63 protein-coding genes, 3 tRNA genes and 2 pseudogenes (2 of these 68 cut by a window edge) are annotated in these 57,350 nt (G+C 23.2%); 20 read left to right on the top strand and 48 right to left on the bottom strand.

The window, feature by feature from the left end:
• The 3 genes in view from kdsA to prfA are tightly spaced (at most 1 nt apart) and all read right to left on the bottom strand, a layout consistent with a single transcriptional unit that may run on beyond the window.
• Positions 1-443, bottom strand: the 5' portion of a protein-coding gene (kdsA, locus tag AOQ89_RS00630) for a 3-deoxy-8-phosphooctulonate synthase (protein WP_080872338.1). 424 nt of this gene lie to the left of the window's left edge; only the first 443 of its 867 coding nucleotides appear in the window; the start codon lies at positions 441-443; its stop codon lies off the left edge, out of view.
• Positions 440-1,297, bottom strand: a complete 858-nt coding sequence (gene prmC, locus AOQ89_RS00625; protein ID WP_195909752.1) for a peptide chain release factor N(5)-glutamine methyltransferase — start codon at positions 1,295-1,297, stop codon at positions 440-442. The genes kdsA and prmC overlap by 4 nt, the downstream gene beginning before the upstream one ends.
• Position 1,298: 1 nt before the next feature.
• A complete protein-coding gene (gene prfA, locus AOQ89_RS00620) occupies positions 1,299-2,369 on the bottom strand; it encodes a peptide chain release factor 1 (RefSeq protein ID WP_080872626.1) in 1,071 nt (356 codons plus the stop codon).
• Between the two features lie 73 nt (positions 2,370-2,442).
• Here prfA and ispE point away from each other — a divergent pair, with 73 nt between their 5' ends.
• From ispE to purB, 6 genes are read left to right on the top strand one after another with little or no spacing between them, the layout of a single operon-like run.
• A complete protein-coding gene (gene ispE, locus AOQ89_RS00615; protein ID WP_080872332.1) occupies positions 2,443-3,306 on the top strand; it encodes a 4-(cytidine 5'-diphospho)-2-C-methyl-D-erythritol kinase in 864 nt (287 codons plus the stop codon).
• A 19-nt stretch (positions 3,307-3,325) separates the two neighbouring features.
• Positions 3,326-4,285: a ribose-phosphate pyrophosphokinase gene (locus tag AOQ89_RS00610; RefSeq protein ID WP_080872326.1), complete on the top strand. Its 960-nt coding sequence runs from the start codon at positions 3,326-3,328 to the stop codon at positions 4,283-4,285.
• The gene (pth, locus tag AOQ89_RS00605; protein WP_195909751.1) at positions 4,278-4,808 is read left to right on the top strand and encodes an aminoacyl-tRNA hydrolase; all 531 of its coding nucleotides are present in this window, start codon (positions 4,278-4,280) and stop codon (positions 4,806-4,808) included. The genes AOQ89_RS00610 and pth overlap by 8 nt, the downstream gene beginning before the upstream one ends.
• Positions 4,809-4,819: 11 nt before the next feature.
• The gene (gene ychF, locus AOQ89_RS02990; RefSeq protein WP_143715368.1) at positions 4,820-5,869 is read left to right on the top strand and encodes a redox-regulated ATPase YchF; all 1,050 of its coding nucleotides are present in this window, start codon (positions 4,820-4,822) and stop codon (positions 5,867-5,869) included.
• Between the two features lie 12 nt (positions 5,870-5,881).
• Positions 5,882-6,970: a tRNA 2-thiouridine(34) synthase MnmA gene (gene mnmA / locus AOQ89_RS02985; RefSeq protein ID WP_143715367.1), complete on the top strand. Its 1,089-nt coding sequence runs from the start codon at positions 5,882-5,884 to the stop codon at positions 6,968-6,970.
• Positions 6,967-8,352, top strand: a complete 1,386-nt coding sequence (gene purB, locus AOQ89_RS00595) for an adenylosuccinate lyase (RefSeq protein ID WP_080872319.1) — start codon at positions 6,967-6,969, stop codon at positions 8,350-8,352. Before mnmA ends, purB begins: the two co-directional genes overlap by 4 nt.
• On the opposite strand, the gene AOQ89_RS00590 is transcribed toward purB, so the two are convergent.
• Genes AOQ89_RS00590 through AOQ89_RS00580 form a run of 3 tightly spaced genes read right to left on the bottom strand, consistent with a single transcriptional unit; the run spans position 8,337 to position 11,406 of the window.
• A complete protein-coding gene (locus AOQ89_RS00590) occupies positions 8,337-9,536 on the bottom strand; it encodes an FtsX-like permease family protein (RefSeq protein WP_080872314.1) in 1,200 nt (399 codons plus the stop codon). The genes purB and AOQ89_RS00590 overlap by 16 nt on opposite strands.
• The gene (locus AOQ89_RS00585) at positions 9,537-10,196 is read right to left on the bottom strand and encodes an ABC transporter ATP-binding protein (RefSeq protein ID WP_080872310.1); all 660 of its coding nucleotides are present in this window, start codon (positions 10,194-10,196) and stop codon (positions 9,537-9,539) included.
• Positions 10,189-11,406, bottom strand: a complete 1,218-nt coding sequence (locus AOQ89_RS00580; RefSeq protein WP_080872305.1) for an FtsX-like permease family protein — start codon at positions 11,404-11,406, stop codon at positions 10,189-10,191. The genes AOQ89_RS00585 and AOQ89_RS00580 overlap by 8 nt, the downstream gene beginning before the upstream one ends.
• Before the next feature lie 84 nt (positions 11,407-11,490).
• Here AOQ89_RS00580 and AOQ89_RS00575 point away from each other — a divergent pair, with 84 nt between their 5' ends.
• The gene (locus AOQ89_RS00575) at positions 11,491-13,512 is read left to right on the top strand and encodes a DEAD/DEAH box helicase (protein WP_080872301.1); all 2,022 of its coding nucleotides are present in this window, start codon (positions 11,491-11,493) and stop codon (positions 13,510-13,512) included.
• Here AOQ89_RS00575 and AOQ89_RS00570 read toward each other — a convergent pair.
• The 15 genes and pseudogenes from AOQ89_RS00570 to AOQ89_RS00500 all read right to left on the bottom strand — a co-directional run bounded on the left by AOQ89_RS00570 (position 13,493) and on the right by AOQ89_RS00500 (position 23,153).
• A complete protein-coding gene (locus AOQ89_RS00570; RefSeq protein ID WP_080872296.1) occupies positions 13,493-13,783 on the bottom strand; it encodes a hypothetical protein in 291 nt (96 codons plus the stop codon). The genes AOQ89_RS00575 and AOQ89_RS00570 overlap by 20 nt on opposite strands.
• Positions 13,780-14,079 (bottom strand): hypothetical protein, encoded by a 300-nt coding sequence (locus AOQ89_RS00565; RefSeq protein ID WP_080872291.1) that lies wholly within the window; start codon positions 14,077-14,079, stop codon positions 13,780-13,782. Before AOQ89_RS00565 ends, AOQ89_RS00570 begins: the two co-directional genes overlap by 4 nt.
• Complete coding sequence (locus AOQ89_RS00560; RefSeq protein ID WP_080872289.1) at positions 14,076-14,420, bottom strand: HIT domain-containing protein; 345 nt, start codon at positions 14,418-14,420, stop codon at positions 14,076-14,078. The genes AOQ89_RS00565 and AOQ89_RS00560 overlap by 4 nt, the downstream gene beginning before the upstream one ends.
• A gap of 17 nt (positions 14,421-14,437) precedes the next feature.
• Positions 14,438-15,214, bottom strand: coding sequence for a TatD family hydrolase (locus AOQ89_RS00555; RefSeq protein ID WP_080872287.1), 777 nt, complete (start codon positions 15,212-15,214; stop codon positions 14,438-14,440).
• A 26-nt stretch (positions 15,215-15,240) separates the two neighbouring features.
• Positions 15,241-16,071 carry a DNA polymerase III subunit delta' C-terminal domain-containing protein gene (locus tag AOQ89_RS00550; protein ID WP_243469324.1) on the bottom strand — a complete coding sequence of 277 codons (831 nt, stop codon included), beginning with the start codon at positions 16,069-16,071 and terminating at the stop codon, positions 15,241-15,243.
• Positions 16,072-16,184: 113 nt separating this feature from the next.
• Complete coding sequence (gene tmk / locus AOQ89_RS00545) at positions 16,185-16,796, bottom strand: dTMP kinase (protein WP_280938072.1); 612 nt, start codon at positions 16,794-16,796, stop codon at positions 16,185-16,187.
• 26 nt (positions 16,797-16,822) lie between these two features.
• A complete protein-coding gene (gene pabC / locus AOQ89_RS00540; protein WP_080872279.1) occupies positions 16,823-17,626 on the bottom strand; it encodes an aminodeoxychorismate lyase in 804 nt (267 codons plus the stop codon).
• A gap of 4 nt (positions 17,627-17,630) precedes the next feature.
• Positions 17,631-18,866, bottom strand: coding sequence for a beta-ketoacyl-ACP synthase II (gene fabF, locus AOQ89_RS00535; protein ID WP_280938071.1), 1,236 nt, complete (start codon positions 18,864-18,866; stop codon positions 17,631-17,633).
• A 61-nt stretch (positions 18,867-18,927) separates the two neighbouring features.
• Positions 18,928-19,164 carry an acyl carrier protein gene (acpP, locus tag AOQ89_RS00530; RefSeq protein WP_080872273.1) on the bottom strand — a complete coding sequence of 79 codons (237 nt, stop codon included), beginning with the start codon at positions 19,162-19,164 and terminating at the stop codon, positions 18,928-18,930.
• A gap of 73 nt (positions 19,165-19,237) precedes the next feature.
• Complete coding sequence (gene fabG, locus AOQ89_RS00525) at positions 19,238-19,972, bottom strand: 3-oxoacyl-[acyl-carrier-protein] reductase (RefSeq protein WP_080872269.1); 735 nt, start codon at positions 19,970-19,972, stop codon at positions 19,238-19,240.
• Positions 19,973-20,950 (bottom strand): ACP S-malonyltransferase, encoded by a 978-nt coding sequence (gene fabD / locus AOQ89_RS00520; RefSeq protein ID WP_080872267.1) that lies wholly within the window; start codon positions 20,948-20,950, stop codon positions 19,973-19,975.
• Complete coding sequence (locus AOQ89_RS00515) at positions 20,923-21,876, bottom strand: beta-ketoacyl-ACP synthase III (protein ID WP_080872264.1); 954 nt, start codon at positions 21,874-21,876, stop codon at positions 20,923-20,925. The genes fabD and AOQ89_RS00515 overlap by 28 nt, the downstream gene beginning before the upstream one ends.
• Before the next feature lie 109 nt (positions 21,877-21,985).
• A pseudogene (gene rpmF, locus AOQ89_RS00510) lies at positions 21,986-22,150 on the bottom strand (50S ribosomal protein L32).
• A 65-nt stretch (positions 22,151-22,215) separates the two neighbouring features.
• Positions 22,216-22,902 (bottom strand): annotated as a pseudogene (locus AOQ89_RS00505) (RluA family pseudouridine synthase); the annotation flags it as partial.
• A 32-nt stretch (positions 22,903-22,934) separates the two neighbouring features.
• A complete protein-coding gene (locus AOQ89_RS00500) occupies positions 22,935-23,153 on the bottom strand; it encodes a S4 domain-containing protein (protein WP_080872260.1) in 219 nt (72 codons plus the stop codon).
• A gap of 121 nt (positions 23,154-23,274) precedes the next feature.
• Between AOQ89_RS00500 and AOQ89_RS00495 the strand changes: the two genes are divergently transcribed.
• Together AOQ89_RS00495 and AOQ89_RS00490 are read left to right on the top strand one after the other, a co-directional pair.
• On the top strand, positions 23,275-25,263 hold the full coding sequence (locus AOQ89_RS00495) for an Rne/Rng family ribonuclease (protein WP_243469315.1): 1,989 nt from the start codon (positions 23,275-23,277) through the stop codon (positions 25,261-25,263).
• 331 nt (positions 25,264-25,594) lie between these two features.
• A complete protein-coding gene (locus AOQ89_RS00490) occupies positions 25,595-26,527 on the top strand; it encodes a L,D-transpeptidase family protein (protein WP_243469314.1) in 933 nt (310 codons plus the stop codon).
• A gap of 1 nt (position 26,528) precedes the next feature.
• On the opposite strand, the gene AOQ89_RS00485 is transcribed toward AOQ89_RS00490, so the two are convergent.
• The 4 genes from AOQ89_RS00485 to AOQ89_RS00475 form a co-directional block, all read right to left on the bottom strand.
• A tRNA-Leu gene (locus AOQ89_RS00485) sits at positions 26,529-26,615 on the bottom strand.
• Positions 26,616-26,617: 2 nt separating this feature from the next.
• Positions 26,618-26,689: transfer RNA gene (locus AOQ89_RS03015), tRNA-Cys, on the bottom strand.
• A gap of 47 nt (positions 26,690-26,736) precedes the next feature.
• Positions 26,737-27,282, bottom strand: a complete 546-nt coding sequence (gene pgsA / locus AOQ89_RS00480; RefSeq protein ID WP_080872255.1) for a CDP-diacylglycerol--glycerol-3-phosphate 3-phosphatidyltransferase — start codon at positions 27,280-27,282, stop codon at positions 26,737-26,739.
• Between the two features lie 43 nt (positions 27,283-27,325).
• Positions 27,326-27,411 (bottom strand) — tRNA-Ser (locus tag AOQ89_RS00475).
• Between the two features lie 146 nt (positions 27,412-27,557).
• Between AOQ89_RS00475 and AOQ89_RS00470 the strand changes: the two genes are divergently transcribed.
• Genes AOQ89_RS00470 through fabA form a run of 4 tightly spaced genes read left to right on the top strand, consistent with a single transcriptional unit; the run spans position 27,558 to position 29,419 of the window.
• A complete protein-coding gene (locus AOQ89_RS00470) occupies positions 27,558-28,217 on the top strand; it encodes a Bax inhibitor-1 family protein (protein WP_080872253.1) in 660 nt (219 codons plus the stop codon).
• Between the two features lie 11 nt (positions 28,218-28,228).
• The gene (locus tag AOQ89_RS00465) at positions 28,229-28,498 is read left to right on the top strand and encodes a TusE/DsrC/DsvC family sulfur relay protein (protein ID WP_080872251.1); all 270 of its coding nucleotides are present in this window, start codon (positions 28,229-28,231) and stop codon (positions 28,496-28,498) included.
• 44 nt (positions 28,499-28,542) lie between these two features.
• On the top strand, positions 28,543-28,857 hold the full coding sequence (hspQ, locus tag AOQ89_RS00460; RefSeq protein WP_080872622.1) for a heat shock protein HspQ: 315 nt from the start codon (positions 28,543-28,545) through the stop codon (positions 28,855-28,857).
• 34 nt (positions 28,858-28,891) lie between these two features.
• Entirely contained in the window at positions 28,892-29,419 is a 528-nt protein-coding gene (fabA, locus tag AOQ89_RS00455; RefSeq protein WP_425356347.1) for a bifunctional 3-hydroxydecanoyl-ACP dehydratase/trans-2-decenoyl-ACP isomerase, read from the top strand.
• A 36-nt stretch (positions 29,420-29,455) separates the two neighbouring features.
• Here fabA and pyrD read toward each other — a convergent pair whose 3' ends face one another.
• Positions 29,456-30,436, bottom strand: coding sequence for a dihydroorotate dehydrogenase (quinone) (gene pyrD / locus AOQ89_RS00450; protein ID WP_280938065.1), 981 nt, complete (start codon positions 30,434-30,436; stop codon positions 29,456-29,458).
• A gap of 119 nt (positions 30,437-30,555) precedes the next feature.
• Between pyrD and asnS the strand changes: the two genes are divergently transcribed.
• Complete coding sequence (gene asnS / locus AOQ89_RS00445) at positions 30,556-31,938, top strand: asparagine--tRNA ligase (RefSeq protein WP_080872247.1); 1,383 nt, start codon at positions 30,556-30,558, stop codon at positions 31,936-31,938.
• On the opposite strand, the gene AOQ89_RS00440 is transcribed toward asnS, so the two are convergent.
• From AOQ89_RS00440 to AOQ89_RS00390, 11 genes are all read right to left on the bottom strand, one after another.
• Positions 31,935-32,573, bottom strand: a complete 639-nt coding sequence (locus AOQ89_RS00440) for an MBL fold metallo-hydrolase (RefSeq protein WP_195909750.1) — start codon at positions 32,571-32,573, stop codon at positions 31,935-31,937. The genes asnS and AOQ89_RS00440 overlap by 4 nt on opposite strands.
• Positions 32,563-33,324, bottom strand: coding sequence for a 3-deoxy-manno-octulosonate cytidylyltransferase (kdsB, locus tag AOQ89_RS00435; RefSeq protein ID WP_080872239.1), 762 nt, complete (start codon positions 33,322-33,324; stop codon positions 32,563-32,565). Before kdsB ends, AOQ89_RS00440 begins: the two co-directional genes overlap by 11 nt.
• Positions 33,314-33,502, bottom strand: coding sequence for a Trm112 family protein (locus tag AOQ89_RS00430; protein ID WP_080872234.1), 189 nt, complete (start codon positions 33,500-33,502; stop codon positions 33,314-33,316). Before AOQ89_RS00430 ends, kdsB begins: the two co-directional genes overlap by 11 nt.
• A 646-nt stretch (positions 33,503-34,148) precedes the next feature.
• The gene (gene msbA, locus AOQ89_RS00425) at positions 34,149-35,909 is read right to left on the bottom strand and encodes a lipid A export permease/ATP-binding protein MsbA (protein WP_080872230.1); all 1,761 of its coding nucleotides are present in this window, start codon (positions 35,907-35,909) and stop codon (positions 34,149-34,151) included.
• Positions 35,910-35,999: 90 nt separating this feature from the next.
• Positions 36,000-36,281 (bottom strand): HU family DNA-binding protein, encoded by a 282-nt coding sequence (locus AOQ89_RS00420; protein ID WP_080872223.1) that lies wholly within the window; start codon positions 36,279-36,281, stop codon positions 36,000-36,002.
• Between the two features lies 1 nt (position 36,282).
• Positions 36,283-37,959, bottom strand: coding sequence for a 30S ribosomal protein S1 (gene rpsA / locus AOQ89_RS00415; protein WP_080872218.1), 1,677 nt, complete (start codon positions 37,957-37,959; stop codon positions 36,283-36,285).
• Between the two features lie 201 nt (positions 37,960-38,160).
• Positions 38,161-39,447, bottom strand: coding sequence for a 3-phosphoshikimate 1-carboxyvinyltransferase (gene aroA / locus AOQ89_RS00410; RefSeq protein WP_080872214.1), 1,287 nt, complete (start codon positions 39,445-39,447; stop codon positions 38,161-38,163).
• Positions 39,448-39,449: 2 nt separating this feature from the next.
• Entirely contained in the window at positions 39,450-40,544 is a 1,095-nt protein-coding gene (serC, locus tag AOQ89_RS00405) for a 3-phosphoserine/phosphohydroxythreonine transaminase (protein ID WP_080872211.1), read from the bottom strand.
• A 14-nt stretch (positions 40,545-40,558) separates the two neighbouring features.
• Positions 40,559-41,833 (bottom strand): serine--tRNA ligase, encoded by a 1,275-nt coding sequence (gene serS, locus AOQ89_RS00400; RefSeq protein ID WP_080872206.1) that lies wholly within the window; start codon positions 41,831-41,833, stop codon positions 40,559-40,561.
• Between the two features lie 38 nt (positions 41,834-41,871).
• A complete protein-coding gene (locus AOQ89_RS00395; RefSeq protein WP_143715365.1) occupies positions 41,872-42,081 on the bottom strand; it encodes a hypothetical protein in 210 nt (69 codons plus the stop codon).
• The gene (locus AOQ89_RS00390; protein WP_080872203.1) at positions 42,071-42,454 is read right to left on the bottom strand and encodes a DNA translocase FtsK 4TM domain-containing protein; all 384 of its coding nucleotides are present in this window, start codon (positions 42,452-42,454) and stop codon (positions 42,071-42,073) included. The genes AOQ89_RS00395 and AOQ89_RS00390 overlap by 11 nt, the downstream gene beginning before the upstream one ends.
• 78 nt (positions 42,455-42,532) lie before the next feature.
• Between AOQ89_RS00390 and trxB the strand changes: the two genes are divergently transcribed.
• Genes trxB through infA form a run of 4 tightly spaced genes read left to right on the top strand, consistent with a single transcriptional unit; the run spans position 42,533 to position 47,186 of the window.
• Positions 42,533-43,483, top strand: coding sequence for a thioredoxin-disulfide reductase (gene trxB, locus AOQ89_RS00385; RefSeq protein WP_080872201.1), 951 nt, complete (start codon positions 42,533-42,535; stop codon positions 43,481-43,483).
• Between the two features lie 7 nt (positions 43,484-43,490).
• Positions 43,491-45,188: an ATP-binding cassette domain-containing protein gene (locus tag AOQ89_RS00380; RefSeq protein WP_195909749.1), complete on the top strand. Its 1,698-nt coding sequence runs from the start codon at positions 43,491-43,493 to the stop codon at positions 45,186-45,188.
• A gap of 2 nt (positions 45,189-45,190) precedes the next feature.
• Positions 45,191-46,909 (top strand): ATP-binding cassette domain-containing protein, encoded by a 1,719-nt coding sequence (locus tag AOQ89_RS00375; protein ID WP_080872198.1) that lies wholly within the window; start codon positions 45,191-45,193, stop codon positions 46,907-46,909.
• 22 nt (positions 46,910-46,931) lie between these two features.
• A complete protein-coding gene (gene infA, locus AOQ89_RS00370; RefSeq protein WP_080872196.1) occupies positions 46,932-47,186 on the top strand; it encodes a translation initiation factor IF-1 in 255 nt (84 codons plus the stop codon).
• Here the strand turns inward: infA and bioD are convergent.
• From bioD to bioB, 4 genes are read right to left on the bottom strand one after another with little or no spacing between them, the layout of a single operon-like run.
• Positions 47,183-47,860 (bottom strand): dethiobiotin synthase, encoded by a 678-nt coding sequence (bioD, locus tag AOQ89_RS00365; RefSeq protein ID WP_195909748.1) that lies wholly within the window; start codon positions 47,858-47,860, stop codon positions 47,183-47,185. The genes infA and bioD overlap by 4 nt on opposite strands.
• Positions 47,853-48,617 (bottom strand): methyltransferase domain-containing protein, encoded by a 765-nt coding sequence (locus tag AOQ89_RS00360; RefSeq protein ID WP_080872193.1) that lies wholly within the window; start codon positions 48,615-48,617, stop codon positions 47,853-47,855. Before AOQ89_RS00360 ends, bioD begins: the two co-directional genes overlap by 8 nt.
• On the bottom strand, positions 48,607-49,776 hold the full coding sequence (locus AOQ89_RS00355; RefSeq protein ID WP_080872191.1) for an aminotransferase class I/II-fold pyridoxal phosphate-dependent enzyme: 1,170 nt from the start codon (positions 49,774-49,776) through the stop codon (positions 48,607-48,609). The genes AOQ89_RS00360 and AOQ89_RS00355 overlap by 11 nt, the downstream gene beginning before the upstream one ends.
• Positions 49,777-49,782: 6 nt before the next feature.
• Positions 49,783-50,820 (bottom strand): biotin synthase BioB, encoded by a 1,038-nt coding sequence (bioB, locus tag AOQ89_RS00350; protein WP_080872189.1) that lies wholly within the window; start codon positions 50,818-50,820, stop codon positions 49,783-49,785.
• Positions 50,821-50,908: 88 nt separating this feature from the next.
• Between bioB and bioA the strand changes: the two genes are divergently transcribed.
• Entirely contained in the window at positions 50,909-52,213 is a 1,305-nt protein-coding gene (bioA, locus tag AOQ89_RS00345; protein ID WP_080872185.1) for an adenosylmethionine--8-amino-7-oxononanoate transaminase, read from the top strand.
• A 1-nt stretch (position 52,214) separates the two neighbouring features.
• On the opposite strand, the gene AOQ89_RS00340 is transcribed toward bioA, so the two are convergent.
• Entirely contained in the window at positions 52,215-53,177 is a 963-nt protein-coding gene (locus AOQ89_RS00340; protein ID WP_080872182.1) for a beta-propeller fold lactonase family protein, read from the bottom strand.
• On the bottom strand, positions 53,174-54,250 hold the full coding sequence (locus tag AOQ89_RS00335; protein WP_080872180.1) for a D-alanine--D-alanine ligase: 1,077 nt from the start codon (positions 54,248-54,250) through the stop codon (positions 53,174-53,176). Before AOQ89_RS00335 ends, AOQ89_RS00340 begins: the two co-directional genes overlap by 4 nt.
• Positions 54,251-54,314: 64 nt before the next feature.
• Between AOQ89_RS00335 and gpmA the strand changes: the two genes are divergently transcribed.
• On the top strand, positions 54,315-55,010 hold the full coding sequence (gene gpmA / locus AOQ89_RS00330; protein WP_080872176.1) for a 2,3-diphosphoglycerate-dependent phosphoglycerate mutase: 696 nt from the start codon (positions 54,315-54,317) through the stop codon (positions 55,008-55,010).
• 1 nt (position 55,011) lies between these two features.
• Here the strand turns inward: gpmA and nadA are convergent, their stop codons facing one another.
• The 5 genes from nadA to tolB all read right to left on the bottom strand — a co-directional run.
• Positions 55,012-55,989 carry a quinolinate synthase NadA gene (gene nadA, locus AOQ89_RS00325; protein WP_080872173.1) on the bottom strand — a complete coding sequence of 326 codons (978 nt, stop codon included), beginning with the start codon at positions 55,987-55,989 and terminating at the stop codon, positions 55,012-55,014.
• 3 nt (positions 55,990-55,992) lie between these two features.
• On the bottom strand, positions 55,993-56,337 hold the full coding sequence (gene ybgF, locus AOQ89_RS00320; protein WP_080872166.1) for a tol-pal system protein YbgF: 345 nt from the start codon (positions 56,335-56,337) through the stop codon (positions 55,993-55,995).
• 96 nt (positions 56,338-56,433) lie between these two features.
• Complete coding sequence (locus AOQ89_RS00315) at positions 56,434-56,709, bottom strand: YbgF trimerization domain-containing protein (protein WP_080872164.1); 276 nt, start codon at positions 56,707-56,709, stop codon at positions 56,434-56,436.
• Entirely contained in the window at positions 56,709-57,215 is a 507-nt protein-coding gene (pal, locus tag AOQ89_RS00310) for a peptidoglycan-associated lipoprotein Pal (protein ID WP_143715364.1), read from the bottom strand. The genes AOQ89_RS00315 and pal overlap by 1 nt, the downstream gene beginning before the upstream one ends.
• 3 nt (positions 57,216-57,218) lie before the next feature.
• Positions 57,219-57,350: the 3' end of a Tol-Pal system beta propeller repeat protein TolB gene (gene tolB, locus AOQ89_RS00305; RefSeq protein WP_195909747.1), read on the bottom strand. 1,203 nt of this gene lie beyond the right edge of the window; 132 of the gene's 1,335 nt are visible here — the last part of the coding sequence; its start codon lies beyond the right edge, outside the window; its stop codon occupies positions 57,219-57,221.

Genomic DNA, 57,350 nt, shown 5'->3' with positions numbered 1-57,350 from the left:
ACTTGCTCATGACTTAAAAATTGAGGTTTTTTTACATTAATAGGCATTCCAGATTTTGCAATTTCTTCAATTAAATCAGTTTGTCTAGCTAAAAAAGCAGGTATTTGTATAATATCAACAAAATTTTTAACTATTTTTACTTGTTCTCTTTCGTGTACATCCGTCATAATTAAAACATTGAATTTATCTTTTAACTTTTTAAAAATCTTCATTCCATTTTTCAATCCTACTCCTCTATAAGATTTATAGTGAGTTCTATTCGCTTTATCAAAAGATGCTTTAAATACATAAGGTATTTTCAATTTTTTTGTTATATTGATAAAATGCTCACAAATTATTTCGGAAATTTCATAAGATTCTAATACATTTATGCCTCCAAATAAAACAAAAGATCTAGAATTCGAAATTTTTATGTCTCTAATTTTTATAGTTATTTGTTTCATAATTGTTTAAAAATTCTGCTTTTAGTTGCTAAAGTGATTCTTTCTCTATTTTCTATATCTAAGAAGGTTCGAATATTATAAAATCCAGACTTTTTCATGAAGTACTGAACATACTTTGATTGATTATATCCATGTTCTATAATAAGAATACCATGCTTTTTTAAAAATTTTTTAGATTTTTTGCATATGTATTTGATAGATCTCAACCCATTCATTCCAGAAATAAGAGAATTTTTTGGTTCGTACTTTAAATTTACTAGATGCTTATCTTTTCCTCCTATATAAGGAGGATTGCTTATTAGAATATCAAAAATAAGATTCTTTATAGCATTGAACCAATTACTTTTCAAAAATTTTACATTTTTTAATTTTAAATTTTTCGCATTTTTTTTAGATAATTTAATTGCATAAGGATTTATATCAACTCCAAGTATATTCCAATTTTTTCTTTTTGAAGCTAAACATATAGATATTGTACCAATTCCAGATCCTAAATCTAAAATTCTAATTTTTCTATTTTTAAAAAATTTTAGTGCTATATCTATTATTAATTCTGTATCTTTTCTTGGTATAAAAACTTTTTCACTGGTTTGTAAAGTTAAATGATAGAAATTTTTTTCCTTTAGTATATATTCAATTGGTTCTCCCAAAATTCTTCTTTGTACTGCACAATCTAAAATTTTTAATTTATTTTTTTGTATTTTTAAATTTTCTTTAGTAATAATTTCTAAATCAGTCATATTAAGAACTTTTTTCAGTATCATATCAATTTCTAAAAGAGATATAGACCTTTCTTGAAAATTCTTTTGAAAATTCAACATTATATTTTTTTTCCAATCTAGTATAGTAGTCATTTTATAAAGAAGAAATTTGATTAATTCTGTTAAATTGTAAGATTGCATCTAAAATTATGTCTAATTTTCCTCTCATAATTTCTTCTAACTGATAAAAGTTTTTATTTATTCTATGATCTGTGATTCTTCCTTTAGGATAATTGTATGTTCTAATTCTATCCGATCTTTCTCCAGTTCCTAAAAGAATTTTTCTTTCTATAGATTCCTTCTCTCTTTTTTGTTTAATTTTCATAGAAATAAGACGATTTTGTAAAATTTCTATTGCCTTAGATTTATTTTTATGCTGTGATCTTTCATTTTGGCATTCAACTACAATACCAGTTGGAATATGCGTAATTCTAATTGCTGAATCTGTAGTATTTACATGTTGTCCTCCAGCTCCAGAAGATCTAAAAGTATCTATTTTTAAATCTGAAAAATCTATTTTTGGAAGAGATTCTTTAGGTAAATCAGGAATGACTGCTACAGTACAAGAAGAAGTATGAATTCTTCCTTGTGACTCTGTTTCTGGTATTCTTTGTACTCTGTGTCCTCCAGATTCAAATTTAAGAATTTTATAAGAATTTTTAGAAGAAATTTTTGCTATTATTTCTTTATATCCAAGTTTTTCTCCGTATTGTAAACTGATTATTTTAATATCCCAATGACTATCTTCTGCAAATCTACTATACATTTTGAATAAATCTTTAGCGAAAAGAGCTGCTTCTTCCCCTCCAGTAGCTGATCTAATTTCTAAAAAACATCCTAACTTATCATTTGGATCATTCGGAAGCAATAAAAAATTTATTTTTTTTTCTTTTTTCTTTTTTATAGCATTTAACTTTTCAATTTCTTCCTTTGCTATATCTTTGAAAGCTTTATCACATAACAAACTTTTAACAGAAGAAATCTCTTTTTTAATTTCATTCCAACTGTCAAAACAATCTACAATACTTTTAATTTTTTTGTATTTTTTAGAAAGTTCTACAAACTCTTTATAATTTGAAAAAATTTTCTTATTTTTAAAAATATTTTCAATTTCTCTCTTTTTTTCTTTTAAAGAATCAATTTTTTTTATAATTTTAGTGTGCATTTTAATTTTAAAAATTTTTAAAAAATTATATAAGATATTGAAAAAATAAAAAATAAAAATTTTATTAATTGATATGAATATAATATGGCCTTGTCCTGCAAAAATTAATCTTTTTCTTAAAATTTTAAACAAAAGAAAAGATGGATTTTATAATATAAAAACTATTTTTCAAATAATAAATTATTGTGATTATATAAAATTTTTTGTAAATAAAAGTAAGAAAATTAAAATTATAAATCCTATTTTTGGAATAAAAAATAAAAATAATTTAATTACTGTAGCAGCTAAATTACTTCAAAAATACCATTATAAAAAATATGGAATTCTTCCAGGAGTTAACATTAAAATAGTGAAAAAAAATATTCCTATTGGATCTGGAATGGGAGGAGGATCTTCAAATGCAGCTACTACTTTAGTAGCTTTAAACATTTTATGGAAATGTAATATAAAAATAAAAAAACTACTAGAAATTGCTCAAAAAGTTGGATCTGATGTGCCTATATTTGTTAGAGGATTTTCTTCGTATGCAGAAGGTAGAGGAGAAAAATTAAAAAAAATTAACTTATTCGAAAATTGGTATGTAATTGCTATTCCTCCAATAAGAATTTCTACAAAAGAAGCTTTTTTTTTATTTGAAAAAAACACAACAAAAAAAGAAACAATAGAAAAAATATTTTCTAATGATTTAGAAACAGTTATAATAAAAAAATTTCAAATACTAAAAAAATATATTTTTTGGCTATCTAAGTTTGCTCCTTCTAGCATAACAGGCAGTGGATCTTGCGTTTTTTCAGCATTCAATAAAAAAAAAGAAGCTAAAAAAGTTCTTTCAAAAATTCCAAAATGGATGGATTGTATATTAGTAAAAGGAATAAATTTTTCTCCCTTGAAAAAAGTTCAAGAAATTGTAAAAAAAATTCTTTCTGTTTGCAATTAAAATTTTTAGGAATAAATTTATGACAAAAATGAAACTATTTTCTGGAAATTCTAATCCAAAATTATCAAAAAAAATAGCAAATAAATTAAAAATTGGTATAGGAAAAGCTTCTGTAGGAAAATTTAAAGATGGGGAAGTAAATGTTCAAATTAACGAAAATGTTAGAGGAGATGACATATTTATAATACAATCAACATGCTTTCCAACAAATGATAATCTTATGGAATTAGCAGTTATGATAGATGCTTTAAGAAGAGCCTCTGCAGGAAGAATTACAGCTGTAATTCCATATTTTGGATATGCAAGACAAGATAGAAGAGTACGTTCTGCAAGAGTTCCAATTACTGCTAAAATTGTTGCAGATTTTTTATCTAGTGTAGGTATAGACAGAATGCTAACAATTGATCTTCACGCAGAACAAATACAAGGTTTTTTTGATGTTCCAGTAGATAATGTTTTTGGAAGTTCTATTTTATTAGAAGATATAAAAAAAAGAAAATTAGAAAATCCTATTGTTGTTTCTCCAGATATTGGAGGAGTAGCAAGAGCTAGAGCAATTGCAAAATTATTAAGTGATATTGACATTGCTGTAGTTGATAAAAGAAGACAGAAAGCCAATGTCTCTGAAGTTATGAACATAATAGGAGAAGTGGAAAACAGAGACTGTTTATTGATAGATGATATTATAGATACTGCTGGTACACTTTGTAAAGCTTCAGAAGCACTTAAACTAAGAAAAGCTAAAAGAGTTTTTGCATATGCTACTCATCCTATATTTTCAGGCAATTCTTACAAGAATATTCAAAAATCTACAATAGATCAAATTATAGTTTGTGATACAATACCACTGAATAATAACATAAAAAATTTATCTAAAATTTCTGTATTAACTGTTGCTAATATGCTTGCAGAAGCAATTAGAAGAATTAGCAATGAGGAATCAATATCAGAAATGTTTAAAACTGAAATATATGATTAAATTACTAGTAGGACTATCAAATCCAGGAAAAAAATACGAAAGCACTAGACATAATATTGGGAAAATATACTTAAAAGAATTAGCAAAACATAAAAAAAAAGTATTTTCTAGAAAGAAATATTTTTTTGGATACCTTACCAGTTTTATAGAAAAAAAAAAAATAAATTTATTAGTACCAGATCTATTCATGAATCTTAATGGAATTTCTGTAGAAAAAGTAAAAAATTTTTATAAATTTTCTAATAAAGAAATTGCTATTGTACATGATGAAATTGATCTTCCTATAGGAAAAATAAAGATTTGTTTTGGAAAATATCATAATGGTCATAATGGTGTAAAAAATATAATAGAAATTCTAAAAAATAAAGATTTTTATAGAATCAAAATAGGAATTGGAAGACCAAAAAATAAGACTGATATTTCTGATTTTGTACTAAAAAATTTTTCTGAAAAAGAGAAAAAAATTATTAAAAATTGTATTAAAATTTCTATAAAATCCAAACAGTATTTAATATACAACTAAGGAAATGTTAAATGGGATTTAAATGTGGAATTATAGGTTTTCCTAATGTAGGAAAATCTACTTTATTTAATTCTTTAACTAGTATGAATGTAAATTCTAAAAATTTTCCTTTTTGCACAATAGAGCCAAATATTGGAAAGGCAATTCTTTTTGATGAAAGAATAGAACTATTACAAAGTATTGTAAAATCAAAAAAAAATACGTATTCTACGATTGATTTCTTTGATATAGCTGGATTAATAAAAAATTCCTACAAAGGAGAAGGATTGGGAAACAAGTTTCTTTCACAAATTCGATTATCTAATGCACTACTTCATGTAGTACTTTGTTTTCAAAATAAAGATATTTTTCATATTAATGGAAATATTAGTCCAATAAATGATATTGACACAATTAATACAGAATTAATTCTTTCGGATTTACTATTGTGTGAAAAATACATAAAAAATCAAGATGAAAAAAAAGAATCATGCATACTAGAAAAATGTTTTAAATATTTAAATGAAGGAAATCTTTTAAGAAAATCCCATTTTTCTGAAGTAGAAAAAAAAGAAGTGCAAAAATTAAATTTTTTAACTTTTAAACCAACTATTTATATTTTAAATAAAAATGAAAACAAAAATAGATTGCATAATACTGAATGTAAAAAACTTGAAAAAGTAAAGTCATATTTAAAAAGTGAAAAGTTTATTACAATATGTATAAAAAAAGAATTTTTAGATTGCAGAAAAAATTTAAATAATCAATATTATAAAAATAAAAAGTTGAATCAAATTATTTACTTAACATATAAAATGCTTAATTTAAAAACTTTTTTCACAGTAGGAGAAAAAGAAATAAAATCCTGGACTATTAAAAAAGATTGTAATGCTTTTCAAGCAGCAAAAAAAATACATTCTGATATCCAAAGGGGCTTCATAAGAGCAGAAGTTGTATCGTATAAAGATTATGTAAATTGTAAAGGGATAAAGAATGCTAGAAATTTTGGAAAAATTCGTTTAGAAGGAAAAAATTATATCATAAAGGATGGAGATATAATAAAATTTTTATTTAAAATATAGAATTTTATAACAATGAAAAAAGTAGTAATTGGAATTTCTGGTGGAGTAGATTCTTCTATTGCTGCTTGGATGCTAAAAAAAATTGGATATCAAGTAGAAGCAGTATTTATGCAAAACTGGGAAGAAGATCAAAATTGCGATTCAAAAAAAGATTTTTTAATCTCTCAAATGGTTTGCAAAAAATTAGGAATACCTATAGAAAAAATAAATTTTTCTTACGAATATTGGGAAAAAGTTTTTAAAAAATTTATTTTAGATTACAAAAGTGGATATACTCCAAATCCAGATATACTTTGTAATAAAGAAATAAAATTTAAAGTTTTTTTAAACTTCGCAATAGAACAACTAAATGCAAATTACATAGCCACTGGACATTACGTAAGAAAATTAGTAATCCAAAACAGAACCTTCTTAATAAAAGGGAAAGATCAAAAAAAAGATCAAAGTTATTTCTTATATAGTCTAAATGAAAAGCAAATTTCAAAATGTTTATTTCCTATAGGACATTTAAAAAAGAAAATAGTAAGAAAAATAGCAAAAAATTTAAGATTAATTAATGCAAAAAAAAAAAGTTCTACAGGAATTTGTTTTATAGGGGAAAAAAAATTTCAAAATTTTATTAAGAAATACATACCGAAAAATCCAGGGAAAATAGTTTCTAGTACTGGAGAAGAATTAGGATTGCATAATGGACTTCATTTATATACCATAGGACAAAGAAAAGGAATCAGAATTGGAGGAAAAAAAGGTTTCCAAAATTTTCCTTGGTATGTAGTAAAAAAAGACATAAAAAAGAACTTTTTATTCGTTTCACAAGGAAAAAATAACCTAGATTTATTTTCTAAAATTATAAAAATTAAAAATTTTCATATGATAAATAAAAATTTTTTTAGACTACCTATAAAATGCAAAGCAAAAATTAGATACCAACAAAAAGAAGAAAAATGTATTTTGAAAAAAAATAAAAATACGAAATCTGTATACGCAGTATTCAAAAATCCAGTTTATGCAGCAACAATAGGACAATCAATAGTATTTTATGTAAAAAATTGCTGCATAGGAGGAGGAATTATACAAAATAATTTTAAGAAACTAGTATGAAACTATCAGAATTAACAGCTATTTCTCCTATAGATGGAAGATATGGAAAAAATCTATTTTTTTTAAGATCTATGTTTAGTGAGTACGGATTAATTAAAAATAGAATATTTATTGAAATAGAATGGTTTAAGAAACTCTCTTTTTATAAAAGAATAAAAGAAATTCCGAAATTTACAAAAAAAGAAGTAAATTTTCTTGATAATATCTATCGTTTTTTTAATTTGCAAGATGCAAAAAAAATAAAAGAAATAGAAAAAAAAACTAATCATGATGTAAAATCTATTGAATACTTTATAAAAGAAAAAATTAGTAAAAATTTTCGTATTTCTCTATACAAAGAATTTATACATTTTGCATGTACTTCTGAAGATATTAATAATCTTTCTTATGCAATTATTTTACTAAAAACAAAAAAATTTTTTATTTTACCCATATGGAAAAAAATAATTAGTGTTATTAATATTTTTGCTTTTTTTAATAAAAATACTGTTATTCTTGGAAGAACTCATGGAGAAGTTGCTATTCCTACTACTTTGTGTAAGGAAATAATAAACTTTTCTTATAGATTATTAAGACAATATAAACAATTGAAAAAAACAAAGATTTTAGGAAAAATTAATGGAGCTATAGGAAGTTTTAATGCTCATACTTTTGCATACCCAAAAATTGATTGGGAAAAATTTTCAAAAAAATTCGTGGAAGATCTAGGAATTTCTTGGAATCCGTATACTACTCAAATAGAACCTCACGACTATATTGCAGAATATCTAAGTTGTATCGTAAGATTCAATAATATTCTTATTCAAATTAATAGAGATATTTGGAGATACAACGCAATAGGATACTTCAAAAAAAATTCTAATAAGCAAGAAATTGGTTCATCTACAATGCCTCACAAAATAAATCCAATTGAATTTGAAAATTCAGAAGGAAATTTAGAAATATCTAATGCAATAATGAATTGCATAATTAATAATGCAACTGTATCAAGATGGCAAAGAGATTTAAAAGATTCAACAATTTTAAGAAATTTAGGAGTTTCTATAGCTCATTCTATACAGTCTTATAGAATTTTTCTTCATGGATTTAAAAAGTTACGCATAAATCAAAAAAATATTACAAAAGATATAGAAAAAAATTGGAAAATTCTTTTAGAACCTATACAAACAATAATGAGAAAAAATAAAATTTCTGATTCTTACGAAAAAATAAAAAACATCTTTCATGAAAATAAAATAGATAAAAATAAAATTAGAGAAATTATTAAAAATATTCCAGTTACAGAAAAAGAGAAAAATAGACTATATTCTCTACGACCAGAAAAATATATTGGAATTTCTAAAAAAATTTTGAAAAATTTTTTTTACTATTTTAAAAAATAGCTTATTTTTTTTCTCGTTACCAAATAAGTTGGATAAAGACTAAAAATTATACAAAAAAATAAGGAAATAAAGAATAGTAAAAATATTTCAAAAACTTCTATTTCTGGAGTAAACTCTTCTATAAAGTAAGTTTCTTTAAAAAAAACTTTATTTTGAAAAAGAGTTTTTTCTAAAAATTCCACTATAGGAAAAAGATTTTTAGCAATTATAGCTCCTATTAAAAAACCTAAGATATTTCCTATACCAGAAATTATAAAACTATACCAAAAAAAAATTCTGTGTATAAAACTTTTTTTAGCTCCTAAAGATTGTAAAATTACTATTTCTATACTTTTTTCCTTTATAGAAATAATCATAACAAACGCTATATTTAGAAAAGAAAGAAACATAATTGAGAAAACTGATAAAAACACTATATATCTAACTGTTTGTATATCTTGGTATATGTATCCATGTGTGTCCAACCAAGTATAATAATAAGTTATTTTTTCTTTTAAATTTTTCTTTATTTTTTTAATTATTTTAGTAGTTTCGAATATTTTTTGTACTTTTACGAAAATTCCATCTATTCTGTTTAATTTATTTAGGATTTTTTGTGCATATTTTAAAGAAATCCAACCCATTCCTTTATCAAATTCTTCTTCTAAAAAAACTATTTTTTTTATTTTTATTCTGATACTTTTTATATTTTTTTCTTTTTTTTCAGAAAAAAAAAACAATTCTATATGATCTCCTATATTTAATTTCAACAAATCAGAAATTTTTTTACTAATAAAAATTTCATTTTCTCCTATATTTTTTGTTTCTAATCCTAAGTATTTTTCAGAAAAATACGGTATTCCATGCATATTAATAACATGAAGTTGATTTTTATGTTTTACTACTCCAGAAAACTGAATGTACGGTATAAGAAAGTAGTCTTTATTTTGATTAAGTTCATTAATTTTTTTAAGTGTTACAGAAGTTGTATTATCCAAAAGTATGTTGCCGTGTAAAATTTTAGAAGATATATACCTACTAATTTCTTTTTCAAATCCGTTCATAACTCCTATAGAAATAATTAATACAGCCGTTCCTATCGTAATTCCTATTATAGATATAACGGATACTAAGAATTTATTTTTGTTATTTTTTGTTTTACTAAATTTTAGAGCAAATTTTAAAGAAATAGGAAAAGTAAACATTTATTTTTTTATTACTATATTTTTTTTGAATGTATTTATAATTTTCTTATCGTGTGTAACGATAATGATTGAAGTTTTATACTCCCTATTTATTTTTTTGAAAATTTCTATTACAATTTCTGTATTTTCTTTATCTAAATTTCCAGTAGGCTCATCTGCTAAAATTAGATCAGGATGGTTAACTATAGCTCTTGCAATAGCAACTCTTTGATTTTCTCCTCCAGATAATTCTCCTGGAAAAAAATGTATTTTTTCATAAAGTCCGAATTTTTTTAGTAGTACTTTTGCTTTTTTTTCGGATTCTTTTATTTTATTACCGTATATTAAAGATGGAAGCATAACATTTTCTAAAATAGAAAAATCTGATAGAAGATAATGAAATTGATGTATAAATCCTATATTTCTATTTCTTAAAATAGACATATTTTTATCTGAAATTTTTTTTAGAAGAATTCCTTTAAAATATATATTTCCAAGAGTTGGTTCTTCAAATTTAGCTATCAAACTTAATAACGTACTTTTTCCAGATCCAGATTTTCCGGAAATTACCAAAATTTCTCCATAATCCAATTCTAGATTAATTTTAGATAAAGCCAAAATTTTACTATTTTTATATTTTTTAACTAAATTTTTACAAATTAGTAATTTTTTTTTACTCATCTTTTAAATATTTTAATGAATGAGAATGATTAATTGTATACGAAATAGATAAAACTGTAGATAAAGCAATTAAAATAATAAAAAAAATTGCTATATAAAAAATTTGATTAAAGTTTATTAAATAAGGGAGAAAAGTATTTTTATCAAAAATATTTAAAAAATAGAGTACAAAATTAATATTTTTAGTTAGCAAAAATCCTACTAAAACACCGAAAAGAGTTGCAATAATTCCAATAAAAATTTCTTTTAAGATATATATATAGAGTATTTTTTTTTTTGTCATTCCTTGCATACGAAATATATAAATTTCTCTATTTTTTTCTAAAGAATTGAATAATACTATTGTGATAATATTAAATATAGAAACTAAAAGTACCAAAGAAAATAATACAACTGTAGTATACTTTTCTAATTTTACTGCATTGAATAAAGAAGATTTTGTTTCTTTCCAATCTTTTACTATGTATTGATTTGGAATATAGGATTTTATTTTTTTCAAATTGTAAAATTCATTCGGTTTTTTAATAAAAATGTAAACTTCTGAAGTACTATCATTTCCAAATAGGTTTTTTAAATTTTTTTTTTCTGTAAAAACAAAATTAAAATCTATTTCACTTTCTGTTTCAAAAATTCCAGAAATAGTAAAAATTTTTGGAGAAAAAAAATTTTGTAGAATACTATCGTACTTAAAATTAGGCAAAATAAATTTTATTTTTTCTCCAATATTTGCACGAATTTTATTAGATAGATAAGAACTAATGTATAAAAAATTATCTACATAATTCTTTTGATTTTTCAGTAGAAAAAATTTTTTTGTAAAAAATAGATTCTTTTCTATATCCTCTATTCCTAATAAATTCACATAAAAAAAATTTTTCTTATTGTATAGTATTATTTCTTTTCTTTCTAAAGGAACTATTTTTTCTATTTGTAAAAGAGATTTTTTTTCTATTTTATTAAAAATTTTAAAAATTTCTTTTTTATCTATCTCTTCTTTTTTACTTTTTAGTATAATGTGTGGAATGAATCTCAGCACTTTCTTTTCAAATGTGTTTTCAAAACCATTTATAAATGACACTATAAATATAGTAAATGATACACCAAATATAATACTAAAAGAAAAAATGAAAGAAACTAATTTTTTAGATTTTCTTATTTTTTTATATTGCAATTTCTTTATTATAATGTAAAGTATATAATTTTTGCACATTAGGTATTTCCAAATATTTATTATAAATTAGTATATTAAAAAAAAAAAAATTAGGAAATTAAAAATTTATCTTAATTAACACTCATGCAAAAAAATAGATTTAAAAATAAAGATATTTTAGTACATTTAAAGTACGGGTTAGGAAAGTATTTAGGAACAGAAACAATTATAAATAGAAAAATAGAAAGTGAGTACATTGTTTTGCAATATGCGGATCAAGATAAGTTATATGTTCCGATAAGTTCTTTAGATTTAGTTAAGAAATACAAAAATTTTGATAATAAAAAAATTGTATTAGATAGTTTAAGAAGTTTTTCTTGGAAGAGAAAAATAGAAAAAAATATTGAATTAACTAAAAAAATAGCAAAAGAGTTGTTCGAAATATACGCAAATCGATTTCGTAAAAAAAGTTTTTCTTTCAATTGTAGTATAAATAGTTATATAGAATTTTATGAAAATTCTCCCTATAAATTAACGAAAGAACAGAAAAAAGCAATTTTAGAAATAAAAAAAGATATGCATAGAAACTATCCTATGAATAGACTCTTATGTGGAGATTCGGGAGTTGGAAAAACAGAAGTGGCTATGCACGCCGCATTTATAGCTTCGAAAAACAAAAAACAAACTCTTTTTTTAGTTCCTAGCACTATTTTAGCAAAACAACATTTTCATAATTTTAAAAAAAGACTTCTTAAATATTCTATAAGTACAGCAATTTACTCTAAATTTGAAAATGGAAAAGAAAAGAAAAAAATTTTTGATTCGATTAAATATGGACTAGTAGATATCGTTATTAGTACACACAAAATACTATATTCTAAGGTATTTTGGTTTGACTTAGGATTACTTATTATAGATGAAGAACATAAATTTGGAGTTTTAGAAAAAGAAAAAATACAGAAATCTATTGGAAAAAATATAGATACACTACTAATAAGTGCTACTCCTATACCTAGAACTACTAGTATGGTAATTAGCAAATTTATGAGTATTTCAAAAATTTCTACCTTTCCAAAAGATAGAATTCCTACAAAAATTTTTATTCTAAAATATAAAAAAAATACTATTAAAAAAGCAATTTTACGAGAAATTTCTAGAGGAGGACAAATATTTTACATTCAAAATAGAATAAAAAAAATCCAAAAAACTATACATGAAATAAAAAATATAATTCCTAGTATTCAAATAGCTTTTATCCATGGTGATATGGAAAAAAAAATTTTACAAAAAATAGTAAAAAATTTTTATAAAAAAAAGTTTGATTTACTTGTATGTACTACAATAATAGAAATAGGTTTAGATATACCTAATGTAAATACCATTTTCATTGAGAAAGGAGAAAATTTTGGATTGTCGCAATTATATCAATTAAAAGGAAGAGTAGGAAGATCTAAAAGAAGTTCTTTTATATACATTATAACCTCGAAAAATATCAGCAATACTTCAAAAAATAGGATACGCACTTTTTTAAGAATTAGTAAAAAAAATAAACAAATAGGTTTACATTTATCTTATCAAGATTTAAAAAATAGAGGATCAGGAGAAATACTAGGAAAAAAACAAAGTGGAATTATTCATTCAATAGGTATAAATATGCATTTGTATTTTTTAAAAAAAGCTATAGAAAACTTAAAAAATAAAAAAAAAGTTTCGTATGCTTTTGAACAATACGATAAAACTACTGAAGTAGAAATTTTAGTTCCTACAAATTTTCCTAAAAAATATATAAAAAATCCAAATTTAAGAATAGAATTTTATAAAAAAATTGCAGATCTTTCTTCAAAAAAAGAAATAGAAAAACTAAAAATAGAATTAGAAAAAAAATTTGGTTCTGTTCCTAAAGAAACCATATTTTTATTGAAAATAGCAGAAATAAAAATACTTTGTAGGAAAATTGGAATTAAAAAATTGTTTTTCGATGGAGAACTAGTAATTTTGAAATTTTATAAAAAAAATAAAATTAAAACTAGAAAACTTATTTATTTGAGTAAATACGAAAAATTTAGTATTTCTAACAAAGAAAGAATGATACAGTTTAGAAAAAAAATTTTAGACTATGAGCTCAGAATTAAAGAAATTAAAAAAATTATCGAAAGTATAGTATAGAAGAATTCCATATAATTTCTCTACTTTCTGTAGAAATTATTTGAAATTGCATTTCTAAATGCTCTTCTATTTGATCATTTTCTTTTTTTTGTACTTCACATAGAAGTATGTATCTAGCATCTAAAAGTTCTGCAATTTTAAATATCAATTCCAAAGACTGTATAGTATCTTCATGAATTTTATTATCCTTTTTAATTTTTTGTATTTTTTCTATACAAATTTCCTCGAAGTATTCTCTAAGTTCTTTTTTAAAAATTGTTTCTATAATCAAACGTATTCTATTTTCAAAAAAAAATTCTGAAAAAAATTTTTTCTTCTAATTTCTATAAATAATTTTCCTCTTTCTTTAGTAGATAATTTTTCTTTAATTGTCTTAAAAACATTAACTAAATCTTTTCTAACATTAGTAAATTTTTTATTTTTTAAAAAATTTTCTTGATTTTTTTCATAATTTATAAAATAAAAATTTTTGAAAAAAAAATTTTTTTTTTCTATACAAAAAAAATTATTTTGGTATACATACAAAATTTTTTTAAAAAGTAGAATAAAAAAAATAAAAATTTTCATATTTTTTTTAATTTTTTCCCACCTAAAAGGTGCATATGTAAGTGATATATTTCTTGTCCAGCATCCTTATTGCAATTAATAACTATTCTATATCCAGAATCACTAATTTTTTCTTTCTTTGCTATTTTTTTTGCTGCTAGAAAAAAACTACTAAATAAATTTTTATGTCTGCTTTTAATATTATTCAAAGTAGGTATTAATTCATTACTAACAATTAGTATATGTACTGGAGCTTTAGGATTAATATCTCTAAATGCTGTCACGTAATTGTCTTGATATAAAATTTTACTAGATTTCTTACTAATAATTTCTAAAAAAACACTCTTTTTACTATTTTTCATATTCATTTTATTTAATTTTAAGGAAATTTCATATTAAAAAGTGAAAAAAAATTATTTGAAGTATAGTAATACACATCTTTAATATCATCATCACGAATTTCAGATATTTTTTTAGCAATGTATCGAACGTTTGCAGGTTGATTTTCTTCTTTTCGTACAGGATTTGGAGATAAAAATGGAGAATCTGTTTCTATTAGTATCCTATCTTTTGGAATATATTTTACAACTTCTTCTATTTTTCTGTTCTTTTTAAAAGTGATAATACCAGAAAAAGAAATATAAAATCCCATATCTAATAAATCTTTTGCCATTTTTTTATCTTCTGAAAAACAATGCAATATACCTCCACACTTATCGACTTGATTATCTTTTAGAATTTCAATTGTTCTTTTTTTTGCATATCTTGAATGAACTATAATAGGTTTTTTAATTTTTTTTGCAACATCTATATGTTCTATAAAAGAATTTTCTTGAACTTTTTTATTATTATCTTTTAAAAAATCTAATCCTGTTTCTCCTATAGCTATAACTTTTTTTTCTTTAGAAAACTGCATAAATAAATCAAAATCATAACTATTTTTTAAATATAAAGGATGCTGTCCGCAAGAAAAAAATACATTTTTATAATTTTTAAGAATTTTAGTCATACTATGAAAATTTTTTATTTCTGTGCAAACACATAAAAAATACTGAACTTGATTTTTTTTCGCTTTTTCTATTATTTCTGAAATATTTTTACCTATTTTTTTAGCATTTATTTTATCAATGTGACAATGCGAATCCACTAAAAACATAAATACCTCTAAAAAAATTTAGAATTTTAAAAAATTAAATTATTTAGTATAAGCATTTCTCTTCCAATATTTTCTTCTTTTTCTATAATCTTTATTGTATCAATCCATTTCACTATAGTAGATAATAGAAAATTTGTAGAGAATTTATCTCCAATATTTTTTATTATATAAATACAATCAGTATTAAAGAAGAAATTTTTTATTCCTGCTTTCCATTTTACTGCATCTATTATAAAAGATACTGTCCAGTATAAAAATATAGTTTTGTATTTTTTTTTATAAAAAAATAGAAACAAATCTATGGGATCTCTATTCAGAATAGATCTATTTAAAATAGAACAAAAATTTTTCCTATCTTTCCATATTTTTTTCAATACTCTTTCTGCTTCAATTGGATAATTTTCAGAAATTCTTACTGCAAAAGTAATTTCGTCTTTTGTTAAAAAAAATTTTCTTTTTATCCATTTTATTGCATTTTCTTCACTTGGAGGTGGTATATTGATTATAGGAATAAGACTTTTATAAAAATAAAAATTTTTTTTATAACTTTCTGAACTAAGTAAAAAATATAAATTTTTTTTAGAAGGACTAATAATTTTTGAAAGTATTTTCTGATTTATATCTGATAATATAGAAATATTAGTGATCAAAAATACAGTTTTTTCTTTTTTTTCAAAACCTTTATAAGTATTTTTTGAAAGAAATAAAAGTACTTCTTCTATTTTCTCTTTTGTAAAACTTTTTTTAAAAGAAAAATAAAAAAATCTCTTATGTAAATAACTTTTAAATAATTTGCATGCCTTACAAATTTCACAAGAATAAATTTCCTTATTTTCACACAAAATATTTTGACAAATTTTAAAACATATATTTTTTATCTTATTTTTAAAATTACTATAAATTAATATAGACTTTTTTTTTTAGTAAATAAAAAGATTTTTTATATTCTCTAGATAACCAAGTATATTTTTTAAGTATATTTTTCATACCAATTAGTAAGTATTTTTTGAATTTCTTTATCAATTTTTTTTATGCTTTGTTGTGCATCAATGAGAAAAAAATTTTCTTTTTTAGATAATTTAATATAACTATTTCTTATTTTATTAAAAAATAAAAAAGAATTTTTTTCAATTTTATCTAATTTTCTTGCTTTTATAATTCTCTTTACTGCTTCTTTAGGATGTATATCTAAATAGATTATAATACTAGGTTTTAAAATTTTTGGCAAAAATAACTCTAAATATTTAATAAATTTTTTTTTTATTCCTCTTCCAGATACTTGATAGGCCAAAGTTGATATATTATATCTATCACTAACTACTATAAAATCATTTTGTAATTTAGGAATAATAACGTTTTTTACTATTTGTATTCTAGATGCATATAAAAGCAAAAGTTCTGTATACTTGTCTATTTTTTCGTCTCTCTCCTCAAGTAGTATTTTTCTTATTTCTTTTGATACTTTAGTACCACCTGGATCTTTAGTAGAGATAATCTTTTTTATACCTAGTCTCTTAAAAAATTCTACTATCTTTTTTACAAAAGTCGTTTTTCCAGATCCGTCTATTCCTTCTACAACAATAAATTTTTCTTTTTTTTTTTCATAATTTATAAAATACTATTCAAAATATTATAGATTTTTCTACTTTTATACACAATTTTCTCTATTTCTTTTATGAATACGATTTTAAAAACAGAGTTTGTAATAAATACTTCATCTGCTATTTTTAAAATACTTTTTTTTTCTTTCACTATTTTTATATTGTATCCAAAAATAGGAAACTTAGACAGTATTTTTTGTCTTATAATACCAGGTATTCCTGATTTTTGTAAATCAGGTGTATATACAGTATTTTTTATTCTCCAAAATATATTAGAATTAGAACATTCTATTAAATACCCTTGATTGTCTGTTAAAATTACTTCTTCTAATTTTTTACTTTCTATATATCTATTTATCAATACATATTCTAGTCTACTAATACATTTTATTCCAGATACAATTTTATTAAAAGATAGATTAATAGGACAAAAATGCAATTTAATGCCATTCTTTTTCCAAAATTTGTATTTTTTAGAAATTTTCCTAAAAAATAAAATACAAAAAAAACCTATACAACCTTTAATACTATACTCAAAATTTTTATTATTATTCCTTCCAATAATAACTTTAATAACTCCATCTTTTTTTATATTTTTAGATACTTTTAATATTTGACTTTTTACTTTAAGAATTTCAAACTTTTTAAAATACAATTTTTTTGCGGAGAATAATAATCTCTTTAAATGCAGATCAAGATCTTCTACCTTTCCTCTATAAATTCTAGCAGTAGTAAAAAATCCGTCTCCAAAATTCAATATTCTATTGTTTATGGGTACTATTTTTGTTTTTTTTCCATTTATCCAATACATATTTTTACAAATACTTAAATACTAAGGATCCATTAGATCCTCCAAATCCGAAAGAATTGCATAAAACATACTTTACATTTTTTACTTCTCTTGCTTCTTTTGGAACGTAGTCTAAATCACAATCTTTGTCTGGATTTTCTAAATTTATTGTAGGAGGAATAACTTTATTTTTTATAGAGAGAATTGAAAAAATTGATTCCACTGCTCCCGCTGCACCTAAAAGATGTCCTGTCATAGATTTAGTAGAACTAATCATAACTTTTTTTGCATGTTTTAAGAAAACTCTTTTTACAGATTCTGTTTCTGATTTATCACCAGCAATAGTGGAAGTGCCATGAGCATTAATATAATCTATTTTATCATAAGAAATATTAGCATCCTGTAAAGCATTTTTCATAGATAAGTAAGCTCCAAAACCATTTTTAGGAGGCAAAGTTATATGATAAGCATCACTGCTCATTCCAAATCCAACTAATTCTGCGTAAATATTAGCTCCTCTTTTTTTTGCGCACTCATATTCTTCTAGTACTACCGCTCCTGCTCCATCTCCTAAAACAAATCCATCTCTATCTTTATCCCAAGGTCTACTAGCAGATTTTGGATCTTCGTTTCTTGTAGAAAGAGCTCTAGCGGCACTAAATCCTCCTATTCCTAAAGGAGTAGTACCTTTTTCTGATCCACCAGCAATCATAATGTCAGCATCTCTGTTTACTATTGTTCTTGCTGCATATCCAATGTTATGCAATCCAGTTGCACAGGCAGTAGATATAGAAATATTTGGTCCTGTTATTCCACATTTAATTGATAGACATCCAGAAATCATGTTGATAATTGTAGCTGGTACGAAAAAGGGACTAATTTTTTTTGGTCCTTTTTTTAAAAGGATTTTATAATTTTCTTCTATTAATTGTAGACCTCCAATTCCAGATCCTATAGAAATTCCTATACGGTTTGAATTTTCAGAATTTATTGATATTCCTGAATCTTGTATAGCTTGAATTCCAGCAGCAACTCCGTACTGAATAAATTCATCCATTTTTTTTGCTTCTTTCTTAGAAAAATACATGCTAGAGTTAAAATTTTTTATAATTCCTGCAAAACGAGTTGGATATTGAGAAACATCAAAACTTTTTATTAAATCTATTCCACTTTTCCCATTAATAATATTTTTCCAAGTAGATTTTACACTATTACCTAATGGAGTAATCATTCCAATTCCTGTGATAACTACTCTACGAATTTTTTTCAATATATTCCTCCATTTTTGGGCAATCTTTATAAAATAAGATTGCCCAAAAAATCTATTTTTTATTTTTTTTAATAAAATCAATAGCAGCTTGAACAGTAGTAATTTTTTCTGCTTCTTCATCTGGTATTTCTATATCGAATTCTTCTTCTAAAGCCATTACTAACTCAACAGTATCCAAAGAATCTGCTCCCAAATCTTCTACAAAAGATGCTGTATTCACAACTTCTTCTTTTTTTACTCCCAATTGCTCAACAATAATTTTTTTAACTTTTTTTTCTATACTATTCATTTTTCATCCAAAATATATTATAAAATTCTTATAATATAAACTATTTGCTTTAGTAAATAAAAATTTATTGTTTTTATCTCATATAAATACCACCATTGATGTGTATAGTTTCTCCAGTTATATAAGAAGATTTTTCAGAAGCAAGAAAAAGCACTACATTTGCTACTTCCTTAGCTTCTCCAAATCGATTCATAGGTATACTCTTCAGTATCTCTCTTTTTCTTAAGCAATCCATTTTCTTTGTCATATCTGTTTTTATAAATCCAGGAGAAACTACATTGACAGTTATATTTCTTGAAGCTACTTCTCTTGCTAAAGACTTACTAAATCCTATTAAACCAGATTTAGAAGTAGAATAATTGCTCTGTCCAATATTTCCAGAATCAGCTATTAAAGAACTAATATTAATAATTCTACCAAACTTTTTTTTCAACATTCTATAAACTACAATTTTAGAAATGTAAAAAATAGAATGCAAATTTATTTGAAGTACTTGATTCCAGTCATCTATTTTCATTCTTATGAGAAGATTGTCTTTAATAATTCCTGCATTATTTACTAGTATGTCTATATTATTAAATTTATTATAGAATTTTTCGAAAAATTTTTTAATATTTTGAAAATTAGAAACATCTAGTTTCATTGCAAAAACATTTTTTTTAAAAATTTTCTCAATTTTTGAAATACCAAGTTTATTTGTGGAAGTTCCAACTACTATTGCTCCTTTATTAGAAAACATTTTTGCTATTTCGTAACCGATTCCTCTGCTAGCTCCTGTAACAAGAACAATTTTATTTTCAAATTCCATTTAGTTTTCCTTTATTTTCATTATTGCTTTTAATAAAGAATCTTTGCTATTAATAGGCATTATTAAACTATCTTTATCTAAATAATTTTTCGTAATTCTAGTTAAAATATTTTTCGGACCAATTTCAAAAATTTTTTTTATTTTTCTTTTTTTTAAATAATTAATCATGTTCATCCAATTAATTGATTTGTACATTTGTTGCGTTAAATATTTTTTAATTTCTTCTTTTTTTATTATTTTATTTTTATTTATACTACTCACTATAGGAATTTTTGGTTTACAAAAATTTATTTTTTTTAAAAAACGAAATAACTTAGTAGAAGTGGATTTCATAACTTTACAATGAGAAAGTACATTCATTGGAATTTTAAAAAATTTAAAGTTCTCAAAAATTTTTTTTTCTTCCAAAATACAAATAGATTTTTCTTTTCCACAGATAACTACTTGATCATAAGAGTTAAAATTCGTTAAATATATATTTTTGCTATTTAAATAATCTTTATAAAGATTCATAATTCTCTGGCAATTTTTTCCAATAACTGCAAACATTGAAAATCCTATTTTTTTAGAAAAATCTTGCATTATTTTTCCTCTAAATCGTACTAATTTAATTGCAGTACTAAAATCTATACTTTCAGAACAAACCAAAGCAGAATACTCTCCTAAACTATGACCCATCATATAAGATGGATTCAAATTACAGAAATATTTCCATACTTTCCATATAGCATAAGAACAAGTTAATATAGCAGGTTGAATAATAGAACTAGTATGCAAAGAATTTTTTGTATTATTTTTGATGATTCCCCAAAGATCGTATCCTAGTATTTCTGAAGACTCTAGAAATATTCTTTTTACTATTTGATAACTACTGTAGAGTTGAGATAGCATCCCTACTTCTTGCGATCCTTGACCAGGAAAAACAAAAGCAAATTTTCTGTTTTTTTTTTTTAAAAACGAATCAGTGCAGATCCCCAAGTAAATCCTCCTCCAAAAGCTTCTAAAAGTACTAATTGTCCAGGTTTTATTCTTCCGTCTCTTACAGCTTGATCCAATGCTAATGGAATAGAAGCAGAAGAAGTATTTCCATGTTTATCTAAGGTAATTATTATTTTCTTTTGGCTAATTTTAAATTTTAATTTTTTTATAATTGCTTTTATAATTCTCAAATTTGCTTGATGAGGTATAAACCAATCAATTTCTCTATAGTTGATTTTATTTTTTTTTATTGTTTCTTTAGTAATCTTAGTAAGATTTTTGACAGCTATTTTAAACACTTTTTTTCCAGACATGGTTAGATAAGAATATTTAGATTGATACATAAAATTAGGCAATTTTAGTAAATTTCCGTATTTCCCATTCGCATGTAAATGAGTTGCAATAATTCCAGGAATTTTAGATTTTTTTAAAACTACTGCTCCTGCACCGTCTCCAAACAAAATAATTGTCTTTTTATCATTTGGATCTATTACTCTACTTAGAATATCAGAACCTACTACTAATGCATATTTTATTGATCCATTTTTCATATAATTATCAGCTATACTTAAAGCATAAGAAAAACCTGCACATGCAGCTGATAAATCGAAGGCAATACTATCTCTAATTCCTAAATAGTGTTGAATTTGACAAGCTGAGCTAGGAAAAGCATAATCTGAAGATGTCGTTGCAACTATTATCATACTGATACTTTTCGGATTTATACCAGCCATTTTTATAGCTTTTTTAGCAGCTTTTTCTCCCATGCTAGAAACTGTTTCATTAAAGCTAGCAATACGTCTTTCTCTAATTCCAGTTCTTAAAAATATCCACTCATTTGAAGTATTTATGAATTTTTCTAAATCGAAATTAGAAAGAATTTTTTTTGGAAGATAGCCTCCAGTACCTATAATTTTAGTAAACATGAATTTTATAGACAAGAATTCGAATTTGTTGTTTATTGAAATTTCTATTTATAAAAATTTTCATAGTTTTTATTATAAAACGTAAAATTCTGTTATCTAATTTTTAGATTTATTTTATTTTTTTTCCTTTATAAAATCCTTTTTTTGTCATATAGTGTCTTATATGTATTTCTTTAGAAGTTCTATCGATTGAAAGCAAATTTTTCTTAATTTTGTCTTGCTATCTTCTCATCCCTCTTTTAGCTCTTGTTTTTCTATTTTGCTGTACAGCCATTTTATCCTCTATAGATTTTATGTTCAAAATCTGTATAATTTCGTAACTTTATTATATATTATTTTCTATTTACAAAAAACTTTACATTTTTTTTCTTGTAAAAAATACAGCAATTTTTTTATTGAAGGATTTATTGGAGCTTTAATTCTTTTTATCTTCTTAGTTTTCGGATGTACAAATTTTATCGAATAGGAATGTAGATACAATTTTTTAAATCCATTTTTTGTAAAAAGTTTATTAAGTTTTTTACTTCCGTATTTTTCATCTCCTATGATTGGATTTCCCATATACTTACTATGTATTCTAATTTGGTGTTTTCTTCCTGTATAAGGTATAATTTTTACATAAGTTGCATTTTTGAATTTTTTTTTCACAAGAAATTGTGTTTTAGAAAACTTCTTTTTCTTAATTTTCTTTTTATTTTTTATACGGTATTCTGATATTTCTTTTTTTATTATTCTATTTTTTACAACATTTCCATGTACTATTGCGAAATATTCTTTTTTAATTGTTTTATTGCGAAATTGTTCATGTAAATTTTTTAGTATAGATTTTTTTTTAGCCAAAAGAAGAATTCCGGAAGTTTTTTTATCTAATCTGTGAACTAACTCCAAGAATTTTGTATCTTTCATAAAAATCTTTAATTTTTCTATTAAACCGAACTTTACGAAATTTCCTCCATGAACGGACATATTATTAGGTTTATTAAAAGCAAGTATTTCTTTATCTTGGTACAAAATTCTATCTCGAAAAGTATTTTTTTCTTTTTTTGTTAATCGATAATTTAATGTAGTTTTTTTTTTATTTTTGGAGGTATTCTAATAACATCCAAATTTTTAAGTCTATAATTAACTTTTATCCTTCTTTTATTAATTCTAACTTGTCCAGTTCTGATAATCTGATAAATCTTACTTCTTGGAATTTTTAATTTAGATATTAAAAAATTGTCAATTCTTTGTTGTATGCTGCATTCTGATACAATAAAAATATTTTCATTTTTCATAGTCTAATAGTAATAAAATAAAAAATTTTTTCTTGTAATATATCAAATATTAAGTATTATTTTCCAATGAATTTATTTTTTTTAGTAATTGAATACAAAAAAAAAATATTTAATACTTAGAATGCAAATCAAATTAAAGAGTAAATTTATGACGAAAAGGATGCTTATTAATGCTTCAAAAAAAACAGAACTTAGAATTGCTTTAATTGAAAATAATGAATTATGTGATTTAGGGATAGAGAGGAATGATTATAAAATAAAAAAATCTAATATTTATAAAGGAAAAATTACAAGAATCGAACCAAGTTTAGAAGCAGTATTCGTTAGTTATGGAATGGAAAAAAATGGATTTTTACCTTTTAAAGAAATGAATGAAGAATATTTAAAAAAAAATAAAGCAAATAAAAAATACAATTTTTGCAAAGAATTTTTAATTGGAAAAGAAATTATCATACAAATTAATAAAGAAGAAAGAAGCAAAAAGGGAGCTTCATTAACGACTTATATTAGTTTAGCAGGAAATTATCTTGTATTGCTACCAAATACTACTGGATCTAATGGAATTTCTAGAAAAATAGAAGGAGAAAGAAGAAACAAGATAAAAGAAATAATATCTAATATGTATATCCCAGAAAATATGAGTATTATTATACGAACCGCTGGAGCAGAAAAAACAGAAAAAGAATTACAAATTGATTTAAATTTTTTACTAAATATTTGGAAAAAAATTCAAAATTCTGCAAAAAAAAAATCTGCTCCTTGTTTAATTTATAAAGATAGTAATATTGTTATAAGAACTTTTAGAGATTATTTGATATCAGATATTAAAGAAATCATAATTGATGATTATATGGTACTAAATTTAGCAAAGAACTATATCTGTTCTTTAGGAAAATTTGAATACGCAAAAAAGATCAAATTTTACAAAGGAAAAATACCAATTTTTGAAAAATACAAAATAGAAACACAAATTGAATCTATCTTTCAAAGAGAAATACGACTACCTTCCGGAGGATCTATATTCATAGATAGTACAGAAGCTCTAACTGCTATAGATATAAATTCTTCTAAATATACTAGTGCTTGTGATATAGAAGAAACAGCTCTAAATACCAATCTAGAAGCTACTTACGAAATTGCTAAACAAATCAGACTAAGAGATTTAGGAGGATTGATAGTTATAGATTTTATAGATATGAATATAATTGATCATCAAAAAGAAGTAGAAAATTCTTTTAAGAAATTTATTCAAAAAGACAGAGCCAGAATTCAAATTGGAAAAATATCAAAATTTGGACTTCTTGAGCTTTCTAGACAAAGACTAAACTATTCTTTAAAAGTATCTAGCATACATATTTGTCCTTTTTGTATAGGAACTGGAACATTTAATAGTACAAATTCTTTTTATATTTCTATGTTGCGTACGATAAAAGAATTATGTATAAGGAAAAGTACTAATTATATAGAAATTGTTGTTCCTACAATAATAGCAAAATACTTACTTAGGAAAAAGAGAAATAGTCTTCTTTCTATAAAGAAAAATTTTTTTGACATAAAAATTAAAACTTTTTCTAAAAAAAAAACTAAGATACCGAACTATGAGATTTTGGAAATTAAAAAGAATAAAAATACAAAAGATTTTTTTCTACATCATATATCAAAAAGTTTTCTAAAAAAAATTTGCTATTTAAAAAAAATTTTTGTTTTTTTTATAAGTTTTTTATATAAAAAAGTTTTGTATTCCATAAAAATTGCCAAAAATAAAATTTTTTGTTTAGTAAAAAATAAAAAAAAAAAAAAATATTCAATTTACAAAAAAAAGAAAAATTTTTTTTTGAATCATAGAAAAAATAGAAATAATATTTCATTCAATAAGAATAAAAAAATTATAAAAAATAAAATTATCTTTGATAAATACGAAAATGAAATAAATTTCAAAAAAAATAAGACTTTTGAGTATTACACCTTATCTAGTATAAAAAATATAATCAATTTTAAAAATTCAGAAATTTTTTATTTAGCAAAAAATACAGAAATACAAAGAAATATTTATTATTTGCATAGAAAGAAGTATTCGTATAGCATTAGTAAAAAAAATAAAAAAATTTAATTTTATTAAATTCGTATGCAAAAATTTTCGCTAGTAAATTAGGAATTGTATTTTTATTTTTGAAAATAACTTTTTAATTCATAAAAAATTTTATAAAACACTTTAATTCAAATAATTTTAACATTTTAAATAAATTTTATAGAAATATTTTATCCAATAATTTGTGAAATTTTACAAAATTCTACAATTTTATTCATAATAGATATAAATAAAATATGCTAATATCTATTATAAAATATACTATTTGATACTAAATTTTTGGCTTTTTTATAAAAAAAATTCTAGTATTATGCCAAAAATTTTAACTTTTAAACTTTTTTAGACTAAAAATTTGAATACTTTGATGAAAGAAACTATAAAAATTTTTATATACGTATTCTCTATTTTGTATTTTACAAATTCTTTTTTTAGCAAAGAATATGATTTACCAAATAAAAATGGTAGACTAGTTGGAAAAAATATAATTTTTACTATTCCAGAAAACAACAAACTTCCTTTAGAATATTTTGCAAAAAAATTTCAAGTGGGAATAAGTAATTTATTAGAGGCTAATCCTAAAGTAGATGTTTATCTTCCAAAACAAAGAGAAAAAATAATTATACCTCATAGTCTTATTCTTCCAGATACTATACAAAAAGGTATTATTATCAATTTAGCAGAAATGCGTCTCTATTATTATCCAGAAAATACTAAGAAAGTTATAGTATTTCCTATAGGAATAGGACAAATTGGAAGTGATACTCCGTCAAATTGGATTACGTATATTATAAAAAAAAAAAAAAATCCCTCTTGGATTCCAAGTGCCAGTATTAAATCAGAATATAAAAAATTAGGTATAGAATTACCTATTGTATTTCCTCCTGGACCAAAAAATCCTATGGGACCATATGCTCTATATATAGGAAATTCGTATGCTATACATGGAACAAATGCAAATTTTGGTATAGGTCTTAGAGTAAGTCACGGTTGTGTTAGATTAAGAAATAGTGATATTGAATATTTGTACAATCATGTTCCTAAAAAAACTAGAGTGGAAATTATTAATAAACCAATAAAATTTTCTATAGAACAAAATAAAAAATACTACATTGAAGTGCATGATCCTTTATCTAATTCTAAAGAACAACTATTTTCTAATGATAAAAATCCTATAGAAATTTCTAAAGAAGAAAAAAAGATTTTATCTTCTAAATACATAGATCAAATAAAATTAAAAAACGCATTAGAAAAACGTCAAGGAATTCCTATTGATATTACTAAATAAGTACCCAGGACGAGACTTGAACTCGTAAAGCTTTTTTTAAGCCGAAGGATTTTAAGTCCTTTGTGTCTACCAATTCCACCACCTGGGCAAAGGCGTGTTTCGGAATCGAACCGAAGTATACGGATTTGCAATCCGTCACATAAGCCACTCTGTCAACACGCCATTATAAAATTATTATAATAGATTTTTTAAAATTTAAAATAGGATTTTTATTTACAAAGATCTTTTCTAATTAAAAAAAAATAGTACATCATAGAAAAAAAAGCTATAATTGTTGTAAAGTATAAAAAAAATATTCCTACTATTTGTATTCTATAATTAGGGTTCCATAACAGGATAATTATGGATAACATTTGAGATGTGGTTTTAATCTTTCCGAAAAAAGAAACTTTAATTTTTTTGCTCTTTCCTATATACGCAGCCCATTGTCTTAATGCAGAAACTATAATTTCTCTTATTATTAGTAAAGTAATAGGTATCGTAATCCATACAGTATGAAAAAATTCTAAAATTAAAGTTAAAGCAGTAATTACTATAATTTTATCTACTACTGGATCTAAAAATGTACCAAACTTAGTAATTTTTTTTGTTTTTCTAGCTAAAAAACCATCAAACCAATCTGTTATTGCCCCTAGAAAAAAAATTACTGCAGAAAATAAAGAAGAATTTTTATTCTGTATATAAAAACTAAAAGTGAAAAAAGGGATAGTAATTAATCTAAATATAGTAATATAAATAGGTATATTAAATCTCATTTTTATTTTTCTAAAAATTAAGAATCTCTACCTGATAACAAAACGGAGGAGTAGAGATTCGAACTCTAGAATGCAAACTGCATTTCCGATTTTCAAGACCGGTGCCTTAAACCACTCGACCACTCCTCCAAAATATATATTTTATTATAGAGATTTTTTTTTTTTTGTAAAATTCTATATTTGATAAAATATTTTTTTCTTTTCTTGTAATTATCGCTATTTTGATTTATCTTTCTAAAGGAAATATACTATAATTTTACTCATAGGATATAAAAATGAATCGAATTATTATTACTTCTTCAGAGAAGAAATCTACTGCGAGAACTAATAGAGTTTTAAGAAATACATACTTTTTATTATTTTTAACTACTTTATTTTCCGCTTTAACAGCAACTCTAAGCATATTTCTTAATCTTCCATCTCCAGGATTTTTAGTTACTATAGTAGGATTTTACGGTCTTTTATACTTGACAAATAAATATTCTGAAACAAAAAAAGGTATTATAGCAACATTTTCTTTAACTGGATTTATGGGATATACAATAAGTCCTTTACTAAAATTAGTTTTTTATTCTAACTCTTATGAAATTGTTTTAGTTGCTCTTTTTGGAACAGCATTAGTATTTTTATCTTGTTCATTATATTTAATAATAACAAAAAAAAATATGTCTTTTCTAACTAATACTATTACTGCTGGATTTGTAGTTTTAGTTGTCTGTAGTCTACTGAATCTTTTTTTACATATTCCTATTTTTTCTTTGGTAATTAGTGGAATGTTTATTATTTTCTCTTCAATTACAATGCTTTGGGAAATTAGTAACATTATACATAGAGGAGAAACAAACTACGTAAGAGCTACAGTAAATCTGTACGTTTCTATATACAATTTATTCGTTAGCATTACAAATGTACTATTTGGATGGAAAAATAATTAGCTTTTATTTTTATGGAATGGAACAGAAAAATTGCTATTAGATTTGCTAAAGAAGAAGGAATCGTTCTGAATAAAATGCATTGGAAAATCATTTATTTAGTTAGAAAATTCTATAAAAAATACAACTTTTTTCCTTCTGATAAAATGCTAGTAAGTTTTATAAAAAAAAGGTTTGGAAAGCAATTCGGAAGCAGTATATATTTGTTTAAATTATTTTCTTTCAATGCTAATAAAAAAATAAAAAAAATTGCTGGCATACCTAATTCAAAAGTGTGTTTTTAAAAATCAGTATTCGCAAATTTTTTCCGATTTTTAAGGAGAAAAATATGATTTTAAGTAAATTTAGCATAGGACAAAAAGTAGTACATAAACTTCTGGGATATTCTGGAGTTGTAATAGATGCAGATCCTGAATATGCTTTAGAAAAACCTTCTATAGAAGAAATTTCTATAGAAAATAACTCTTTTAAAAAAAATCCTTGGTATCATGTAATTATGGAAGATGAAGAAGGAAAACCAATACATACATACTTAGCGGAAGAGCAATTAGGATACGAAATAAATACGGAAAAATCCAAATTATTGTATGAGTTATCTAAATCCATTCGTATGCAACTACAATTACCTCGTTTGAGAAATTAAATTACAAATTATAATAAATAGATATAAAATTTTTATGCAAAAAATAGAAAACAAAAAAAAATTTTATTCTAAAGATGACTTATTAGCTTCTAGCAGAGGAGAATTATTTGGAAAATTAGGACCAAAACTTCCTGCTCCAAATATGCTAATGATGGATAGAGTAGTGCAAATGAATACTAATGGAGGAAATTATAGAAAAGGATTTGTAGAAGCAGAATTAGATATATATCCGGAAATGTGGTTTTTTCAATGTCATTTTATTGGTGATCCAGTTATGCCTGGATGTTTAGGCTTAGATGCTATGTGGCAATTAGTAGGATTTTATTTAGGATGGTTGGGAGGAAAAGGAAGAGGAAGAGCTTTAGGAGTAGGAGAAGTTAAATTTTCCGGACAAATTCTTCCAATTGCTAAAAAAGTTACTTATAGAATTCATTTTAGAAGAGTAATATACAGAAAACTAATGATGGGTATGGCAGATGGAGAAGTATTTTGTGATGGAAAAATTATTTATACTTCAAATGATTTAAAAGTAGGACTTTTTAAAGAAAAACAAAAATTTTAAAATTGCGTTATATTTTGAATATAACGCAAGATTTTGCTATATATATTTAACTATTTCTTTAATTATTTTTGGACCTTTATATATAAAACCAGTACAAACTTGTACTAAAGAAGCTCCAAAAAAAATTTTTTCTCTTGCTGATATTAAAGAATCTACTCCTCCAGATCCAATTATAATAACTTCTTCCTTCAAGACTTCTTTTAGTATTTTAATTACATTTGTACTTTTTATTTGTAAAGCTTTTCCACTGATTGTTCCTTTTTGATGAGAAAAATTTAGTCCATTAATCAAATTTTTATCTTTAGTTGAATTTGTTGCAATAATTCCATCAACTTTGAAATCTAGAATGTTTTCTGCAATTTTAATAATTGTATTTTTAGTAAGATCTGGTTGTATTTTGATTACTATAGGTACGTATTTTTTTTTCTCTTTTTTTAAAAATTTTTGTTTATTTTTTATTTCCTTAATCCAATTTTTTAAAGATTCTAAATTAGAAAGAAAAACACTAGGAATATTAATAGAAATATATCCTACTATAGGATAGGATTTTTCTATACACAATAAATGATCTTTTATAATACTTTCTATATCTTGATTTTCATTGCTTGCAATGTTTATCCCTATAATTCCATTAAAACTACTTTTTTTTATATTTTCTATAACAAAATCAATTCCTTTATTTTCATACCCTATTCTGCTTATTAAACTTTTAGCTTTTTTAATTGCAAATATTCTTGGTTTTAAATTTCCTATTTTTGGTTTTGGAGTTACAGTACCGACTTCTATAAATCCGAATCCTAATGATCCAAATAAATCAATATATTCTGCATTGTAATCCATTCCTGGAGATAATCCTACTGGATTTTTAAAAGATAATCCCATACATTTTACAGTTTTTAATGGTACAGATTGTTTAACAAGAAAACCAAAAGGAGTACCAAGAATTTTTTTTAATTTGTTTAGTATCATATGATTTTTTGATTCTTCATCCATTTTAAATAAAAATTTTTTAAGCATTGAATACAACACTTTATTCTCCTTGCATAAACATGATATTTATTTTTAAAAAAAACAGTTATATAATTAATTATATAGACTTTAAAATACAAAAATTCTGGATTCTATAAAATAATTATATGCCAAAAATTTTAGAAATAGTAAAAATTTTAAAAAGTAAAAAAAATATTTTAGATATTATTTTAGTAAGAGGATGGGTAAAAACAAGAAGAGATTCAAAATTAGGAATTTCTTTTATATCTATTCACGATGGATCTTGTCTCAATTCTTTGCAAATAATAGCTAAAAAAAAAAATATAAAAAATTATAGTAATGAAATTTTAAAATTAAATAGTGGCTGTTCAATAGAAGTACTTGGAACTGTAGTAAAATCTATAGGGAAAAAACAAAAATACGAAGTTTTGGCTAAAAAAATTAAAGTGCTGGGATTAGTCAAAAATCCAGAAAAATATCCTATTTCTTCAAAAAATCATACATTAGAATACTTAAGAGAAGTTGCACATCTTCGTCCTAGAACTAATATTATAGGAGCAATCACTAGAATAAGAAATACTGTTTCTTATGCAATTCATAGATTTATGTATGAAAAAGGTTTTTATTGGATATCTACTCCAATAATAAGTACTTCAGATGCAGAAGGGGCAGGAAAAACTTTTTTGATTTATACAGAATATCTTAAAAACCAAAAAATTTCGTATTCTAAAACTAAGTTTTTTGGAAAAAAAACTTTTTTAACGGTTTCTGGTCAATTAAATGCGGAATCTTATGCATGTGCTCTATCTAAAGTATATACATTTGGACCAACATTTAGAGCAGAAAACTCTAATACTACTAGACATCTTTCTGAACTTTGGATGGTAGAACCGGAAATGGCTTTTATAGATTTAAAAAAAATCATTCATTTCTCTGAAAAAATGCTAAAATACATATTTCAATTCGTTCTTTTAGAAAGATACGAAGATTTAAAATTTTTATCAAGAAAAAATAGTAGTATTATTACTAGAATAGAAAATTTCATAAATACAAAAATGAAAGTAATAGAATATTCTGATGCAATAGAAATATTAAATCAGGAAAAAAAATATAGTAATTTTTTATGGGGTCAAGATCTTTCTATAGAGCAAGAAAAATTTTTATCAAATGAATATTTTAATTCTATCGTAGCGATAAAAAATTATCCTAAAAGCATAAAAGCATTTTATATGAGAATTAATAAAGATAAAAAAACAGTATCTTCATTTGATATTATTACTCCTGAAATAGGAGAAATTATAGGAGGATCACAAAGAGAAGAAAGATTAAAATTTCTTGATAAAAGAATAAAAGAATGCAAATTAAAAAAAGAAGAATACTGGTGGTATAGAGATTTAAGAAAGTACGGAACAGTTCCTCATTCTGGATTCGGAATGGGACTAGAAAGATTAGTATGCTTTATTACAGGAATGAAAAATGTTAGAGATACAATACCTTTTCCAAGAAGTAGAAATCAAGCAGAATTTTAGAATTCTATTTCCTTTAAAAAAAGATTATTTTTTTTTTCTTCTTCAGTATTTGTTGTATCTCCATGTCCTGGAAGAATTCTGTTCTTTTCTCCTAATGAAAAAATTTTTTTTATAGAACACAACATATTTTTCGTATTTCCTCCGAATAAATCTGTTCTTCCTATACTTCCTTTAAAAATTATATCTCCAACCACTAAAAAATTAAAATCTGGAATAAAAAATATTACGTGTCCTGGAGAATGTCCTGGGCAATGAAATGATTGAATTTTTAATTTTCCAACTTGAAAAATTTGCTTATCTGTTACCCAAAAATCTGGAAAAAATACAGGTATTTTCTTGAAATTAAAAATTTCAGATTGTTCAGGAATAAGTTTAAATAGTAATTTTTCTTTTATATTAGGACCTATAATCGGAACAGAATAAAATTTAGAAAAGTACTTTGCTGCGTATATATGATCAATATGACCATGTGTTAAAAATATGTATTTAATATTTATTTTTTTCAGAAAAACAAAATTTTTTATTTTTTTTGAATTTTCTCCAGGATCGATTAAAACTCCTATTTTTGTAGATTTACACCATATAATAGAACAATTTTGTTTTAATTTTGTTACAACAATTATTTTATATTCCATACAATTCATTTTTTAAAATTTTTTCTACAATTTTTATATCCTTAATTCTATTTACACTATATAAATCTATATTTTTTAGCACAGTAACATGTATTTTTCTTGCATACCAAAGTATTCTAAGTTGTTCTAAATTTTCCATTTTTTCTAATTTTGTCTTTTTCCAATTATGGTATATTTGAATAAATTTTGAAGAGTATATGTATATACCAATATGTTTAATATAATTGGATACCGTCTTATTTTTTATAGCATCATTTTCTTTTCTCCAAGGTATAGGATATCTAGAAAAATATAGAGCATTTTGATTACAATCTAAAACTATTTTTACTGAATCAAAACTTAGTAAATCTTGTAAATTTGTAAAATGTGTTCCTAAAGTTTCTACTTCAGATTTATTTTTTACAAATTTTTTTGCTAGTGTATTAATTATATTATGATTTACAAGAATTTCATCACCTTGCAAATTAATAATTATTTCTTCTTTTTGTAAATTAAATTTTTTAATAGCTTCATATAATCTTTCTGTACCAGAATCGCATTTTTTTTCAATTAAACAAGCTTCGCAATCTAATTTTCTAGAATAATTAAATATTTCTTGTGAATCTGTTGCTACAATTATTTTATTTGCTAAAGAATTTTTAGCATTTTGAATAGTATAAAAAAGAATTGGTTTTTCAAAAATTTTAAATAGTAACTTTTTAGGAAATCTTTTTGAACCGATTCTAGCTGGAATAATAATACTAAATTTCATTGGATTTTTCTTTTTTAGTTATTTTTCTTGTCTTATTTTTTAATAAAATTGGAATTTTTTGTTTTATAGGAAAAGCTAATTTTTCTTTTTTACAGATAAGTTCTTTTCTATTTTTAGAAATAGTTAAAGCACTTTTACAAATAGGACAAACTAAAATATTTAATAAAAAACTATCCATTTTATTTCTTTTGTATCTAAAATTTTATTAATCAGTTTTTGTATAAAAATTTATTTTTCTGAATCCTTAGTATTATAAAATTTCTGTATTTTTTATTTTATCATTGCATTTATCTCATTTATAATTTTTTATAAAAATTAAAGTACTATTTTTTATAAAAAACAAATTCTTTAAAATTTAAAAATTACTAGAATTATTGTATTAATATTTAGAAAATACATAAAAATAATTTTTGTTTAATAGTACTTAAAATAAAAATCACTTATAGATTAAGTTACTATTTTTATCTACTACAAATTTTGTAACTAAAAAATTTTAGCTTTCTTTTTTATAATAAAATCAGATTAATAGAAAATTATTTTATAGTGTTTTTCTATACAAAAAAATAAATTTTTCAAAGATTTTTTACACGAAAAAATGCAAATAAATTTAGTATATAAATTTTTTCTGCATAATTGGTTTATTACATAAAATACAATTTTTATGCTAAAATTTGTTTCTGTACATTTGTAACTTATATCAAAATCTAAATAGTACTTAAAGTTTTTATTGCTACATAATAATGATTATTTCCTAAAAAATAGACATCATAACCTTTTTATAAGTATTTTAAAAATTTAATTACTCAAATAATACTATGCAAAATTTATAATAAATTTTTCTTACTATTCTTTCCAGTCTGTAAATTATAAAGTTTTGCATACAATCCTTGTTTTTTTATTAACTGTATATGATTACCAAATTCTATTACTTTTCCTTTTTCTAAAACTAAAATTTTATCAAATTTTTTTACCGTATTAATTCTATGAGTGATAGTTAAAAAAGTTCTATTTTTTAACAATCTACTAATAGATTTATGAATGTAATATTCTGATTTGCTATCTAATTCTGCTGTTGCTTCATCAAATATAATAATTGGAGCATCTTTTAAAAAAGCTCTAGCAATAGCAATTTTTTTTTTCTGTCCATTAGACAGTAAGTTGCCTCCTTCTCCTATAATAGTATTTAAACCATATTTAGTTTTACTTATAAATTCTGATGCATTAGCCATATTAATAGCTTTTTCTATCTGTTTTTTTGAAAAATTACTTTTTTCATAGGTAATATTATTAATTATAGTATCGTTAAATAAATGTACATTCTGCGAAACAATAGAAATTTTTTTTCTTAAATAGGATAATTTATATCTAGTAAGATTTATTCCATCTAAAAATATTTTTCCGTTATTTATTTCGTACAATCTTACTAAAAGATTCACTATAGTTGATTTTCCTGATCCAGAAGATCCTACTAATGCTACTTTAGTTCCTGCAAGAATATTAAAGTTTATTTTTTGTAAAACTGGAAACTTTTGTTTTTCATAAAAAAAAGTAACATTTTGAAAACTTATATTACCTTTAAAATTCTTTACATTAGAAATACCCTTATTTTTTTCTGTATTTTTATCCAATATAGAAAATAAAACTTGACAAATTGTCATACCTTTTTGAAACTGCATATTTACATTATTAAAAGACTTCAAAGGTTTCATTAATGAAATCATTGAAGAAAATATAACAGTTATAGTACCAGAAGTAAGATTTTCCATAATATAAGGTATGCTTGAAAGAAATAAAATTGTAGACAATCCAATGGAAGAAATAAATTGTATAATAGGATCTATAATAGAAGTTGAAAACATCATTCTCATGTTTTGCTTTCTTATAGTATTGTTAATATTTTTAAACTTTTCTTTTTCAATTTTTTGTCTTCCAAAAAGGAGTATTTCTTTATGGGATTTTAGCATTTGTTCTGTAACGCTGGTAATGTCTCCCATAGTTTTTTGAATTTTTTTGCTAATATTACGAAAACTATTCGAAATAATTTTAGTAAAATATAATAGTATTGGAGATATAAAAAATAAAATAATCGATAATTTCCAACTATGCAAAATCATCATAATGGAAAGACCTACTATTAAAGTACCTTCTCTTACAAAAGTTACCAAAGAAAATGAAGAAGAATAAGCAATTTGTTCTGTATCGTATATAATTCTAGAAAGTAATTCTCCTGTTTTATTTTCATCAAAAAATTTTGTTGACATATGCATAATATGTCTGAATAGAAGAAGACGCATTTTCATAACTACTTTACCAGATACCCAATACATAAAATAATTAGAAATAAAACTACTAATACCCTTTATACTCATAGAAACAATTGTCATTATTGCTGTTGTTATTAGAATACGTTTATTAAATTTATTAAAACCTTCATCTAGTAAAGGTCTTAACAAAGACAGCATAAAAATTTCACTAACTGCATTTATTATAAGAGCTACTATCGAAATTATTAATCCAAATTTAAAAGGTACTATAATTTTCCAAAAACGAAAAAAAGTTTTTTTTATAGAATTTTTTTTTAACATTTCAATTTATTAAAAATTTTATAAAAATTTTTTACGAAAAAAAGATATCTCTTAAAGATATTTTCTTTATAGGATAAAGAAATTACTACTTTACTTTTTTTTGATTGCATCTTTTAATTTTCTACTAGCTCTAAATTTTGGAATGTATTTTCCTTCAGTTTTAAAAGATTTTTTTGTTTTAGGATGTTTTAAAATTCTTGGAGGAAAATACTTTAGAAAGAAAACTCCAAATCCTCTTAATTCAATTTTTTTTCCTTTGGAAAGATTTGAAGAAATTAAATCTATTGTATTTGTTACTATATTTTGTATAGTAGATTTTGCAATTTTTTTATTTTTTATATACAAAATTTTTATTAAGTCTTTTTTGTTCATTTTATTGTTCTTTTTTGTTAGTTGCAGCTTTAAATGCTTCTGTCATTACATTTGAAAATTTTTGTTCTTCTTTATTTTTATTTTCTTTATTTCTATTTTCTTGATGCGTATAAAATTCTAGTATAATCAAACGATTTTTTTTATCTATTGCTGTAATTTTACAATCTATTTTACTACCTAAAGAAAATTTAAGTCTTTTTTCTAAATTATAATTTTTATTTTTTTCTAAAAAATTTAATCTTCCAAATATACCTTCTTTAATTTTCACTAGGACATACTGATCATAAACTTCATAGATTTCTCCAGAAATAAGTTCATTTTTTTCTATTTTTTTTGTATAAGAAATAAATGGATCCTCTGTCAGTTGTTTAATTCCTAAAGATATTCTTTCTCTTTCTACATCTACTTGTAGTACAACAGCTTGTATTTCCTCTCCTTTTTTATAGATTTTTACAGCATCTTCTCCTCTAAATTCCCAAGATATATCAGAAAGATGAATTAATCCGTCTACTCCACCTTGTAAACCAACGAATATTCCAAAATCTGTAATAGATTTTATTTTTCCTAGTACTTTATCTCCAATTTTATTTTTTTTCTTAAATTTTTTCCAAGGATTTGGTTTACATTGTTTGATTCCTAAAGAAATCCTTCTTTTTTCTTCATCAATATCTAAAATCATTACTTCCTTAATTTCTCCTAATTGTACAACTTTAGAAGGATGCAAATTCTTTTTTGTCCAATCCATTTCTGATATGTGAACAAGGCCTTCTACACCTTCTTGGATTTCTACAAAACATCCATAGTCAGTTAGATTAGTAACTTTTCCTTTTATTTTGGATCCACTAGGATATTTTTTAGATATATCGATCCAAGGGTCTTCTTCAAGTTGCTTTAATCCTAAAGAAACTCTTGTTTTTTCTTTATCAAATTTAAGTATTTTAACAAAAATTTCTTCTCCTATTTCTACAATTTCGTTTGGATGTTTTACTCTTTTCCAAGCCATATCTGTAATATGTAGCAGTCCATCTAATCCTCCCAAATCAATAAAAGCTCCGTATTCTGTTAAATTTTTAACTATTCCTTTAATCTTATCTCCCTCTTGTAGACTAGAAAGAATTTTATTTCTTTCTACGCTGTTTTCTGATTCTATAACTGCTCTTCTAGAAATTACTACGTTATTCCTTTTTTGATCTAATTTGATTACTTTAAACTCTAGTTCTTTTCCTTCTAACTGCATAGAATCTTTAATAGGTCTTATATCTACTAAAGAACCTGGAAGAAAAGCTCTTATGCCGTTTATTTCAGCAGTGAAACCTCCTTTTACTTTTCCATTAATAATTCCTATAACACTATTTTTATTTTCATGAGCTTTTTCTAAAGAAAGCCAAGCTTCATGTTTTTTAGCTTTTTCTCTAGAAAGAATTGTATTTCCAAAACCATCTTCTATAGCATCTAAAGTTACATCTACAATATCTCCAACTTTGACTTCTAAATTTCCTTTTCTATCTAAAAATTGTTCTATTGGTATATTTGATTCAGATTTTAAATTTGCATCCACTAAAACTATATCTTTTTTTATATCTATAATTTTTCCTTTTATAATAGATCCAGGTTTGGTATCTATAATTTTTAAAAATTTTTTAAAAACTTTTAAAAAATTTTTTTTTGTATTTTCCATTTTTTTTATTTAAAAAAATTTAATTTTTTATATTTTACAGAAATTTTACAGAATAAAACAATATTAATGCATATTTATAAGTAATTCTATCATTAATAAAATTCTTGTAGAGTTTTGTTTTATAAAAAATTTAATTTGTTATGAATATTTTTATAGATACTACAAAAATAGAATTTTTACTGCAATATATTGCACTAAAGATTAAAAATTAGATAAATGAAGAAAAAATTTGTAAAAATCAGGAAAACTTTTATCTACACAACTAGAATTTAAAAGTTCTATTAAGTATCCTTTACAGCATAGTAAAGAAAAACACATAGCTATTCTATGATCTCCATGAGTGTCTATCGTTATAAATTTTTTGTTTTTTTCTTCAATTTTTATAATTTTTATGCAATTTTTACTTACTTTTGAATTCACACCAATTTTTCTTAATTCTTTTTTAAAAACTAAAATTCTGTTTGTTTCTTTAAAGTTCCAACTGTACAATCCTTTTATTTTTATATTTTGATTAAAAAGTATAGAAGAAATTAAAAGAGTCATGGAAGAATCTGGTATGTTAATTGCATTTATATTTCTACTAAAATTTAAGAAACTTTTTCTACAAATAATTCTACTTTTTTTTATTTTTAAATTAGCTCCCATTTTTTTTAGTAAATAAAAAAATTTTATTTCTCCTTGTATAGTTTTTTTTCCTATTCCTTTTACAACCATTTTTCTTCCACTGTATAAAGCGGCTACAGCGAAATAGGATGCACTAACTACATCACTTTCAATAAAATATCTACCTTTTGAAATATATTTTTGATTTCCTTTAATAAAAAATACTTTATAAGATCTATTTTCTACTTGTACTCCAAATTGTTGCATTATGGATAATGTCATATCTATATAGGATTTAGAGCAAATACTACCTTCTACTAAAATTTTTGTATCTTTCTTTAATTGTGGAGCAATCATTAAAATTCCACTTAAAAATTGACTAGAAATAGTACAATTTACTTTTATTAAACCTCCTTTTAATCCACCATTTACAATAATTGGTGGATACTTATTTTTTCTTAAGTACTTTATTTTAGCTCCTCCTTGCAATAGAGAACGAACTAAATCTCCAATTGGTCTACTTAAAATTTGTTTTTTCCCAGTAATGGTGATATTTTTACAATCTACAGATAAAGAAGAAGATAAAAATCTCATTGTTGTTCCAGAATTATCTGTATTTATTGAAATATTTTTTTTTCTAAAAACTCCGTTATTTCCTAGTATTTCGCAATACTTCTTTTTTTTTTTTAATTTACAAAAAACACCTAATTTTCTTAAAGAAATCAACATAGAAAAAAAGTCTCTATTAATAGGAATATTATATATCTTTGTTTTTCCAATTGCTTGAGAAGCAATGATAAGTATTCTATTTGCTATACTTTTTGAACCTGGTAATCTAATAGATCCAAAAATATTTTTTATAGGATTTAGTAAAATTTTTTTCATTTTTAAAAATTTTTATAAGTTTTAGAAAAATTTTTCATAAAAGATACTAACTTTTCTACTCCTTCAATTGACATAGCATTATACAAAGAAGCCCTTATTCCTCCAACTTTGGCATGCCCTTTCAAAAAAAGTAGTCCAATTTTCATAGACATTTTTAAAAAAATTTCTTGTAAGTATTTGTTTTTTATAAAAAAAACTACATTCATTTTAGATCTGCTAATAGGAAGAATATGATTCTGGTATATTTTATATTTATCAATTATACTGTACAAAATTTTTGATTTTTCTTGATTCATTTTATAAATATTTGTAATTCCAATAGATTTAATCCATTCTATTACTAGATTTGCAACATACCAAGAAAATGTGGAAGGAGTATTAAATAAAGATTTTTTTTTTTGAATAATTTGATAATTTAGAAAAGAGGGAAGAAAACTATTTTTTTTTAATTTTAATAAATCTTCTCTTATGATTACTAAAGAAAAACCAGAAATTCCTATATTTTTTTGAGAAGCAGCGTATATTATACCAAATTTTTTAATATTAATTGGATGCGATAGAATTGAAGAAGAAAAATCAGCAACTAGAATTTTATTTTTAAAAATTGGTACTTCTTCTATTGAAAGACCTTCTATAGTTTCATTTGCACAGTAATGTATGTATACACTTTTTTTTGTAATATTCCAATCTTTCATAGGAGATAGAAAAATTTTATTTCCTTTTTTTTTTACTATATTTATAATATTTACTTTACAGTATTTTTTGGCTTCTTGAATTGCATACTTTGACCAAATTCCGCTATATACATAATCTGCTTGCGTACTAGTATTGCTAATAAGATTCATAGGAACCGCAGAAAATTGAGATCTTCCGCTACCTGTACAAAATAGTATCTTATAATTTTTAGGAATATTCATAATTTCTCTTAAGTTTTTTTTCATATTTTCTAGCATTGTGAAAAAATTTTCGTTTCTATGACTAACTTCCATAACAGAAACGTGCAAATCTTTCCAATTAAAAAGTTCTTTTTTAATCTTTTTAATAACTGTACTCGGAATAGAAGAAGGTCCTGCGCTAAAATTAAATATTCTTTTCATAATTATTTACACTATTATTCTATATATTTAGAATTTCTCATATATTTTCTTAAAACTCTAGGAATTTTTATTCTTCCGTTTCTTTTTTGAAAATTTTCCATAATAGCTACTAATGTTCTTCCTATAGCTAAACCTGATGCATTTAAGATATGTACAAATTTTTTTTTTCCATCGAAATCTATAAATTTAGCATTGATTCTTCTAGACTGAAAATCTGAAGTATTAGAACAAGAAGATACTTCAATATATCGATTTTCACTAGGAATCCAAACTTCTAAATCGTATGTTTTACAAGAAGAAAAACAAATTTCTTGAGAACAAAGAAGAACTTTTCTATAAGGAAGTTCTAAATTTTGTAAAATTTTTTCTGCATCTAGAGTAATTTCTTCTAAGGCTTGTTTTGATTTTTTTGGATGAACAATTTGTACTAATTCAACTTTGTCAAATTGATTTAGTCTAATCATACCTTGATTTTTTTTTCCATAAGATTTTCCTTCGTATCTGAAACAAGGAGAATGAGCAACAAATTTTTTTGGTAATTCTTGCACTTCAAAAATACGATTTTTAGCTAAATTTATTAAAGGAACCTCAGCGGTAGGTATTAAAAATTGATTTTCTTTTTCTTTTATATTAATAGCAAATAGGTTTTTTGAAAATTTTGGAAGTTGTCCAGATCCGTACAAAGCATCATATTTTACTATATAGGGTACGTAGATTTCTTGATAATTTATTTCAGTATGAAAATCTAGCATAAATTGTATGAGAGATCTATGCATTCTAGCAATTTGATTTTTTAAAATTACAAATTTTGAACCAGAAATTTCAGCAGAAGAAACAAAGTCAATTCCTTTTTTTTCGATTCCTATTTTTACATGATCTTGAATAAAAAATTTATTTCTTTTTGGATTTCCGAATTTCTTAATTTCTACATTATTTTTATAGTCTGTACCGTAAGGTACTTCTTTAGATAAAATATTTGGAATTTTTTCTAGGTAATCTTTTAAAATCTTTTTCTTTTCTTTTAGTAAATTTTTTTTTTCTTGTATACACTGGTTAATTTTTTTAATTCTTTTAAAATAAAGTTCTACTATTGCTACTTTATTTTTAGAAATTCCTATTTTTTTTGATATTTTATTTTTTTCTTTTTGTAATTTTTCTAATTCTATTTGTAATTTTTTTCTTTTTTCTTCTTCTAGAATTACAATTTTTTCATCTAAAAAAAAATTTCTTTTTAAAAGTTGTTTTTTTATTTCATAAAATTTTGTTTTTAATAAATTTTTATTTAGCATATTTTGTACTTACGAATTTTTGCATTAAATTAAAAATATTATTTACATTTTTGTTTTTTTTTCTTATTTAATAAATTAAAAATTTTTTTTTCAAATATTCTAAAATAAATTAATATACTTAGTAAAAGAGAAGCATATATCGAAATTTCTAAAAAAAATCTATTTTTAAAATATTTTTCTATTACATTATATAAAACAAAACCTACAATTCCACCAGATTGAAAATAAAAAAAGTTACTAAAATGCATACAAGATAGTATACAAAACAAAAAAGATAAAAGAATAAAATTTAAAAATTTTATAAAAAAAAAATTTAAATTTCATTTTTTTTTTAATTAAATAATTGCATATTCTCCAAATAGATATATAAAAAAATAGTAGAATAAAATAAATAGCTTTTCCAAACAATAAAAATAAAATATCAGATATCCAAGATCCAAATACTCCTCCAAAGTTGTTTATTATGCAGTTTTCTTTTATTTCTATTTTTGACCAATTTGGATCGTTAGGATCAAAACTGAGTAAAGAAACTAAGATATATAAAAAAAATAAAAAAAATAAAATAAAAAAAAATTTTATTACTTGTTTTTTAAGATTCATAGATAAAATTCTTATAAACATTCTTCTCAATACTTTTAGAAATTTAAATTTATAGAATATAATAAAAAAACTTCTAATAATAAATAGTTAAAACATTATATGCAAAAAAATAAAATAGTTATTATAGGATCTGGACCTGCAGGATATACAGCTTCAATATATTCTTCTAGATCAGGATTTCCTCCAATATTAATTACTGGAAATTTACCAGGAGGACAATTAAACTTTACTGAGAATATAGAAAATTGGCCTGGACAACAAAAAATTTCTGGAAGAGATTTAATGGAAAATATGCAAAAACAAACAAAAAAACTAGGAACGAAAGTTGTATTTGACACAATAAAATCGGTAGACTTTCAAAAAAATCCATTTATTTTATTTGGAGAAAAAAATAAGTATATCTGTAATTGTGTAATTATCGCAACAGGATCTTCTCCTAAATATCTGGGAATTAAATCAGAACAAGAATATTTAGGAAAAGGAGTTTCTACTTGTGCTGTTTGTGATGGATTTTTTTATAGAAATAAAAACGTTGCTGTCGTAGGAGGAGGCAATACTGCTTTAGAAGAAGTAATCTATCTATCTAAGATAGTAAAGAAAATTTATCTTATCCACAGAAGAGAAATTTTTAGAGCAGAAGATATACTAATTAAAAAATTAAAAAAGTGTGTAGAAGTAAAAAAAAATATAAAAATATACAAAAATTTTGAAATAAAAAAAATTTTAGGAAATAAAGATAAAATAAAAAGTATTATAATAAAAGAAAAGAATAAAAAAATAGAAAAAAAGATACAAATTTCTGGAATATTTATAGCTATTGGATATATTCCTAATAGCAAAATTTTTATAAAACACATTAAAACTCATAATGGATATATATGTACAAATTTTTTTAAAAAAAAAAATTTTTCTACTTCTACTTCTGTAGAAGGAGTATTTGCTGCTGGAGATATAATTGATCCTTTTTATAGACAAGCAATTACTTCTTCTGCTAGTGGATGTATGGCTGCTTTAGATGCAAAAAAATACCTTATGGAAAAATCTTTTTGAGGGAAAAATGAAAAATAAAAAAAATAGATATATACTACATTGGTTAACAAAAAGTAGATTTATTAAAATTCATATACTTTATTTATGTTTTTTTGCAATTTTTATAGGAATATCTAGTATTTGTTATCTGTACGTTTTTTCTTCTTCTATACAAAATCTTCTATCAAACCAAATTAAAGGTTCAGAAAATATTTTGATTCTTCTGTTCTTATTTTTATCAGTTAGAATAGTACTAAAATTTTTTCAAGAGATTTTAAGTTTTATTTTAGGTAAAAAAATTAAAAATAAAATTAGAAAAAAAATACTAAAATATATGCAAATCTTAGAATCTGAGAAAATAAAAAAAAAATCTATTGGAGATTGGAACAGTACTATAATAGAATGTGTAGAAGAAATAGGAAATTTTTATGTCAATTATCTACCTAGAGAAGTATTTTCTTTTGTATTGCCATTAGTCTTTTTGATAAAAATTTTTTCTATAAATTGGTTTTGTGGAACCACTATACTTTTAAGTATTCCAATTAATATCTTTTTTTTATCTATTATAGGAAAAAAAATATTTGATAAAAGTCAAAAAAGTTTTTCCTTACTATCTAGATTTTCTGGATATTTTTTAAATAGGATACAAGGAATTAGAACAATAAAAATCTTTAGTAAAAAGAAAAAAGAAACAAAAAAAATGATTTTTATACTAGAAGCTTTAAGAAAAAAAACATTTTCTATATTAAAAATAGCTTTTTTAAATTCAACAATATTAGAATTTTTTTCTGCTCTTATTATAGCTATAAATACTGTGTATTTAGGTTTCTATTATCTAAAAATTTTTAAATTTGGATTTTATGAAACACCATCTGTGGCTTTAGGTATTTTAGTATTTTTTCTTATTGTAGAATTCTTTATTCCAATAAAAGATTTGAGTAAATTTTATCACTGCAAAGCGCAATCTATAGAAGCTGCGAAGCAGGTTCTTCCAATTTTATTAATTTTGAAAAAGAGAAGTAAAATAAAAAAAGATAAGACAGATTTCTTTGATTCTATTGGAATTGAAGCCAAAAATCTTATAGTGCATTCAATTCAAGGAGATAAAATACTAGGTCCTGTAAATTTTAAAATACTTCCAAAACAAAAAGTAGCTATTTTAGGAGAAAGTGGATCTGGAAAGACTTCCATCATTTATGCTATATTCGGTATACTTCCATATTCTGGATCAATAAAAATTAATGGAATAGAACTAAAGAAAATATCAAAAAAAGAATGGAGAAAAAATATCAATTTTTTGAGTCAAAATCCTTACTTAACAGAATCGACTATACGAGAAAATATTACTTTTGGAAGCAATTGTTCCATTCAAAAAGAAGAAATACAAAAAATTTCTAAAGAGTCTCATATAGTGGAATTTTTAAATAAATTATCTGACGGAATAAAAACTAAAATTAGAAAAAAATCTACGGATCTTTTGTCTTATGGACAAATGCAAAGAATTTCAATTGCTAGATTTTTAGCAAGAAATTCTAAACTTTTAATACTGGACGAACCAACTTCAGGATTAGATTTGCAAAGTAAAAACATTATAGTAAAATCTTTACTAAGAAAAATAGAATCAAAAACATCCATTTTAATTACTCATAAGATAGATATGATTAAAAAATTTGATATAATTTTGAGAATTAAAAACGGAAAAATAATTTATACTAAAAACAAATAAAAATGTTTCAAGAAACAATTTCATACATAAAAAAAATTTTACTACATAAAAATTTATTTATTCTTAGCATAATATTTAGTTTTTTATCTGTTTTTTCTGGAGCTCTAATTTTTATTTTTTCTTTTCATTTTTTAGTTTATTGCGTAAATTACAATAGATACAAAATAAGTTACTTGCTTTTTTCTTCTATCATTCGTTTTATTTCTACACTAAAAATATTTAGTAATTGGATAGAAAAATTTTTCTCTCATAAAATTACTTTCATATTATTGAGAAATTTGAGAATTGATCTATTTAAGAGTATTTTCTCAAATTTCAGTAAATTATTGACACAATTTAAAAGATCTAATTTTTTAAATTGTATGATGCAAGATATCAATAATTTAGATAATTTTTATATTAAAGTAATTCTTCCTATTATAAGCTATGTAGTAGCTTTAATTTCTTTGAATCTTTTTGTTTATGCAATGCATCCAAAAATAGGAAATCTAATTAGTTTTTTCTTTCTTTTTGTTTCTCTAATATTCTTTCCAATCATTTACAAATTTGAAAAATTTAGTAGTAAAAAAAATCAATCTCTTTCTGAAAATTATCGATCTAGTTTAAATAAATGGATTAGATACAACCTAGAATACTTAATTTATGAAAAATCTTTAAAAAAAATAGAATCTATAGAAAATTTAGAAAAAGAATGGAATAGATACCAACTATTTTCTCATATTATTGAAATTACCATTAATTCTATTCTTTCAGTAGTGTATTTTGCAGCTTTTTATTTTATATTTATAAAAACATTTGAAAAAACTACTTTTTTAAATCTACGAGAAAAAAATAATTTTATAATACTATTTTCTATATTTATTTCTTATACAGAAATTTTTTCATTACTATTTTTTATACCAAAAAATTTAGCAAAAGCAAATATTTCTATAAAGAAAATTAGTCAAATGATTTTTAGAAACAAAAAAAGTAGTAATTTTTGTAAAAAAAATAAAAAACCAATTAGTATTGATATTCAAAATTTGTACTTTAAGTATCCTGTACAAATTTTTAATTCTATAGATGGAGTTTCTTTAAAAATTCTTCCTAATACATTTAATGTATTTATAGGAAGTAACGGTAGTGGAAAAACAACTTTATTAAAATTAATCTATAGAGAAATAAAAACAAAAAATGGAATAATAAAAATTAATAATGAAAATATTACTAGTTTTACAAGAAATGAAATTAATAAAATGATTTCTGTATTACCGAAAAATATCCATATATTTAATACTACTTTAAGAGAAAATTTAATCTTTTCTGAAGAAAAGAACAATAAGATAGATAAAAAAATTATAGAAATATTAGAAAAATTGAATCTAAAAAATCTTCTAAAAAAAGATAAAAATTTAGACTATTGGATTGGAGAAGGAGGAAGAAAATTATCATTAGGGGAAATAAAACGAATTGGTATTGCAAGGATGATTTTAAAAAACTGTCCTATATGGATATTAGATGAACCAACTGAATATTTAGACAAAAAAAATATAGAAAATTTGAAAAAAATTCTTTTTAAAAAAAATAATAAAAAAACTATTATACTAGCGACTCACTATATGGATTGGATAAAAAAATGCGATCAAATTTCCATTTTAGAAAATGGAAGAATTCTCCATTCCGGATCGTACAAGTATCTTATTGAAAGAAAAAAAATTTCTATTAAAAATTTTTTATTTTAGACTAATTATATAAAGGAAAAATATGACTAAAGAAGAAAATATAGAAATGAAAGGAACAGTTATTGATGCTTTACCTAATACTATGTTTAGAGTAAAGTTAGAAAATGGACATGTAATGATAGCACATATTTCTGGAAGAATAAGAAAAAATTACATTAGGATACTAGCAGGAGATAAAGTTATTGTCGAATTAACACCTTATGATCTAAATAAAGGAAGAATTATATTCAGAAGTAAAGAACAAAAAGAAAAAAATAATTCTAATAATAATAACTAAGTAATATAATTTGAAAAAAAATTCTCTTCTTTTTCTATTTCTTGAAAGTTTTTGTATTTTTTAACTGTACCAATTAATGGAGCACAAATTTTTTTTGATAGGAATTGTAGATATTCTTTTTTTTCTGACATCTTGTTTTTAAAATTTGCAACCCATCCAAATATTATCCCTTTAGAGTTTTTAATTGCATATTGAGTTAATAAAGCATGATTTATACAGCCAATTTTCATATTTACTACTAGTATAATTTTTATTTTATTTTCCAAAATCCAATCGCTAAGAAACTGTGATTCATTTATAGGAGTAAGCCATCCTCCAGCTCCTTCAATTATTATATATTCAGAAATTTTTTGTAATTTTTTAAAGTTTTCTGAAAGAACTTTTTTTTTAATAGTAATGTTTTGTTTTTTTGCTGCAATATGAGGTGCTGTTGGTTTTATGAAAAAATAAGGATTCATCATTTTGTTAGAAACTTTTAGATTACTAAAATATTTTAATTTTTGTGCATCTCTATTTTTTATTTGTCCATTTTCTAAAAAAGATCCAGAAGATATTGGCTTAAATCCTATAACTTTACGTCCAAAATTTTTAATAGAATTTATTATTAGACAAGAAACTACTGTTTTTCCCGAATTTGTATCAGTTCCTGTTATAAAAAAAGTTTTTTTATTCACAATGTATTATCCCATATGCTATTATGTAACTTAAAATAAATTTTTCTTTTTCTTTTCTTGGCCAGAACTTTTCTATTTTCTTTATTTTTTGTTTGCCAATTAATCCAGAAAAAGAATTTTTTCTGTCTACATAGTTTGTTCCTGTATTTTTAAAATCTCTAAAAATATCTATTATTCTGTAATAATAAAATTTTTTTACTTTAAAAAAAATATCATATTTATAAGGAAAGCAAAAAGAAATAATATTTTCTTTTTTTTCAAAGGAATTAATGTGCTTGTAATCATCTATTTTTTTCCAAGCATTTTGCAATTCTACTAAAGAACCTTTAACTAAAGTTGAAAAAGCTATTTTTCCTCCTTTTTTTATAATTCTAAAAAATTCAGATTTTACCTTTTTCATATCACACCATTGGATAGATAGATTGCTAAATATCACATCTATAGATTCGTTTTTTATAGGAATGTACTCCATATCTCCAAGAACATAAAAATCAGCCGAATTTTTATATTTGGAATATTGTAGCATCTTCCAAGAAGAATCTAAAGCTATTACATAATTATGTTTTTTAAAAAATCTACTAAAAAATCCTGTACCGGATCCAGCATCTAAAATACAATTTTTTCTAATTATTCCTAAAACTTTTTTTAAATAATTTCCTGAAATTTTTTGTAAAAAATTATTTTTTTCATAGTATTTAGAAACTTGATCAAATTTTTTAGATATTTTTATTTTTTTACTTAAAAAATCATTGTACATATTTTTTTTTTAATACTTTTAGAGAAAAAAGCAAAGAATCTATGTCATTGTCACTATGTTCTGAAGTTATAATAATACGAAGTCTAGAAGTTTTAGGAGGGACAGTTGGAGGAAGAATAGCTGTTACCCAAAATCCTAAGAATCTTAAGAATTTTTCTGCTTTTATAGTTTTTTCATTATTTCCTATGATAATAGTTTGAATTGGACTACTAGATTTAGTAGTCAAAAAATTTAAAGATTTTATTCCTTTTCTAAATCTTTTTATATTTTTTAAAAGTTTTTTTCTTAGAAGCATTCCTTTTTTACGCATCTCTGAAAAAGCTATTTTTATAGCAACAATTTGTGCAGGAGGCATGGAAGTGCTATATATCAAATTTTTACAAAACTGCCAAAAGTAATCTAAAAATTCTTTTTCTTTGAAAAGAACAATTGCTCCTTGTATACCCAGTGCCTTACTAAAAGTAAAGACCAGGAAATCAGGTTTACAAATTTTCCAAGTAGATCCTCTTCCATTTTCTCCTAATATTCCAAATGCATGAGCATCATCTACAATAAGAAAAGAATTGTACTTTTTTTTTAAAAGATATATTTCCTTTAAAGGAGATACATCCCCGTCCATACTAAATATTCCTTCTGTAAAAATGAATTTATTTTCAGAATAATTTTTTCTTAAAATTTTTTCTAAAGATCGAAAATCATTATGCAAAAATCTGGAAAATTTCAAAGAAGATCTAATGATTTCTTCCATTATAGATGCATGCATGAACCTATCAACAATAATAAAATCTTTTTTTTCTATTAAAACTTTTATTATAGACTGATTTGCACAAAATCCAGAATTAAAAATTAGTCCACAAGAATACTTCATCCATTTAGAAATTTTCTCTTCTAGTTCTTTTTGTAATGAACTATAGCCCACTATGTGGGAAGAACTTGTTGAACCAATTCCGAATTTTTCAATTGCTTTTTTGTATGCAGAAATTACTCTAAAATTTCTAGCTAATCCTAAATAATTATTATTAGAAAAATTTAGATACTTTTTATTTTTATAAAAAATCCATTTTTTATTTCCATGATTGATAATTTTTTTTTTTCTATACAAGAACTTTTTTTTTCTATCTAAAATTGATTCCTTCACTTTTTTTAATAAACTATTCATATAAAATCATTTTGCTTCATAGTACAAATCGTTTCTATTTGTTATGCGAAAATTAGAATTGTTTAATTCTTCCTTTTCTTTATAAAAAAGGTTCTTTTTTTCTATTTTTAGATCTAATTTTTTAAATAATTCTATATCTTTTTCCACTTTTACATTAGAAACAGTCAATAATTTGCATCCATAAAAAATAGAATTTGCTCCAGCTAAAAAGCATAATGCTTGTGTTTGCTCATTCATATTTTCTCTTCCAGCAGAAAGTCGAACATATGAAGTAGGCATCATAATTCTAGCTACTGCTATTGTTCTTATTAAATCAAAAGGATCTAATTCCTTAATATTTTTATTATATAAAGGAGTTCCTTTATTTTTTACTAAAACATTTATGGGAATACTTTCCGGAGATTTTTTTAAATTTGCTAATTCGACTAATAGTTCAATTCTATCTATTTTTTCTTCTCCTAAACCTAAAATTCCTCCAGAACAGACTTTTATGCCGGATTTTCTAACAACTTTTAAAGTGTCTAATCTTTCTTGATAATTTCTTGTAGAAATTATTTTACTATAGAATCTTCTTGAAGTATCTAAGTTGTGATTATAGAAATCTAATCCTGCTTCTGCTAGTTTTTTAGCTTGTTTTTCTTTTAAAAAACCTAATGTCATACAAGTTTCTAATCCCAATTTTTTCACTTTTTTTATAACTTCTACTAAATAAGGAATATCTCTATCTTTGGGGTTTCTCCAAGCAGCTCCCATACAAAATCTTGTAGAACCAGACTGTAAAGCCTTTTTTGCAGATTGTAAAATTTTTTCTATTTTTAATAAATTTTCTTTCTTAATTTTTGTTTTATATCTAGCACTTTGAGCACAGTACTGACAATCTTCAGGACATGCACCTGTTTTAATAGACAGTAGTGTACTGACTTGTATATTTTGTACATTAAAATTTTTTCTATGCACCATTTGTGCATCAAATAATAGATCAAAAAAAGGCTTTTTAAAAAGTTTTTTTGTTCTTTTTACAGTCCATACTTCATTTTTTAACATAATTTTAAATTATAGATTATCATTATAATTAGTGTAAAGAATACTAAAAAACTGTCAATAGAATGTTATATTATAAGGAGCAAATAGTATGAATTTTCAAGATATAGATTTTGACAAAAAGCATATATGGCATCCATACACTTCTATAAAAAATCCTCTTCCAGTATACCCCATTGTGTATGCTAAAGATTGTTATCTATTTTTAAATAATGGAAAAAAACTAATTGATGGTATGTCTTCATGGTGGTCTACAATACATGGTTATAATCATCCTATTATCAATAAAGCTATACAAAATCAAATAAAAAAAATGTCTCATGTTATGTTTGGAGGAATTACTCATCAACCTGCTATAGATCTTTGTAGAAAACTAATAAAAATAGTACCTAAAAATTTAGAATGTGTTTTTTTATCTGATTCTGGTTCTGTTTCTATAGAAGTAGCTATAAAAATGGCTTTACAGTATTGGAAAGGAAAAAATAATACAAAAAAAAATAAATTTTTTTCTCTCAAAAATGGATATCATGGAGATACATTTGGAGCAATTTCTGTTTGTGATCCAAAAAACTCTATACATGATCTATATTTTACAAAAAGAAATCTTTTTTCTAATCATTTTTTGGAATCTCCTAAAAGAAAATTTGGAGATACTTGGAAAAATACTGATATATTCGAAATAGAAAAAAAAATAAAAAAATATCATAAAGAAGTAGCTGCTCTAATACTAGAACCAATTGTGCAAGCTATAGGAGGAATGAATTTCTACCATAAAAAATATCTTATTAAAATTAGGGAGCTTTGCTATAAGTACGGTATTCTTATGATCTGTGATGAAATTGCTACAGGATTTGGAAGAACAGGGAAACTTTTTGCCTGTAATTACGCAAAAATTAGTCCAGACATTTTATGTATTGGAAAAGCTTTAACTGGTGGTACTATAACATTAGCAGCTACATTAACAACAAAAAAAATAGCTTATACCATTAGTAATGGATCTACAAATTGTTTTATGCATGGACCTACTTTTATGGCAAACCCTTTAGCTTGTGCATCTGCAACAGCAAGTTTACAAATATTAGAAAACACTAATTGGAAATCTTTAGTATCGAAAATTTCTATAGAATTAAAATCTGGATTGTCTAAATTAGAAAAACATCCAATGGTAAAAAATACCAGAGTATTAGGATCTATAGGAGTTGTAGAAACAAAATTTTTGATTAATATAAAAAACATACAAAAAATTTTTGTTAAAGAAGGAGTTTGGATAAGACCTTTTAGAAATATAATATACCTAACTCCTCCTTATATTATTTCTAAAAAAAATATAAAAAAACTAATTATTGCTATTTCAAAATCTTTAGATCATAAAAAAAATTTTTTTTTAAAAAATTAGTTTATAAAAAAATAGAAGAAATTGGATTTTTCCCAGTTTCAATTTGACAAAGATTTAAAAGTTTTCCATATTTCTTATCTATTTTGTAAATACAGAGTTCATTAGATTCTTGTCCAACACAAGCTAAGTATTTACCATTTTTTTCTATAGAAAAACTTCTAGGCTGTTTTGTAGTTTTTTGTATTCTTAATAGTTTTATACAATCTCCTTTTTGATTTGCAATAAAACAGGATAAAATACTATGCCTTCGTTCTGCAGTATATATCCATTTTGCATTAGAAGTAATACATATTTCTGAAGACCAAAAATAATTGAAATTTTTTGGTAAACTTGCAATGTTATCAATAATTTTATAGCTATTTCTATCTATTATAGAAACTAATCCGTTTTTTTCTCCTATTAAATAAGAATATTTATTTTTAGGATGAAAAATAATGTGTCTAGGACCAAAAAATTTACTAGTTTTTACTACTTTATGCAAAGAAATACTAAGATTTTTATGTAATTTATATATTTTTACAGAATCTTCTTTTAAAGAAGTTGCCCATATTAGCTTTTTTTTTTCGTCAAAAATTATACAATGACAAGAAGAAAGATGCATTTTACGTACAAAAAATAATTTTTTTTTTTTTATACTAATAATTCCAAAACAATTTCCATGATAAGATGCGTAAAAAACTAGATTCTTTTTTTCACTTACAGATATATAAGTAGGAATACATCCAATATTTATAAAAGAAATCTTTTTTATTACTTTTTTTGGATCTTTTTTATAAAAAAAAATTTCTTTTTTTCTAGTTCCTACAAAAAAATATTTTTTTTTAAGTATATTAGAAATTGGTTGACAAAATTTCAATTTTTCTCTTTTTAGAAGAGTAACTATTTTTTTTCCATCAAATTTGAATATATAAAGAAAACCTTCATCTAAGCAAGCTACACATATAAAAAAATCTGTATTTTTCATTTTTGTAAACCTAAAAAAATTAATTTTTTTATTAGACTATTATAAGAAATTTGTTTCTCTTTCCAAAGTCTATAAAAAATGCTCTTTTTCCCCATTCCTGGAACGGTATTTATTTCGTTAAAAAATACTTTATTTTTTTTATCCAATAAAAAACTAATTCTTGCCATATGAGAACATTTTAATTTTGTAAAAATTTTTATTGAGTATTTTTTAATTAATTTTTTTGTTTTTTCCTCTAAACATGCTGGAATAATTAAATTATTTGTGCTACTTTTTATATATTTTTTGTAAAAATTGTAAAAAAATTTTTTTGTATCTATTTCTCCATAAGAACTAATGCAAAATTTGTTTCCTATTTTAATAATTCCTACTTCAATTTCTTTGCCAAATATGTACTTTTCTATTAAAACTTCTTTACTAATAGAAAATATTTTACTTAAAGATTTAAAAAATTTTTTTTCTTTGAATATTTTTTCAACACCTATGGAAGACCCTTGATCGACAGGCTTAATAACAAAAGGTATTCCAAAAACTTTTTTTAAAAAATCAAATTTTGGAATAATAGAATCCTTTTTTATAAAAATAAAAGGAACTATACTAATATTTTCTCTTTTTATAATTCCTTTTGTAACTCTTTTATTTATACAAATAGAAGAACTATAAACTCTTGATCCAAGATACTTAATATATAAAGACTCTAAAAATCCTTGCAAATTCCCATTTTCTCCTTCTGAACCATATATTATTGGAAAAGCTAGATCAATTTTCGGTAACCAAATTTTTTTAGAAAAATTAAAAAATTTTTTTTTTTGTTTTCCTGGAAAAATTGCTAAATTTTTTTTTTTTCTAATAAGACTAATTTTATTTATATGTTTCTCATTTTTGAGATATTTTTTATAATTTTCGTATTGTATCCATTCCCCTTTTTTATTAATTGCAAACAAAAAAATATTAAAATTTTTTTTATCTACGTTTTTAAGTACATCTTGAGATGAATACAATGAAACTCTATGTTCTTTTGAAGTTCCGCCTACCAAAAAAAGTATATTTTTTTTAGAAAATTTTGTATACATATTATAAATAATTATTTATTATAATATACAATATAAACCTTAAGTAACACTTTGTAAAAATAAAATGAAACAAAAAACTAGTATGATTTTGGTTAGACACGGAGAAAGTGAATGGAATAAGAAAAATATTTTTACTGGATGGACTGATATTCCACTTTCTGATAATGGAATCAAAGAAGCTAAGAAAGTTGGAAAAATTCTAAAAAAAAATAAATTTTTTTTCCATTTAGGATATACATCCTATTTAAAAAGAGCTATATGGACATTATGGTACATACTTGAAGAAATGAATTTGTGTTGGATACCTATTAAAAAAAATTGGAGATTAAATGAAAGGCACTACGGATTTTTACAAGGCTTAAATAAAGTAAGTATAGAAGAACAATACGGATCCAAACAATTTAGTCTTTGGAGAAGGAGTTTTTCTACTAAACCACCAAAATGTTCTCAAAAATCTTATGATATCATTAAAAATGATCAGAAATACTCTAATGTTAATAAAAATAATATTCCTTTTACAGAAAGTCTAGAAGATACTTTACTTAGAGTAAAAAAATATTGGAAAAAAGAAATAAAGCCGAAAATCTTAGAAAAAAATAAAATTATTATTGCGGCACATGGAAACTCTATTAGAGCAATAATAAAATTATTAGCTAATTTAAATGAAATAGAAATAATGAAATTGGAAATTCCCACTGGCAGACCTATTCTTTGCGAATTCGATACAAAATGCAATTATTTGCAACATAGGTATATTTAGTCTAATAATTCTTTGTGCTGAAATTAATCATTTTTTTTAAAGGAATAAGTGCTTTTTTTCTTATTTTCTCTTCTAAATGAATTTCATTTTTTTTCCAGTTTTTTTTTAAAAGTTTTAAAATAGATTTTATACTGTTCATTTTCATCCAAGGACATTCTGCACAACTCTTACAATTAATATTATTATCATAAGTAGGAGCTATAAGAAATTTTTTTTCTGGACAAAATTGCTTAATTTTAAATAGTATTCCTTTTTCTGTAGCTAAGATTATTTCTCTATTTGAAAATACCTTAGAAGCTTGTATAATCTGTTTAGTAGATCCAACAAAATCTGCTATTTGTATAATTCCCTCAGAAGATTCGGGATGTGCAAAAACTGCAGCTTTTGGATAGATTTTTTTCATATTTTTTAAAGAGTCTATTTTAAATTCTTCATGTACTATACATTTTCCATCCCAAAGAATCATATCTGCTCCTGTTTTTTTTTTAATAAACATTCCTAAATTTTTATCAGGAGCCCAAATAATCTTTTTTTTTCTTTTCATCAAGAAAGAAACTATCTGAATTGCTATACTTGATGTGACTACCCAATTGGACATAGCTTTAATAGAAGCTGAAGTATTTGCATATACGACCACTTCTCTTTTTGGATACTTTTTACAAAATTTTGAAAATTCTTCTTTTTTACATCCAATATCTAAAGAACATTCTGCTTCTAAGTTAGGCATAAGAACATTTTTTTCTGGACTTAGTATTTTTGCTGTTTCTCCCATAAATCGTACTCCAGCAACTATTAGATTTTTAGAAGAACTTTTTTTTCCAAACTTTGCCATTTCTAAAGAATCAGAAACGCATCCTCCTGTTAAATCTGCTAATTCTTGTATTTCTGGATTTGTATAATAGTGTGCAACAATAGTTGCATTTCTTTTTTTTAAAAGAGTACTAATTTCTTTAAAAATTTCTTTTTTATTTCTTTTCATATTTTATAAAAAAGATAGTTTCTTTTTTGCCTGTTTAGCTTCTTCAAGTTTAGGATAGGAGTATAGAATTTTTTTATAAATTTTTTTTGCTTCTTTTTTATTTCCAGTTTTATCTAAAATATTAGCCATTTTCAGCATAGAAATTGCTGCTTTATTAGAATTGGGATATTTTCTAAAAACTAAATTAAAAAAATATTTGGCTTTCTTAAAATTAGAAGATTGATAGTATATTTGTCCAATCCAATAGTTTGCATTTGCTTGGTATACAGAATTTGGAAAATCTAAAATAAATTTTTTTAAAGCAAATACTGTATCTTCATATTTTTCATTTTTTAATACTAATGAAATTGTTTTATTATAACAAAAAACTTCATTTTTTTGATTTTTTTTTTATTTACTGTATTTTTTTTATCCTTTTTAGGATACATTTTTTCAAAAAAAATCTTAATTTTTTGAATTATCTTTTTGTGAAGAAGTTTTTTTTTGATTTTGCAGTATTTTTTCGATATCATATTCATTTTTTTCTACTAAACCTCTAAGAGAGTCTAATTCCTTTTGTAAAAAATCTATTTTATTTTGCAGTTGAAAAATGAGTATTTCGTGTGCATTTTTAATTTCTTTCATTTGTTCTATTTCATTTTTTATCTTATTTGCACTTGTAGATTTAAAAGTAGTAAAATAAGAAAATATCAAAAAAGTATAGAAAATTATTTTCTTCATTAGTTATTTTGTACTTGATATACTATAACAGATCTTCTATTCTTTGCATAAGATTCTTCATTATGTTCTAAAGAAATTGGTCTTTCTTTACCGTAAGATATAATTTTTATCCTTTGATCTAAAATTCCTTTTCCTTGCAGATATACTTTGATAGAATTTGCTCTTTTTTCTCCTAAAGCTATATTGTACTCTGAAGTTCCTCTTTCATCTGCGTGTCCTTCTATAGTTATAACTTGTTCCTTATTTTTTAAAAGAAATTTTGCATGTTTATCTAAAATTCCATAGTAAATAGGATGAAACTGATACTGATCAAAATCAAAATTTACCGTATTTATTTTATTTAATTCATTTTTTAAGTCAATTTGATGATACTTAATTTTCTTTTTTTTTTCTTTTTTCTGTAATATATTTTTATTTTCTAGCCATCCAGTACTTTGCATATTTTTACAAGAAAATAATAATAAATTAGATAAAAATAGCAATCCTACTAATAAAATTTTTCTCATAGTTTACTCATCTATAAAAGGTGACCATACAGGAAATTTTATCATACCATTTTCTTCTAAAAATAGAATTTTTTTAAAATTTTCTTCTAAAGAAAATATTTGCACTAAATAAAATGGATGATTTGAAAATAAAGA

The organism is bacterium endosymbiont of Pedicinus badii (assembly GCF_002075085.1).
In the GTDB taxonomy this organism is placed as follows: Bacteria; Pseudomonadota; Gammaproteobacteria; order Enterobacterales; family Enterobacteriaceae; genus PRUG.
The sequence above is the reverse complement of the archived record's forward strand: the minus strand, read 5'-3'. Positions and strand labels throughout refer to the sequence as shown.

Excerpts from the sequence above, each read along its gene's own strand:
- aroA (WP_080872214.1), bottom strand. The coding sequence starts at position 39,447 with ATGAAAAAAATTTTACTAAATCCTATAAAAAATATTTTTGGATCTATT.
- AOQ89_RS00575 (WP_080872301.1), top strand. The coding sequence starts at position 11,491 with ATGCAAAAAAATAGATTTAAAAATAAAGATATTTTAGTACATTTAAAG.
- serS (WP_080872206.1), bottom strand. The coding sequence starts at position 41,833 with ATGCTAAATAAAAATTTATTAAAAACAAAATTTTATGAAATAAAAAAA.
- acpP (WP_080872273.1), bottom strand. The coding sequence starts at position 19,164 with ATGAATAGTATAGAAAAAAAAGTTAAAAAAATTATTGTTGAGCAATTG.
- pabC (WP_080872279.1), bottom strand. The coding sequence starts at position 17,626 with ATGTATTGGATAAATGGAAAAAAAACAAAAATAGTACCCATAAACAAT.
- nadA (WP_080872173.1), bottom strand. The coding sequence starts at position 55,989 with ATGAAAAGAAATAAAAAAGAAATTTTTAAAGAAATTAGTACTCTTTTA.
- AOQ89_RS00375 (WP_080872198.1), top strand. The coding sequence starts at position 45,191 with ATGTTTCAAGAAACAATTTCATACATAAAAAAAATTTTACTACATAAA.
- AOQ89_RS00500 (WP_080872260.1), bottom strand. The coding sequence starts at position 23,153 with ATGAAAAATGAAAATATTTTTATTGTATCAGAATGCAGCATACAACAA.
- AOQ89_RS00565 (WP_080872291.1), bottom strand. The coding sequence starts at position 14,079 with ATGAAAATTTTTATTTTTTTTATTCTACTTTTTAAAAAAATTTTGTAT.
- AOQ89_RS00555 (WP_080872287.1), bottom strand. The coding sequence starts at position 15,214 with ATGTTTTTAGTGGATTCGCATTGTCACATTGATAAAATAAATGCTAAA.
- serC (WP_080872211.1), bottom strand. The coding sequence starts at position 40,544 with ATGAAAAGAATATTTAATTTTAGCGCAGGACCTTCTTCTATTCCGAGT.
- AOQ89_RS00355 (WP_080872191.1), bottom strand. The coding sequence starts at position 49,776 with ATGAATAGTTTATTAAAAAAAGTGAAGGAATCAATTTTAGATAGAAAA.
- AOQ89_RS00470 (WP_080872253.1), top strand. The coding sequence starts at position 27,558 with ATGAATCGAATTATTATTACTTCTTCAGAGAAGAAATCTACTGCGAGA.
- asnS (WP_080872247.1), top strand. The coding sequence starts at position 30,556 with ATGCCAAAAATTTTAGAAATAGTAAAAATTTTAAAAAGTAAAAAAAAT.
- AOQ89_RS00380 (WP_195909749.1), top strand. The coding sequence starts at position 43,491 with ATGAAAAATAAAAAAAATAGATATATACTACATTGGTTAACAAAAAGT.
- AOQ89_RS00465 (WP_080872251.1), top strand. The coding sequence starts at position 28,229 with ATGGAATGGAACAGAAAAATTGCTATTAGATTTGCTAAAGAAGAAGGA.
- prmC (WP_195909752.1), bottom strand. The coding sequence starts at position 1,297 with ATGACTACTATACTAGATTGGAAAAAAAATATAATGTTGAATTTTCAA.
- pyrD (WP_280938065.1), bottom strand. The coding sequence starts at position 30,436 with ATGCTTAAAAAATTTTTATTTAAAATGGATGAAGAATCAAAAAATCAT.
- mnmA (WP_143715367.1), top strand. The coding sequence starts at position 5,882 with ATGAAAAAAGTAGTAATTGGAATTTCTGGTGGAGTAGATTCTTCTATT.
- fabA (WP_425356347.1), top strand. The coding sequence starts at position 28,892 with ATGCAAAAAATAGAAAACAAAAAAAAATTTTATTCTAAAGATGACTTA.
- AOQ89_RS00585 (WP_080872310.1), bottom strand. The coding sequence starts at position 10,196 with ATGAGTAAAAAAAAATTACTAATTTGTAAAAATTTAGTTAAAAAATAT.
- AOQ89_RS00610 (WP_080872326.1), top strand. The coding sequence starts at position 3,326 with ATGACAAAAATGAAACTATTTTCTGGAAATTCTAATCCAAAATTATCA.
- AOQ89_RS00430 (WP_080872234.1), bottom strand. The coding sequence starts at position 33,502 with ATGGATAGTTTTTTATTAAATATTTTAGTTTGTCCTATTTGTAAAAGT.
- AOQ89_RS00390 (WP_080872203.1), bottom strand. The coding sequence starts at position 42,454 with ATGTTTATAAGAATTTTATCTATGAATCTTAAAAAACAAGTAATAAAA.
- ychF (WP_143715368.1), top strand. The coding sequence starts at position 4,820 with ATGGGATTTAAATGTGGAATTATAGGTTTTCCTAATGTAGGAAAATCT.
- AOQ89_RS00515 (WP_080872264.1), bottom strand. The coding sequence starts at position 21,876 with ATGTTTACTAAAATTATAGGTACTGGAGGCTATCTTCCAAAAAAAATT.
- hspQ (WP_080872622.1), top strand. The coding sequence starts at position 28,543 with ATGATTTTAAGTAAATTTAGCATAGGACAAAAAGTAGTACATAAACTT.
- gpmA (WP_080872176.1), top strand. The coding sequence starts at position 54,315 with ATGAAACAAAAAACTAGTATGATTTTGGTTAGACACGGAGAAAGTGAA.
- trxB (WP_080872201.1), top strand. The coding sequence starts at position 42,533 with ATGCAAAAAAATAAAATAGTTATTATAGGATCTGGACCTGCAGGATAT.
- infA (WP_080872196.1), top strand. The coding sequence starts at position 46,932 with ATGACTAAAGAAGAAAATATAGAAATGAAAGGAACAGTTATTGATGCT.
- msbA (WP_080872230.1), bottom strand. The coding sequence starts at position 35,909 with ATGTTAAAAAAAAATTCTATAAAAAAAACTTTTTTTCGTTTTTGGAAA.
- AOQ89_RS00315 (WP_080872164.1), bottom strand. The coding sequence starts at position 56,709 with ATGAAGAAAATAATTTTCTATACTTTTTTGATATTTTCTTATTTTACT.
- AOQ89_RS00335 (WP_080872180.1), bottom strand. The coding sequence starts at position 54,250 with ATGTATACAAAATTTTCTAAAAAAAATATACTTTTTTTGGTAGGCGGA.
- AOQ89_RS00360 (WP_080872193.1), bottom strand. The coding sequence starts at position 48,617 with ATGTACAATGATTTTTTAAGTAAAAAAATAAAAATATCTAAAAAATTT.
- pal (WP_143715364.1), bottom strand. The coding sequence starts at position 57,215 with ATGAGAAAAATTTTATTAGTAGGATTGCTATTTTTATCTAATTTATTA.
- AOQ89_RS00395 (WP_143715365.1), bottom strand. The coding sequence starts at position 42,081 with ATGCATTTTAGTAACTTTTTTTATTTTCAATCTGGTGGAATTGTAGGT.
- AOQ89_RS00420 (WP_080872223.1), bottom strand. The coding sequence starts at position 36,281 with ATGAACAAAAAAGACTTAATAAAAATTTTGTATATAAAAAATAAAAAA.
- AOQ89_RS00495 (WP_243469315.1), top strand. The coding sequence starts at position 23,275 with ATGCAAATCAAATTAAAGAGTAAATTTATGACGAAAAGGATGCTTATT.
- prfA (WP_080872626.1), bottom strand. The coding sequence starts at position 2,369 with ATGCACACTAAAATTATAAAAAAAATTGATTCTTTAAAAGAAAAAAAG.
- AOQ89_RS00560 (WP_080872289.1), bottom strand. The coding sequence starts at position 14,420 with ATGAAAAATAGTAAAAAGAGTGTTTTTTTAGAAATTATTAGTAAGAAA.
- bioB (WP_080872189.1), bottom strand. The coding sequence starts at position 50,820 with ATGTTAAAAAATGAAGTATGGACTGTAAAAAGAACAAAAAAACTTTTT.
- fabG (WP_080872269.1), bottom strand. The coding sequence starts at position 19,972 with ATGGAATTTGAAAATAAAATTGTTCTTGTTACAGGAGCTAGCAGAGGA.
- purB (WP_080872319.1), top strand. The coding sequence starts at position 6,967 with ATGAAACTATCAGAATTAACAGCTATTTCTCCTATAGATGGAAGATAT.
- AOQ89_RS00440 (WP_195909750.1), bottom strand. The coding sequence starts at position 32,573 with ATGGAATATAAAATAATTGTTGTAACAAAATTAAAACAAAATTGTTCT.
- AOQ89_RS00580 (WP_080872305.1), bottom strand. The coding sequence starts at position 11,406 with ATGTGCAAAAATTATATACTTTACATTATAATAAAGAAATTGCAATAT.
- AOQ89_RS00590 (WP_080872314.1), bottom strand. The coding sequence starts at position 9,536 with ATGTTTACTTTTCCTATTTCTTTAAAATTTGCTCTAAAATTTAGTAAA.
- AOQ89_RS00340 (WP_080872182.1), bottom strand. The coding sequence starts at position 53,177 with ATGAAAAATACAGATTTTTTTATATGTGTAGCTTGCTTAGATGAAGGT.
- rpsA (WP_080872218.1), bottom strand. The coding sequence starts at position 37,959 with ATGGAAAATACAAAAAAAAATTTTTTAAAAGTTTTTAAAAAATTTTTA.
- kdsB (WP_080872239.1), bottom strand. The coding sequence starts at position 33,324 with ATGAAATTTAGTATTATTATTCCAGCTAGAATCGGTTCAAAAAGATTT.
- ispE (WP_080872332.1), top strand. The coding sequence starts at position 2,443 with ATGAATATAATATGGCCTTGTCCTGCAAAAATTAATCTTTTTCTTAAA.
- bioA (WP_080872185.1), top strand. The coding sequence starts at position 50,909 with ATGAATTTTCAAGATATAGATTTTGACAAAAAGCATATATGGCATCCA.
- pth (WP_195909751.1), top strand. The coding sequence starts at position 4,278 with ATGATTAAATTACTAGTAGGACTATCAAATCCAGGAAAAAAATACGAA.
- pgsA (WP_080872255.1), bottom strand. The coding sequence starts at position 27,282 with ATGAGATTTAATATACCTATTTATATTACTATATTTAGATTAATTACT.